The sequence below is a fragment of the Neptuniibacter sp. QD37_11 genome (genome assembly GCF_047778105.1).
In the GTDB taxonomy this organism is placed as follows: Bacteria; Pseudomonadota; Gammaproteobacteria; order Pseudomonadales; family Balneatricaceae; genus Neptuniibacter.
On sequence record NZ_CP180552.1, the window covers coordinates 3,514,185 to 3,571,855 of the forward strand.

General features: G+C 46.7%; 47 protein-coding genes, 2 tRNA genes, 3 rRNA genes and 1 pseudogene (2 of these 53 cut by a window edge). 19 read left to right on the forward strand and 34 right to left on the reverse strand.

Going from position 1 to position 57,671, the window contains the following annotated elements; translation table 11 throughout:
- From ACMXYT_RS16620 to phoR, 11 genes and pseudogenes are all read left to right on the forward strand, one after another.
- On the forward strand, window positions 1-943 hold the 3' portion of the coding sequence (locus ACMXYT_RS16620) for a CmpA/NrtA family ABC transporter substrate-binding protein (RefSeq protein WP_415899565.1). 437 nt of this gene lie to the left of the window's left edge; only the last 943 of its 1,380 coding nucleotides appear in the window; its start codon lies off the left edge, out of view; it ends in the stop codon at window positions 941-943.
- A gap of 73 nt (window positions 944-1,016) precedes the next feature.
- The gene (locus ACMXYT_RS16625; RefSeq protein WP_415899566.1) at window positions 1,017-2,003 is read left to right on the forward strand and encodes an ABC transporter permease; all 987 of its coding nucleotides are present in this window, start codon (window positions 1,017-1,019) and stop codon (window positions 2,001-2,003) included.
- A 71-nt stretch (window positions 2,004-2,074) separates the two neighbouring features.
- Entirely contained in the window at window positions 2,075-2,962 is an 888-nt protein-coding gene (locus ACMXYT_RS16630; protein ID WP_415899567.1) for an ABC transporter ATP-binding protein, read from the forward strand.
- 250 nt (window positions 2,963-3,212) lie between these two features.
- The gene (locus tag ACMXYT_RS16635; RefSeq protein ID WP_415899568.1) at window positions 3,213-4,682 is read left to right on the forward strand and encodes a NarK family nitrate/nitrite MFS transporter; all 1,470 of its coding nucleotides are present in this window, start codon (window positions 3,213-3,215) and stop codon (window positions 4,680-4,682) included.
- A gap of 132 nt (window positions 4,683-4,814) precedes the next feature.
- The gene (locus tag ACMXYT_RS16640; protein WP_415899569.1) at window positions 4,815-6,536 is read left to right on the forward strand and encodes a protein kinase domain-containing protein; all 1,722 of its coding nucleotides are present in this window, start codon (window positions 4,815-4,817) and stop codon (window positions 6,534-6,536) included.
- 333 nt (window positions 6,537-6,869) lie between these two features.
- Window positions 6,870-7,922: pseudogene (locus ACMXYT_RS16645) on the forward strand (NAD(P)/FAD-dependent oxidoreductase); the annotation flags it as partial.
- 150 nt (window positions 7,923-8,072) lie between these two features.
- A complete protein-coding gene (gene nirB, locus ACMXYT_RS16650) occupies window positions 8,073-10,577 on the forward strand; it encodes a nitrite reductase large subunit NirB (protein WP_415901139.1) in 2,505 nt (834 codons plus the stop codon).
- Window positions 10,578-10,600: 23 nt separating this feature from the next.
- A complete protein-coding gene (gene nirD, locus ACMXYT_RS16655; RefSeq protein WP_415899570.1) occupies window positions 10,601-10,948 on the forward strand; it encodes a nitrite reductase small subunit NirD in 348 nt (115 codons plus the stop codon).
- A 177-nt stretch (window positions 10,949-11,125) separates the two neighbouring features.
- A complete protein-coding gene (gene ubiA / locus ACMXYT_RS16660) occupies window positions 11,126-12,025 on the forward strand; it encodes a 4-hydroxybenzoate octaprenyltransferase (RefSeq protein ID WP_415911704.1) in 900 nt (299 codons plus the stop codon).
- 124 nt (window positions 12,026-12,149) lie between these two features.
- Window positions 12,150-12,845, forward strand: coding sequence for a phosphate regulon transcriptional regulator PhoB (gene phoB, locus ACMXYT_RS16665; RefSeq protein WP_415899572.1), 696 nt, complete (start codon window positions 12,150-12,152; stop codon window positions 12,843-12,845).
- Between the two features lie 20 nt (window positions 12,846-12,865).
- Window positions 12,866-14,185, forward strand: coding sequence for a phosphate regulon sensor histidine kinase PhoR (gene phoR, locus ACMXYT_RS16670; protein ID WP_415899573.1), 1,320 nt, complete (start codon window positions 12,866-12,868; stop codon window positions 14,183-14,185).
- Between the two features lie 56 nt (window positions 14,186-14,241).
- On the opposite strand, the gene cysZ is transcribed toward phoR, so the two are convergent.
- Together cysZ and ACMXYT_RS16680 are read right to left on the reverse strand one after the other, a co-directional pair.
- Window positions 14,242-15,015 carry a sulfate transporter CysZ gene (cysZ, locus tag ACMXYT_RS16675; RefSeq protein WP_415899574.1) on the reverse strand — a complete coding sequence of 258 codons (774 nt, stop codon included), beginning with the start codon at window positions 15,013-15,015 and terminating at the stop codon, window positions 14,242-14,244.
- Between the two features lie 9 nt (window positions 15,016-15,024).
- A complete protein-coding gene (locus ACMXYT_RS16680) occupies window positions 15,025-15,249 on the reverse strand; it encodes a hypothetical protein (protein ID WP_415882917.1) in 225 nt (74 codons plus the stop codon).
- A 208-nt stretch (window positions 15,250-15,457) separates the two neighbouring features.
- Here ACMXYT_RS16680 and ACMXYT_RS16685 point away from each other — a divergent pair, with 208 nt between their 5' ends.
- A complete protein-coding gene (locus tag ACMXYT_RS16685) occupies window positions 15,458-16,396 on the forward strand; it encodes an NADP-dependent oxidoreductase (RefSeq protein WP_415911705.1) in 939 nt (312 codons plus the stop codon).
- Window positions 16,397-16,436: 40 nt separating this feature from the next.
- On the opposite strand, the gene ACMXYT_RS16690 is transcribed toward ACMXYT_RS16685, so the two are convergent.
- The 11 genes from ACMXYT_RS16690 to ACMXYT_RS16740 all read right to left on the reverse strand — a co-directional run bounded on the left by ACMXYT_RS16690 (window position 16,437) and on the right by ACMXYT_RS16740 (window position 29,197).
- Window positions 16,437-16,940: a hypothetical protein gene (locus ACMXYT_RS16690; protein ID WP_415911706.1), complete on the reverse strand. Its 504-nt coding sequence runs from the start codon at window positions 16,938-16,940 to the stop codon at window positions 16,437-16,439.
- 40 nt (window positions 16,941-16,980) lie between these two features.
- Entirely contained in the window at window positions 16,981-17,751 is a 771-nt protein-coding gene (locus ACMXYT_RS16695; RefSeq protein WP_415911707.1) for a hypothetical protein, read from the reverse strand.
- A 13-nt stretch (window positions 17,752-17,764) separates the two neighbouring features.
- Complete coding sequence (locus ACMXYT_RS16700) at window positions 17,765-22,483, reverse strand: response regulator (RefSeq protein WP_415911708.1); 4,719 nt, start codon at window positions 22,481-22,483, stop codon at window positions 17,765-17,767.
- A 21-nt stretch (window positions 22,484-22,504) separates the two neighbouring features.
- Window positions 22,505-24,622: a methyl-accepting chemotaxis protein gene (locus ACMXYT_RS16705; protein WP_415899580.1), complete on the reverse strand. Its 2,118-nt coding sequence runs from the start codon at window positions 24,620-24,622 to the stop codon at window positions 22,505-22,507.
- A 20-nt stretch (window positions 24,623-24,642) separates the two neighbouring features.
- Window positions 24,643-25,122, reverse strand: a complete 480-nt coding sequence (locus ACMXYT_RS16710) for a chemotaxis protein CheW (RefSeq protein WP_415899581.1) — start codon at window positions 25,120-25,122, stop codon at window positions 24,643-24,645.
- A gap of 10 nt (window positions 25,123-25,132) precedes the next feature.
- Window positions 25,133-25,492, reverse strand: coding sequence for a response regulator (locus ACMXYT_RS16715; protein ID WP_415882925.1), 360 nt, complete (start codon window positions 25,490-25,492; stop codon window positions 25,133-25,135).
- 17 nt (window positions 25,493-25,509) lie between these two features.
- Window positions 25,510-26,316: a response regulator gene (locus ACMXYT_RS16720; protein WP_415899582.1), complete on the reverse strand. Its 807-nt coding sequence runs from the start codon at window positions 26,314-26,316 to the stop codon at window positions 25,510-25,512.
- Between the two features lie 430 nt (window positions 26,317-26,746).
- Window positions 26,747-27,175, reverse strand: coding sequence for a hypothetical protein (locus tag ACMXYT_RS16725; RefSeq protein WP_415899583.1), 429 nt, complete (start codon window positions 27,173-27,175; stop codon window positions 26,747-26,749).
- On the reverse strand, window positions 27,175-27,444 hold the full coding sequence (locus tag ACMXYT_RS16730) for a hypothetical protein (RefSeq protein ID WP_415899584.1): 270 nt from the start codon (window positions 27,442-27,444) through the stop codon (window positions 27,175-27,177). Before ACMXYT_RS16730 ends, ACMXYT_RS16725 begins: the two co-directional genes overlap by 1 nt.
- Window positions 27,445-27,447: 3 nt before the next feature.
- Window positions 27,448-28,044: a YjaG family protein gene (locus ACMXYT_RS16735; RefSeq protein ID WP_415899585.1), complete on the reverse strand. Its 597-nt coding sequence runs from the start codon at window positions 28,042-28,044 to the stop codon at window positions 27,448-27,450.
- A 70-nt stretch (window positions 28,045-28,114) separates the two neighbouring features.
- On the reverse strand, window positions 28,115-29,197 hold the full coding sequence (locus ACMXYT_RS16740; RefSeq protein ID WP_415882930.1) for a TRAP transporter substrate-binding protein: 1,083 nt from the start codon (window positions 29,195-29,197) through the stop codon (window positions 28,115-28,117).
- A gap of 144 nt (window positions 29,198-29,341) precedes the next feature.
- Here ACMXYT_RS16740 and ACMXYT_RS16745 point away from each other — a divergent pair, with 144 nt between their 5' ends.
- Both ACMXYT_RS16745 and ACMXYT_RS16750 read left to right on the forward strand, forming a co-directional pair.
- The gene (locus tag ACMXYT_RS16745) at window positions 29,342-30,235 is read left to right on the forward strand and encodes an SIS domain-containing protein (protein ID WP_415882931.1); all 894 of its coding nucleotides are present in this window, start codon (window positions 29,342-29,344) and stop codon (window positions 30,233-30,235) included.
- Window positions 30,236-30,520: 285 nt separating this feature from the next.
- Window positions 30,521-30,718 carry a PA3496 family putative envelope integrity protein gene (locus ACMXYT_RS16750; RefSeq protein WP_415882932.1) on the forward strand — a complete coding sequence of 66 codons (198 nt, stop codon included), beginning with the start codon at window positions 30,521-30,523 and terminating at the stop codon, window positions 30,716-30,718.
- 77 nt (window positions 30,719-30,795) lie between these two features.
- Here ACMXYT_RS16750 and ACMXYT_RS16755 read toward each other — a convergent pair whose 3' ends face one another.
- Entirely contained in the window at window positions 30,796-32,286 is a 1,491-nt protein-coding gene (locus ACMXYT_RS16755; RefSeq protein WP_415899586.1) for an FMN-binding glutamate synthase family protein, read from the reverse strand.
- A gap of 513 nt (window positions 32,287-32,799) precedes the next feature.
- On the opposite strand from ACMXYT_RS16755, the gene folE2 reads away from it, so the two are divergent.
- Window positions 32,800-33,735 (forward strand): GTP cyclohydrolase FolE2, encoded by a 936-nt coding sequence (folE2, locus tag ACMXYT_RS16760; RefSeq protein ID WP_415882934.1) that lies wholly within the window; start codon window positions 32,800-32,802, stop codon window positions 33,733-33,735.
- A gap of 56 nt (window positions 33,736-33,791) precedes the next feature.
- Here the strand turns inward: folE2 and ACMXYT_RS16765 are convergent, their stop codons facing one another.
- Window positions 33,792-35,129 carry a D-serine ammonia-lyase gene (locus ACMXYT_RS16765; RefSeq protein ID WP_415899587.1) on the reverse strand — a complete coding sequence of 446 codons (1,338 nt, stop codon included), beginning with the start codon at window positions 35,127-35,129 and terminating at the stop codon, window positions 33,792-33,794.
- A 116-nt stretch (window positions 35,130-35,245) separates the two neighbouring features.
- Between ACMXYT_RS16765 and dsdC the strand changes: the two genes are divergently transcribed.
- On the forward strand, window positions 35,246-36,175 hold the full coding sequence (gene dsdC / locus ACMXYT_RS16770) for a DNA-binding transcriptional regulator DsdC (RefSeq protein ID WP_415899588.1): 930 nt from the start codon (window positions 35,246-35,248) through the stop codon (window positions 36,173-36,175).
- Between the two features lie 39 nt (window positions 36,176-36,214).
- Here the strand turns inward: dsdC and glmS are convergent, their stop codons facing one another.
- Both glmS and glmU read right to left on the reverse strand, forming a co-directional pair.
- Entirely contained in the window at window positions 36,215-38,038 is a 1,824-nt protein-coding gene (gene glmS / locus ACMXYT_RS16775) for a glutamine--fructose-6-phosphate transaminase (isomerizing) (RefSeq protein ID WP_415899589.1), read from the reverse strand.
- A 2-nt stretch (window positions 38,039-38,040) separates the two neighbouring features.
- Window positions 38,041-39,408: a bifunctional UDP-N-acetylglucosamine diphosphorylase/glucosamine-1-phosphate N-acetyltransferase GlmU gene (glmU, locus tag ACMXYT_RS16780; protein WP_415899590.1), complete on the reverse strand. Its 1,368-nt coding sequence runs from the start codon at window positions 39,406-39,408 to the stop codon at window positions 38,041-38,043.
- A gap of 100 nt (window positions 39,409-39,508) precedes the next feature.
- Between glmU and ACMXYT_RS16785 the strand changes: the two genes are divergently transcribed.
- The 3 genes from ACMXYT_RS16785 (at window position 39,509) to ACMXYT_RS16795 (ending at window position 42,380) form a co-directional block, all read left to right on the forward strand.
- On the forward strand, window positions 39,509-40,249 hold the full coding sequence (locus ACMXYT_RS16785; RefSeq protein ID WP_415899591.1) for a TrmB family transcriptional regulator: 741 nt from the start codon (window positions 39,509-39,511) through the stop codon (window positions 40,247-40,249).
- Between the two features lie 152 nt (window positions 40,250-40,401).
- Window positions 40,402-41,739, forward strand: coding sequence for a dihydroorotase (locus ACMXYT_RS16790; protein ID WP_415899592.1), 1,338 nt, complete (start codon window positions 40,402-40,404; stop codon window positions 41,737-41,739).
- A gap of 80 nt (window positions 41,740-41,819) precedes the next feature.
- Window positions 41,820-42,380 carry a carbonate dehydratase gene (locus tag ACMXYT_RS16795; protein ID WP_415911709.1) on the forward strand — a complete coding sequence of 187 codons (561 nt, stop codon included), beginning with the start codon at window positions 41,820-41,822 and terminating at the stop codon, window positions 42,378-42,380.
- Window positions 42,381-42,782: 402 nt separating this feature from the next.
- Here ACMXYT_RS16795 and rrf read toward each other — a convergent pair.
- From rrf to rsmG, 17 genes are all read right to left on the reverse strand, one after another.
- A 5S ribosomal RNA gene (gene rrf, locus ACMXYT_RS16800) occupies window positions 42,783-42,898 on the reverse strand.
- Window positions 42,899-43,040: 142 nt separating this feature from the next.
- Window positions 43,041-45,926: ribosomal RNA gene (locus tag ACMXYT_RS16805) — 23S ribosomal RNA — on the reverse strand.
- Window positions 45,927-46,142: 216 nt separating this feature from the next.
- Window positions 46,143-46,218 (reverse strand) — tRNA-Ala (locus tag ACMXYT_RS16810).
- Between the two features lie 23 nt (window positions 46,219-46,241).
- Window positions 46,242-46,318 (reverse strand) — tRNA-Ile (locus ACMXYT_RS16815).
- Window positions 46,319-46,386: 68 nt separating this feature from the next.
- Window positions 46,387-47,926 (reverse strand): 16S ribosomal RNA (locus ACMXYT_RS16820).
- Together the 16S, 23S and 5S rRNA genes with 2 tRNA genes alongside form the textbook arrangement of a ribosomal RNA operon.
- A 674-nt stretch (window positions 47,927-48,600) precedes the next feature.
- Window positions 48,601-49,026: a F0F1 ATP synthase subunit epsilon gene (locus tag ACMXYT_RS16825; protein WP_415899594.1), complete on the reverse strand. Its 426-nt coding sequence runs from the start codon at window positions 49,024-49,026 to the stop codon at window positions 48,601-48,603.
- Between the two features lie 32 nt (window positions 49,027-49,058).
- Window positions 49,059-50,435, reverse strand: a complete 1,377-nt coding sequence (atpD, locus tag ACMXYT_RS16830; RefSeq protein ID WP_415899595.1) for a F0F1 ATP synthase subunit beta — start codon at window positions 50,433-50,435, stop codon at window positions 49,059-49,061.
- Window positions 50,436-50,471: 36 nt separating this feature from the next.
- On the reverse strand, window positions 50,472-51,335 hold the full coding sequence (gene atpG, locus ACMXYT_RS16835) for a F0F1 ATP synthase subunit gamma (protein WP_415886355.1): 864 nt from the start codon (window positions 51,333-51,335) through the stop codon (window positions 50,472-50,474).
- A gap of 70 nt (window positions 51,336-51,405) precedes the next feature.
- Window positions 51,406-52,950, reverse strand: a complete 1,545-nt coding sequence (gene atpA, locus ACMXYT_RS16840; protein WP_415899596.1) for a F0F1 ATP synthase subunit alpha — start codon at window positions 52,948-52,950, stop codon at window positions 51,406-51,408.
- Between the two features lie 12 nt (window positions 52,951-52,962).
- Entirely contained in the window at window positions 52,963-53,496 is a 534-nt protein-coding gene (locus ACMXYT_RS16845) for a F0F1 ATP synthase subunit delta (protein WP_415899597.1), read from the reverse strand.
- Window positions 53,497-53,510: 14 nt separating this feature from the next.
- Window positions 53,511-53,981: a F0F1 ATP synthase subunit B gene (locus ACMXYT_RS16850; protein WP_415899598.1), complete on the reverse strand. Its 471-nt coding sequence runs from the start codon at window positions 53,979-53,981 to the stop codon at window positions 53,511-53,513.
- A 65-nt stretch (window positions 53,982-54,046) separates the two neighbouring features.
- Window positions 54,047-54,283 (reverse strand): F0F1 ATP synthase subunit C, encoded by a 237-nt coding sequence (atpE, locus tag ACMXYT_RS16855; RefSeq protein ID WP_415882947.1) that lies wholly within the window; start codon window positions 54,281-54,283, stop codon window positions 54,047-54,049.
- 88 nt (window positions 54,284-54,371) lie between these two features.
- A complete protein-coding gene (gene atpB, locus ACMXYT_RS16860; protein WP_415899599.1) occupies window positions 54,372-55,205 on the reverse strand; it encodes a F0F1 ATP synthase subunit A in 834 nt (277 codons plus the stop codon).
- A 16-nt stretch (window positions 55,206-55,221) separates the two neighbouring features.
- Complete coding sequence (locus ACMXYT_RS16865) at window positions 55,222-55,518, reverse strand: ATP synthase subunit I (protein ID WP_415882949.1); 297 nt, start codon at window positions 55,516-55,518, stop codon at window positions 55,222-55,224.
- A gap of 316 nt (window positions 55,519-55,834) precedes the next feature.
- Window positions 55,835-56,713, reverse strand: a complete 879-nt coding sequence (locus tag ACMXYT_RS16870; RefSeq protein ID WP_415882950.1) for a ParB/RepB/Spo0J family partition protein — start codon at window positions 56,711-56,713, stop codon at window positions 55,835-55,837.
- A 3-nt stretch (window positions 56,714-56,716) separates the two neighbouring features.
- A complete protein-coding gene (locus ACMXYT_RS16875) occupies window positions 56,717-57,511 on the reverse strand; it encodes a ParA family protein (protein ID WP_415882951.1) in 795 nt (264 codons plus the stop codon).
- Window positions 57,512-57,513: 2 nt separating this feature from the next.
- Window positions 57,514-57,671 carry the 3' end of a 16S rRNA (guanine(527)-N(7))-methyltransferase RsmG gene (gene rsmG, locus ACMXYT_RS16880; RefSeq protein ID WP_415899600.1) on the reverse strand. Its footprint extends 481 nt past the window's final position, so the window shows 158 of its 639 coding nt (coding positions 482-639); its start codon lies off the right edge, out of view — the gene reads right to left on this strand; it ends in the stop codon at window positions 57,514-57,516.

The following is a 57,671-nucleotide window of genomic DNA, read 5'->3' on the forward strand; positions in this document are numbered from 1 at the left end:
AGTACACCCAATCAAAGCCGATGCACTAAAACCTGTTGTTGAGAAATATAAAGACGACGGTAAGCCATTTAATATGGGTATGGTATTCCCAGTATCTACCCACAACTATGAGCTACGTTACTGGCTAGCAGCGGGCGGTATCCACCCAGGTTACTACGCACCGCATAAAGGTGATACATCCGGTACGATCGATGCCGATGCCCTACTATCTGTAACACCGCCACCACAGATGCCAGCAACAATGGAAGCAGGCACGATCTACGGTTACTGCGTAGGTGAGCCATGGAACCAGCAGGCTGTATTTAAAGGTATTGGTGTACCTGTAGTAACTGACTACGAGATTTGGAAAAACAACCCAGAGAAAGTATTTGGTGTATCTAAAGCATGGGCAGATGAAAACCCGAATACTCACCTTCGTGTTGTTAAAGCGATGATCCGTGCAGCTAAATGGTTGGACGATAACAACAATGCGAACCGCTCAGAAGCAGTAAAAATCTTGTCTCAGCCTAACTATGTTGGTGCGGACTACGACGTTATTGCTAACTCAATGACAGGTACATTTGAGTACGAAAAAGGCGATAAGCGTGAAGTGCCAGACTTCAACGTATTCTTCCGTTACAACGCGACTTACCCGTACTACTCCGATGCGATCTGGTACCTAACTCAGATGCGTCGTTGGGGTCAGATCTCTGAACCTAAGTCTGACCAGTGGTTCATGGATATCGCGAAGAAAGTTTACCGTCCTGATATCTACGCAACAGCAGCTAAAGAGCTAATCGAAGAAGGTAAGATGACGCCAGACATGTTCCCAGACTTCAATACTGAAGATGGTTTCCGTGCTCCGCAGACTCACTTCATCGACAACATCACTTACGACGGTAAGAAGCCAAACGACTACCTGAAGAAGTTCAACATTGGTCTGCAACCAGAACAGAAAATCTAATCTGACTGGTTAAGCATATTCCTCCCCCTTGGTTTCGGGGGAGGAATTCAGGTCAACGAGGGAGTAGCAAGTTATGAGTAATACATCAGCACTATCAGGCATCAGTGCCTTTTTTGAAAATCCGAAAGACAATCTAAAGAAGTTCAGCAAAACCCTTCTGGTACCTCTGGTTGGTCTACTAATTTTCCTTTTCGTATGGGAGATCGGCGCGAAAAGCATTAATACATCCTTGGGCGCATTCCCGGGCCCAATGGCAGTGTATGAACAATCAATCAATTTGGTGAACGATCACCAGAATGAACGTAATAAAGAGGCCTCTTTCTATGAGCGCCAAGAGAAGCGTAACGCTAAGAAACTAGAAAAAGATCCAAACGCTAAAGTAAAAATTCGCCCTTACACAGGCAACCCGACGTTCTTTGATCAGATCGGCACTAGCCTAGTAACGGTATTGTCAGGCTTTATTCTGGCATCCCTGATCGCTATCCCTGCGGGTATCGTGATCGGCTTAAACAATACGCTTTACTCTGCACTGAACCCGTTAATTCAGTTGTTTAAACCGGTATCACCACTGGCATGGTTGCCGCTGGTTACTATGGTTGTCAGTGCGGTTTATGTCAGCAAGGATCCAATGTTTGCTAAGTCCTTTGTGACATCTCTAATCACTGTATCTCTATGTAGTTTGTGGCCAACACTGCTTAACACAGCGGTAGGTGTATCTAGCATCAGCAAAGATCTACAGAACGTATCTCAGGTACTACGTCTGAGCTGGTTCGCCCATGTCACAAAAATTGTACTGCCATCCTCTATCCCAATGATCTTCACAGGTCTGCGTCTATCGCTGGGTATCGCGTGGATGGTGTTGATCGCCGCAGAGATGCTGGCGCAAAACCCAGGTCTAGGTAAGTTCGTTTGGGATGAGTTCCAGAACGGTAGCTCCAGCTCCCTAGGCCGAATCATGGTAGCCGTGCTTGTGATTGGTCTAATCGGCTTCCTACTAGACCGCGTTATGTTGTTCCTACAGAAGAAAGTGTCTTGGGATAAGACTGCGGTACTTAGATAAATAAGACGTTAAGAAAAACGTTCACAGAATTTAGAGCCTGAGAGGCCAAGCCTCTCGGCAGGAGAATTATCATGACTCAGCCTCCAAAGCATTTAGAACTAACAAAAGTAGATATTGATTTCCCAACCCCTAATGGCCCATTTAAAGCGCTACAGGATGTGAACTTAACCATTAATAAAGGTGAGTTTGTCTCGCTAATCGGTCACTCCGGTTGTGGTAAATCGACTGTACTGAATATCGTTGCAGGCCTTTATCAAGCAACTAAAGGTGGCTGCCTGCTTGATGGTAAAGAGGTCAACGCACCGGGTCCTGAACGTGCAGTGGTTTTCCAGAACCACTCCCTATTGCCATGGTTAAGCGCTTACGAAAACGTTGAGCTAGCCGTGAAACAGGTTTTCGGTAAGCAGAAATCAAAAGCAGAGATGCGCGAGTGGATTGAGCACAACTTATCGCTCGTACACATGGATCACGCGATGGACAAACGTCCTGATGAGATCTCCGGTGGTATGAAGCAGCGTGTCGGTATCGCCCGTGCCCTAGCAATGGAACCGACCGTAATGCTGATGGATGAGCCATTTGGTGCCTTGGATGCCCTAACCCGTGCTCACCTGCAGGACTCTCTGATGGAGATCCAAAAAGATCTCAACAACACCGTGATCATGATTACCCACGATGTCGATGAAGCAGTACTGCTATCTGACCGTATTGTGATGATGACCAATGGTCCAGCTGCGACTGTTGGTGAGATTCTTGAAATCGACCTGCCGCGTCCACGTGACCGTATCGCATTGGCGGATGACCCACAGTACAACCACTATCGTCATGAAGTTCTGACCTTCCTATATGAGAAGCAGCGCAAACCTGATAGCACTGATTCCGCACCAAAAGAGGATAAAAAGCAGGATCTGGCACAGGATGTGCAGGATGATAAAGCAGAAAGCGAGGAACAAGCTGCTTAAGCACCAAAACCCTACATTTCAATGGTGATTTATAGGATTGGATCAGGCTAAAGCAGTGCACAGCTAAAAAAGCGCACCAATACAGCGCACCTTATTAGCTAGTCTGAATGCTCCAACGATGGAGCGGTAAATCCTCGCATTGGATCGAACAAAGGCGTTCATACCTCTCTCCCTAACCTACCACCCAAGGTTAAGGACAGAGGTCTGAGCGCCTTTTTTATTGCTTTTAAAACCTTACGAGGCCCCTATTATGAACGACTCAGGAAAGCTAAATATTTTTGCTTTCAGCGGCAAAATGAAGATTTTGCACATGAGCTGGATGGCATTCTTTATTACGTTTTTTGTCTGGTTCAACCATGCTCCATTACTGGGTGCAATTGCCCAATCACTGAGCCTAACGCCAGCTGAAGTAAAAACACTTCTTATTCTGAACGTTGCGCTAACCATTCCTGCTCGCATCATCATTGGTATGCTGACCGATAAATACGGCCCTCGTATCACTTACGCTGCGCTACTGTTTATCGCCAGTATTCCGTGTTTCCTTTTTGCTCTATCCACTGACTTTGCTCAGGCAGCGATTTCACGTTTCCTACTAGGCTTTATCGGTGCGGGCTTCGTAATCGGTATCCGTATGGTAAGTGAGTGGTTCCCTGCAAATGAGCTGGGTACTGCAGAAGGCATCTACGGCGGCTGGGGTAACTTCGGTTCGGCTGCAGGCGCTATGTTGCTACCAACGCTGGCATTGATGTTTGGTGGTGAAGACGGCTGGCGTTACGCAGTAGGCCTAACTGGCTTGATGAGCCTTGGCTTCAGCTTTATCTGGTACAAAAACGTATCTGATACGCCAAAAGGCTCTACTTACTTCAAGCCGAAGAAAATTGGCGGCATGGAAGTAACCAGCAAAGGAGACTTCGTCTTCATGCTAATCATGAAGCTGCCAATGTACGCTGCTCTTTCTCTGCTAACGTGGAAGCTTTCACCAGCAGGTGTATCTATCCTTTCTGATATGGCTGCAGTAGCAATCTATGTGAGCTTAGGTGCAATCCTTGTTTACGATTGTGTAAGTGCATACAAAGTAAACAAAGAGATCTTTGAGAAGCCAGTTCCTGAAGTTGAGCAGTACAAATTCAAGCAGGTTGCGGTACTGAACGTACTTTACTTCGCGACGTTCGGTTCTGAACTAGCAGTTGTGTCTATGCTGCCACTGTTCTTCTCTGAAGTATTCGAGCTAGATATGGTTTACGCAGGTCTTCTAGCCTCTGCTTACGCATTCATGAACCTAATGTCCCGCCCAGGTGGTGGTTGGATCAGTGACCGTTTCGGTCGTAAGAAAACGTTATTGATTCTAACCGCTGGTTTGGCTGCAGGTTATGCAACGATGTCTATGATTGATAGTACATGGCCACTATTCCTAGCCGTTGCGGCTGCGATGGCATGCTCTTTCTTTGTACAGGCGGGTGAAGGTGCTGTATTCGCGGTTGTACCACTGATCAAGCGTCGTCTGACAGGTCAGATTGCCGGTATGACAGGTGCGTACGGCAACGTAGGCGCAGTGTTTTATCTAACTGTACTATCGATGGTTGATTACTCTACTTTCTTCACCGTGATCGCAGTAACGGCTGTACTTGGTTTCTTGGCACTACTACTGCTAGAAGAACCAAAAGGTCACATGGCGGAAGTAAATGAAGACGGTACAGTGGAACTGATTAAAGTTTCATAAAACGATTTCTTCGCTAAGAAGGTAAGAGACTTTAGACAAGAGCTCGTAGCAATTTTGCCTTTAAGAGAGAGGCAAAACTTACGCAGCCCAATCTGATTGGGCTGCTTTTCTGATTCTGCGATAGGCATGAATATGAGTAAGAAAACGTTATCTATACGCTTTGGCGGTAAATCAATTGCGGGGATCAAACCCGTCAATCAGGATGCGTTTGCGGCTCATATTCCAGACAAGGCAGATCGGGAGTTCAAAGGGGCTGCGGCAGTGATTGCCGATGGTGTCAGCAGCTGCGCAGATTCCCATATTGCCAGCCAAACCAGTGTTACCAGTTTTATGCAGGACTATTTCAGTACGCCCCATAGTTGGAGTGTACGAAACTCAGTATCCCGTGTAATGACTGCCTTAAACCGCTGGTTGCACAAAGAGAATAACCTTAGCCATCGCGAGCAGGACAATATGCTTTGTACCTTCTCGGCCTTGGTAATTAAGTCCAACACCCTACATATGTTCCATGTGGGAGATTCACGCATCTATCACTTCCAGCAAGGAGAGCTGGAACAGTTGAGCCAAGATCATGTGCGAAAATCGGGCGGGCATAGTTACTTAGCTAGGGCTTTAGGGGGCGATCGTCATTTAGAAGTCGATTATTCGACTCGACCACTCAATGATGGCGACCTCTTATTGATGACCACCGATGGGGTGCACGATTTTTTAACCCGCGCCGAGATGAAAGAGGTTCTCGCGAAGGCTTTTTCTGATCCGGAAAAAGCCGCGGATACACTGATTAGCAGTGCTTTAGCTAAAGGCAGTGACGATAACCTCACTGCGCTGATCATCTGTGTCGATGAACTGCCCGTAAAATCGCTGGAAGAGAGTCACCAACAACTGACTCAATTGCCTATTCCTCCAGTGATGAAAGTTGGCAATCAGATCGATGGCTATGAAATACTCGACCTGATTTTTAGTGGCACGCGAAGCCATATGTATCTGGTGAAAGACAGAGAAACTCACCAGCAATACGTACTCAAAGCGCCATCAACTAATTTCTCCGATGATTCCTTATACCTGGATGGCTTTATCCGCGAAGAGTGGGTGGGGCAACGGATCGATCATCACCATGTGATGAAAACCTATCCGTGCCGACAGCAAAAGCTGTTTCTCTATTATGTCGGTGAGCACATTCAGGGGATGAACCTGCGCGAGTGGATGAACGACAATCCTAATCCACCGTTAGATGAGGTGCGCAAGCTCGCTAAGCAGATCATTCAAGGGCTAAGAGCGTTCCAACGAGCAGATATGGTGCATCAGGACCTTAAACCCGAAAACATCATGATCAATCAGGATGGGAGGGTAAAAATTATCGACTTTGGCACTGCGAAAATAGCGGGTATCGAGGAGATGAGCTCACCTCTAGATAAAGCGATTCCGCAAGGTTCGGTGAATTACATTGCACCTGAGTATCTGATGGGAGAATCCGGCAGCTTTAAATCGGATCTGTTCTCTTTTGCTGTCATCATTTACGAGATGATCACCGGGAAGCTGCCCTACAAAGAGATGTCATCCTCTTCTGCAGAGATCGCTAACTACGCCGAGCTGGAATATATTCCGGCTCTGCACCATCGCAAAGATCTACCGCTTTGGGTCGAAGGCTGCTTACGTAAAGCGCTGCAACCTAATCCGCGTTTCCGTTATGACGCATTCTCTGAGTTTGAAAAAGATTTCACCCGTCCGAACCATGCACTGGCAGCCAAGATTCAGCACCAACCATTATTGGAGAAAAACCCAGTATTGGTTTGGAAGCTTCTAGCCGGAGTGTTGTTGATCTCCAATTTGGTTCTATTAAGCATGCTGGAATGATCTACGCCCTATTGCAGCGCACCATAACAGGTCACAACAATAGCTTTATGCTTCAAATTCACACTCTTATTGTGAGCATTAAAAAAACCAAGAAAAACTAACTATATGTTTTATAAGCATTTTATTTAAATTGGCACACCCCCTGCTATATCTATTGCGTAACAAATATCTGTTGGGGTGATTTTTCTGCAGTTTTAGTTACAAAAATCGGGCTAAGAGAACAAAGGCGTTCTCCATCGGCACTTTCCTGAAGTGCTGCATGGATAACGCCTTTTTTTATTTTTTGACGTTGGGTTTGAGATGAAAAAACGACTAATCATTATTGGCAACGGCATGGCAACAGGCCGTCTACTGCAATGCCTGAGCGAATCGGCGGCAGGCCAGTTTGATATTACTGTTTTTGGTGAAGAACCCGGCGGCAGCTATAACCGCGTTTTGTTATCTCACCTACTAAGCGGTGAAGCGCCACTGGAAAATATTATTACGCTGACACATGAGTGGTATGCGGAACAGGGGATCCAGTTACACAGTGGCGATCCAGTAGAAGTTATTGATCGTGAGAACAAGAAAGTTATTAGCCAATCAGGCATAGAAGTTGAATATGACCAGTTGGTGATGGCTACAGGCTCTTACCCGACTCGCGTACCTCTACCGGGCCTCGATCTGGATGGCGTGATGAATTTCCGCACCCTGAAAGATGTAGACCGCATGAAAGAGATGGCAAAAAGCCACAAACATGCAGTTGTGATCGGCGGTGGTTTCTTAGGTCTGGAAGCCGCAGAAGGTCTGCGAGTTCTGGGTATGGATGTCACGGTCCTGCAACGCGCACCTTACCTACTGAACAACCAGTTAGATAGCACAGCTGCAGCGATGCTGTTGAACTCTCTGGAAGAGCGCGGCCTTAAATTCCGTCTAGATGCAGTTACTGAAGCCATTGTTGGTGAGGAACATGTTGAATCTGTTCATCTATCAGACGGCGAGAAGTTAAAAGCTGATCTGGTTATTACCGCGATCGGCGTAACACCAAACAAAGCACTCGCTGAACAGAGCGGCTTAACCTGCGAGCGCGGCATCTGTGTCGATAACCAGATGCGCACCAGTGATAGCGACATCTTTGCACTGGGCGAATGCTGCCAGTTTGATCAATTTACTTACGGTTTAGTCGCACCGATTTGGCAACAAGCCGAAATTCTAACCGCAACCCTATTAGAGCAGTCAGCGCAGTATGTGGAAGAAGCGGTTGCTACTCAGCTGAAAATCAGCGGAGTGGAACTGTTCTCCTGCGGTGACTTAAGCGATGACGAAAACACCGAAACCTTGGTTTATCACGATCTGAAGCTCAATCACTATCGCAAGCTTTGGTTACAAGACAATCGCCTGAAAGGTGCCGTTTTGTATGGCGATGTACGTGAAGGCCAATGGTATTTGGACCAATTAAAGAACAACACAGATTTGAGCGCCTGTAGATCGCAGCTGCTATTTGGCAGCCCACTTTGCGACGAGGTTATCGAAGAACAAAATATAGGTAATTCCGCTATGACAAGCAGCCCTAAAAAACAGTTAGTCGTTATTGGTAACGGCATGGTAGGACACCACTTTGTCGAAAACTTTGTAACGGGAGAGAGCGCGAATGAATATGACGTTCACATCCTGGCTGAAGAAGATCGCGCAGCGTATGACCGTGTCCATCTTTCTGAATATTTTGGCGGTTCCACGTATCAGGATCTGTGTCTGGTAGAAGATAACTTTTATGAAAGTCATAGCGTAAGCCTTCACTTGAGCGAAGGTGCTACGCAAATCGATCGCGATGCAAAGCAGGTCATCACAGAACAAGGTACATATCCCTACGACACCTTGGTCTTGGCGACCGGATCTTACCCATTTGTCCCCCCGATACCGGGTAATGATGGTGATGCCTGCTTTGTTTATCGCACTTTAGAAGATCTAGATAAGATCCAAGCATGTGCGAAATCGGCTAAAGTTGGCGTTGTAGTGGGTGGTGGCCTATTGGGCCTAGAAGCAGCGAATGCCCTGAAATCTCTGGGCCTTAAAGCTCACGTGGTTGAATTCGCACCGCGCCTAATGCCAGTGCAGTTAGACGAAGATGGCGGCGAGCTACTGAAAAATAAAATTGAAGATCTGGATGTAGATGTTCACTGCAACAAAGCGACAACTGAGATCGTTGCTGGTGAAGAACATACCTACCGCATGAACTTCAGCGACGGTACACACCTAGAAACCGATCTGATCCTGTTCTCCGCAGGTATCCGCCCACAAGATACGTTAGCACGTTCAAGTGACCTAGAGATTGGCGAACGTGGCGGCATCATGGTTAACGATCAGTGCCGTACTTCTGATGAAAACATTTATGCGATTGGTGAATGTGCACTTTGGAACAACCAGATCTTTGGTTTGGTAGCTCCGGGTTACACTATGGCTAAAACAGCTGTGGCTGCAATTGCGGGCGATGACAGCGCCTTTACTGGCGCTGATATGAGTACCAAACTGAAGCTTCTAGGTGTAGATGTAGGCTCTATCGGTGATGCTCACGGTCAGACACCGGGCAGCATCAGCTACCGCTACTCTGATGAAGACGAGCAGGTTTACTACCGTATCGTTGTCTCTGAAGATCGCACTAAGCTTCTAGGTGCAGTACTGGTAGGTGATAACAGTAAATACGATACTTTACTACAATATGCGCTTAACGGTATCGATCTACCAGAAAAGCCACAAAGTCTAATCCTGCCATCGCTGGATGGTTCGGCTGCACCAGCATTAGGTCCAGATGCGCTACCAGACGAAGCGACTATCTGTTCTTGCCTAAACGTAACTAAAGGTCAGATTTGCTGCTCTATCGATGAAGGAGCAACCTCTGTTGCAGACGTCAAAGATGCCACAAAAGCCGCTTCGGGTTGTGGTGGCTGTGCAGCGATGCTGAAGAGCGTTGTTGATTGCGAATTAGAAAAACGCGGTGTTGAAGTAAATACCGACCTTTGTGAGCACTTTGCATACACCCGTGAAGAGCTTTATCACATCATTCGTGTTGAAGGCATCCGCTCTTTCTCTGAACTACTAGAAAAACACGGTAAAGGCCTAGGTTGTGAGATCTGTAAGCCTACTGCTGGTTCAATTTTGGCGTCTTGCTGGAATGAGCACATCATGGAAGAGCCATTGGTATCTCTACAAGATACTAACGATACCTTTATGGCGAACATGCAGAAGAACGGTACTTACTCCATCGTTCCTCGTGTTGCCGGCGGTGAGATCACACCAGACAAACTGATCGTGTTAGGTCAGGTTGCGAAGAAATATAACCTTTACACCAAAATCACCGGTGGTCAGCGTGTCGACCTATTCGGCGCTCAGCTACACGAACTACCGTTGATCTGGAAAGAACTCGTCGATGCTGGTTTCGAAACAGGTCACGCCTACGGTAAGTCCCTACGTACTGTGAAATCTTGTGTAGGTAGCACCTGGTGCCGCTACGGTGTCAATGACAGTGCTGGCATGGCGATCAAACTTGAGAACCGCTACAAAGGCTTGCGCTCACCTCACAAAATCAAATTTGCTGTATCAGGCTGTACCCGTGAATGTGCGGAAGCGCAGAGTAAAGATATCGGTGTAATTGCGACGGAAAACGGTTGGAACCTCTATGTTTGCGGTAACGGTGGTATGAAACCTCGTCACGCCGATCTATTTGCGACCGACCTAGATGACGAAACACTGGTTCGCTACATCGACCGTGTCCTAATGTTCTACGTGAAAACAGCGGACCGTCTACAGCGTACGTCGGTTTGGATGGATAACTTAGAAGGTGGTCTAGATTACCTTCGCGAAGTGGTAATCGATGACAAACTAGAGATTGCCGCAGAACTCGAATCACAAATGAGCCATGTAGTAGAGACCTATCAGTGTGAGTGGAAGTCGACACTAGAAGACGAAGAGAAACTAAAACGTTTCCGTACTTTCGTGAACACTGAAGAGCAGGCTGATCCGCAGATCGTTCATATCATGGAACGTGATCAGATCCGTCCAGCATAACTAGCGATTAGGAGATATTTATTATGACGACTGTTGATAGCAACGCTGAATGGATCGATCTGTGCAGCAAAAACGACCTTATCCCTCATTCTGGCGTCGCCGCTATGCATGAGGGCCAACAGATCGCACTGTTCTATATCCCAGAGTATGAAAACGAGATCTTTGCCGTAGGTAACAACGACCCGTTTAGCGGTTCTAACGTGCTATCTCGCGGTTTGATCGGCGATCTGCAAGGCGAGCCGATGGTGGCATCGCCTTTATACAAACAACACTTTTCACTTAGCTCAGGTGCCTGCATCGAAGAACCCGATGTCAGCGTACCAGTGTGGCCTGCTCGCTTTGTCGATGATCAGGTTCAAATCATGCTGTAATAACCGGTAGCTATAGATACAAGATGGAACGGTTGCACAGGGAAGTCAGTTTTTCCTCTCTACAGAGGAGAAAACTAGGGGGTAACCGCTCTCATCGCGAGTTAAGATTAACTCAGCGTTTCCAGCGACCAGCTGGAGAGGTAGAATGGCCGAAACCTTGTTAAGCAGAGCTTGATCATGGCTTCACCGAGCACCTCAACACCGATTTCGACCAAAGAAAAACTGATTGGTTACAGTCGCCTTATGCGCGTAGACAAGCCAATTGGGATCTATCTACTGCTTTGGCCAGCCTACTGGGCACTTTGGATTGCAGCCGAAGGTGTTCCAAGCTATGACATCCTTATTATCTTTACCCTTGGGGTTTTCCTAACCCGCTCGGCTGGTTGTGTCATCAATGACTTTGCTGACCGTAAAATTGATGGTCATGTAAAACGTACCGCACAGCGCCCTATTCCAGCAGGTATAGTGACCGCCAAAGAAGCCTTAGTGCTGTTTGCCGGATTGATGCTGATCGCGTTTATTGCCGTACTCTTTACCAATCTCACCACTATCCTGTTATCCGGTGGCGGCCTCTTACTCGCAGCTTGCTATCCGTTTATGAAGCGCTACACCCATCTACCGCAGGTGGTGCTAGGCGCTGCATTTGCGTGGGCGGTCCCTATGGCCTTTACCGCCGTAACTGAAACCGTTCCAGCTTATGCATGGCTTATCTACATAGCAACTCTGCTATGGACTGTAGCCTACGACACCATGTATGCCATGGTGGATCGCGATGATGACCTTAAGATCGGGGTCAAATCGACCGCTATTCTATTTGGCGATGCCGATAAAGTGATTATTGGTGTGCTTCAGGCCTCTACCCTACTGACATTTGTACTACTGGGAATGAAGTTACAACTGGGCTGGATCTACTATGTTGGCCTTGCTGTGGCAGGCGTTTTATTTGTCTATCAGCAACTATTGATTAGAGATCGCGAGCGCGATGCCTGCTTTAAGGCTTTCTTGAATAATCATTACGTTGGCCTTGCGATTTTTATTGGCCTTGCAGGCCATTATGCGGCCTTAGATTTACTGTAAAACGCCCCAAAATCAGCTACTTTTTAACTGTTTATGGTGAATTGTTACCGTTTGTCATATTTGTGTAACACTATTGTCTTCTAATATTGGCGTCGATAAATTGAGTTGAAAAGGGCAATTACGCATGTCTCTATCCAAACGCGTCCTGATTGTTGATGATGAGGCGCCAATTCGCGAAATGATCGCTGTTGCGCTAGAAATGGCTGGCTACGACTGCTTCGAAGCAAGCAATGCCACAGAAGCACACGGCCTGATCGTGGATGACAAGCCAGATATGGTTTTGTTGGACTGGATGATGCCAGGCATGAGCGGAATCGAATTTGCGCGCCGTCTGCGCAAAGATGAAACCACTGCCGATATCCCAATTATTATGCTCACGGCTAAAGCCGATGAAGATAATAAAATTAAAGGTCTAGAAACCGGTGTAGACGATTACATCACTAAGCCCTTTTCACCACGCGAACTTGTAGCCCGTCTCAAGACTGTACTGCGCCGTACAACGCCTAAAGGTATTGAAGAGCCAGTCACAGTGGACGGTCTAACCCTAGATCCTATTTCGCACCGCGTAACCTCTGATCAGTCACCAATCGAACTGGGCCCGACTGAATTTCGCCTACTGCAATTCTTTATGACACACCAAGATCGTGCCTACTCTCGTGGCCAACTACTGGACATGGTTTGGGGTGGTAACGTCTACGTTGAAGAACGTACTGTTGATGTTCATATCCGTCGTTTACGAAAAGCACTTGGCGAGCGTCATGACTATCTGGTACAAACTGTCAGAGGAACGGGTTACCGCTTCTCTGCCGATGTAGCCTGATTAGTTAGCAAGGAAAAGCCATGCACAAAAACCGCCACTCGATGTTTACCAGCTTATTGCTGGTGAGTGGATGCTCCTTTGCTTTGGGGCTATTAATTGGTTACCCAAGTTGGGCATTAGCATTAAGCCTATTTGTATGGGCCATCTTTCAGGCACGCCAATTCAATCGTTTGATGCAGTGGTTCCAATCCGAAGTGGAAGAGGAACCACCAGAGTGCACAGGCCATTGGGGTGAGCTTTTTGATGAGCTTTCACGCCTGCAGCGTGGTCGTCAAAAGCGCGAAGATCGCTTAAAAAGCATTATCTCGCGCTTTCAGGACTCTACTTCCGCCCTCTCCGATGCCATTATCATCATCGATAGACACCACAACTTAGAGTGGTGGAATGAGTCTGCTAACCATCTATTAGGGCTTAATCAGGAATCGGACCGCGGTATGCCGGTCATGAACCTTCTGCGTGATCCGCGTTTTGTTCGCTATTACAAACGCGGTCAATACAACGACTCGATTACTCTACCGTCACCGGCACACAGTGATATTCAGATTCAATTCCATATTACACGCTTTGGTGATGAAGACCGTCTGTTAGTCGCACGTGATGTCTCTCGTCTGATGCGTTTGGAACAAACACGACAAGACTTCGTTGCTAACGCTTCTCACGAGCTGCGTACACCGCTTACGGTGATCAGGGGGTACTTGGAGACCTTCTTGGACCAAGCTCTTCCAAAACCGTTGCTGCGCGGTCTGAGTTCTATGCAAAACCAAGCGCGCCGAATGGAAAACTTGGTTTCAGACCTATTGCTGCTTTCTCGCTTAGAAGCCAGTAATCAAGCATCGGACGAACACCCGATCCAGATCCGCAGTGTCCTGACTCATATTGTCGAAGATGCGGAGCAACTGGCGAAAACACTAGATAAAGATCATAAGATCACGCTCGATATCGACAACGCTTTTGACCTTAACGGCCAAGAGATTGAGCTACACAGTGCCTTTTCCAATCTAGTATTTAACGCCGTGCGTTACACCCCGGCGAACGGCAAGATTGAAGTTCGTTGGTGGACCGACGAACAAGGCGGCCACTTCTCGGTGACAGACACAGGTCCGGGTATTGAGGCGATGCACTTGCCACGTCTAACCGAGCGTTTCTATCGTGTGGATGAGAGTCGTTCTTCTGCCAGTGGCGGCACCGGCCTTGGCTTAGCCATTGTGAAGCACGTGCTGGCGCGTCACGGTGGCCAGCTAACGATTAAGAGTAAGCTAGGGAAAGGCAGCACCTTTGCCTGCCATTTCCCAACAGAGATGATCGCACCGTCTCATGTGGAAGATGAACACTCCGCTTAAACTTATTTTGAAGAGATAAAACAAAACGGCCTGCTCAAAGCAGGCCGTTTTTTTATTTACGATTCCAGACGTTTTTGGTCCAGATCGATCTCACTTGTTGAGTGGGCCTCGACCCAGTAGATGGTTGCACCAACTACCGCAGCAGGCATAAGGATCAAGTTCAATAATGGCACCAACATGCCAAGTTGAATCAAGCCACCAAAACCGATTGACGTTAGGCGATCAGATTTCAACATCAGCTTCATATTCTTGAAGCTAACTTTGTTGTTATCCATCGGATAGTCGCAGTACTGAATCGCCATCATCCAAGCGCCGAACAAGATCCACAAGAAAGGCGAGATCAGGTTAATCACCGGAATAAACGACAACACCAACAGAAACAAAACACGCGGCAGGTAATAGGCAAGCTTAGAAAGCTCGCGGCCAATCGCTCTTGGGATCAGCGCTATCACCTCTTTCCAACCATCGTCAGTGACGACATCACCGCGTAGACGCTTCTCCACCTTCTCAGATAGGAAGCCATTAAACGGCGCAGCAATGATATTGGCGACTATAGAGAAGCCGTAATAAACAAAGACAATTACTAACAAGGCCATCACTGGCCATAAAACGTAGTGCAGGAACTGCAACCACTCCCAATCAGGTAGAAACGTTGTAATTAAGCTATCGACCCAAGCGCCAAAGTTACTAAACAATAACCAAATCGCGGTTACAAACAGCACAATATTGGTTAGTAGTGGGACAAGTACAAAGGGACGAATCTCCGGGTCTGGCAACATCTGCAAGCCCCGTAAAACATAGCTTCCACCTCTTACTGGATTTCCTTTCATAATTACCTTTTAGTAAGTTAAAAATACAATTAATTTAATCGCAACAGCACCTATCATCATCATAAGACCGACGCGGTTTACGTTAAATTCCCGCTTTGTCATATCCATGGTAGGTTTCCAAAATTCCACCAGCGACTTAAAGTCTTTGGTGCGTCCAGCGTACATCGCTAGAGAAACCAAAAATACTAGCAAACCACCCCAAAATAAAAATTGCTCTAATATTGCCAGATACATCACATTCGCCTTTACTTATTGCCAGTAGAAAGTAACCCGTTTTATGCTTACGGCTCATTGATCAGATGACCTTTGAACCGAAAAAGGTTCCCTAGCGTACCAAAAAACAATGTAGTCGGCTGCACTGCCTTGGTTGAGCAACTTATTTTTCCACCAGACCATAGCGCAGATTAACGACGCTAGTATTACGCAGCTGCTGGAGTAGTAAATGAAAGCGATACAAATTTCACAGTTTGGTTCCAACGACGTCTTAAAATATACCGAACTGGATAAACCTGAACTGAATTCAGGTGAAGTCCTCGTCAAAAACAAAGCCACAGGCGTAAACCCGATCGATTGGAAAACCTGTTCGGGTGGTGGCGCAGCACCATTTATTGGCGAGCTACCTTTTGTTCCAGGTTGGGAGTTTGCAGGCACGATTGAAGCCGTTGCCGATGATGTCACTGAATTTAGTGTCGGTGATGAAGTATTCGGTTTAATCCGCTTCCCTGAAGCGGCTGGCTGCTTTGCTGAGTATATTGCAGCTCCAGCAGATCAGATTAGCCTTCGTCCTGAAGGCCTTCCAGTTGAAGCGGCTGCAGGCCTAGGCTTAGCAGGTCTAACCGCATGGCAGGCATTGTTTGATAAAGGCCACCTACAGGCATCCCAGCAAGTGGTGATTCTGGCAGGTGCTGGCGGTGTCGGTCACTTAGCGATTCAACTAGCGAAATGGATGGGCGCGCGCGTTGCAACGACTGCATCGGCTAAAAACCATGAGTTCTTGAAATCACTCGGCGCGGACCTAGTGATCGATTACCACAACGACAAAATCACCGATCATATCGATAATGTCGATCTGGTTATTGACGGTATGGGCGGCGAGATCGGTATCGAAGCGCTTAACTGCGTGAAGCCTGGCGGTACGCTAGTGACCCTACCCTCAGTGACCAAAGATGAGGTTATCGCGGCCGGCAAAGCGATGAAGGTGAAAGTGGAGCCTATCCGTGTAGAAGCGAATAGCGAACAGCTAGATCGCTTAGCAGGCCTTTATGCCGACCGTAAGCTGCAGCTACAACTAGCAGATACTTATCCGATTGAAAACGTCGGCGATGCTTTTGATGCCAGCAGATCTGGCAGAACTCAGGGTAAGCTAGTTCTTACTATCTGAAGACACCTGACAGTGGTGCAATAGGTTTCACTATTGCACCCTATGAAGGTTTTATCCCAAGCTTATCAGCTAATGCAAACTGAAGATGCGAGTTAACGCCTTGCTTATCGCTTAAATTACTATTGGCAAGGGCAAGGCCTGAGAAGTTTATTTCCTCCACATGATGGGGTTTGAAACCAAATTTCACATCAACAAAAAAGCGATCACTTTCAATATTACAGAACGGGATGAAGCTAACATGAGGCTCAGTTTCACTAAATACATTTGTAACCAAAGCAATGATCAATTTATCTAACACGCCCTTATTAGCGCACCTTGTAATAGTGCTTGGGGTCATTCTTAGATTGTCACGATATGGGTGGCGGGAACTTGATTTAAGCTCAATAAAATAATCCACATTATCAACTGTAATTATTAAATCACATCCATATTCAGCTATTTTATGCTTATCCCATTCTTCTATTTCTTTGTTAGAAAACTCTTCACTAAGAAATTGCTTTAGGATTTCCATACCTTTTCGCTCTATTTCTTTGTTCCCTTTCATTCCACAACCTCTTAATCAATAACCCCTAATACCTCAACCCTTAAAAGCTCAAGCCTTGATAAACATACATCGCAGTGACTTTATCCATACTGGTGGTAATCTTTTCTGCAGATCTCACCACTAAGGCCAAACGACCTTTATCAGACGCGGAATCTGATAGTCCCTTAAAGCGCTTGAAGTCCCGTTGGATTTTGCTCAATTCGGCTTTGATCTGATCGTTATTAAGTGGGTCGCCTTCTAGCTCCGATCGGTTCTGTTCAAACAGCTGTAGAGAGCTGATAAAGGCTTCGCTGTACTCATCTTGGAAACCCCAAGCACGAAGCGCATAGTGGCTAGTTACACGTTGCGCCAACATACGGACAAAACCCGCTGTGCTGATTACTTTACCGAAGCGACTGTCGTTATTTTCAACGATCTCCATTGTGACCGCGCTCCACTGTTGCAGCAGCAGTTCAGTTGCTTGTCGTACTTCGGTTGCCTTCTCACGTGTTGGCTTTGCAAGGTAGAGCGGCTTAACCACTTCCCATTGATCAACTGCACGCTTTAAAGCTTGTTTCTCTGCATCCGTTTTGGCGTAATCCAAAATCAGTTTTTGAGTTTCTTCATAATCGTCGATCGATTCAGCTAACTCTTGCTCTGCCTTGCGGCCACGCACGGACAAACCAATAAGCATATAGTCCTTCAGCATCTGCTGAGTCAGCATACTCTGGTGAGAAGCTGTATTTATGGCATGCTCAATCGAGGTTATCTCAGCAGCACTGTGACCGCTGAGAAAGAGAAAACTCATCAAAACATAACGAATTAAACGCATCAGATACTCCTTTTTAGATGCAAGCTTCAGCTAATAAGCTCTCCACCTGATCTAACAAATGGTTTTCTGACCATGGTTTGGTCAGATACACATCGACTCCTGCATCCGTTGCCTCTAATCTATGTTTATCAGTCGATCGTGAGGTGATCATTATCACTGGGATATGAGCCGTTTCTTCACGGTTTTTCAAGATGGTCGATAATTCAACGCCTCCCATTCGAGGCATCTCCATATCGGTTAGAATCAAATCAGGCTGGCGCTTACGCACCTGATTCAACGCATCCAAACCGTCTATCGCCGTCATCACTTCATAACCTGTGTCTTTCAACAGAGTCTCAAGGGATTTCCGCGCACTCAAAGAATCATCCACTACCAGAAGACGTGGAAGTTCTATATCTATTTCATTGTCTAGTAGCACAGGCTGATCAGACAAGGTGGTACGTTGATGGCGAATACGGGCCGGTAAGTCGACGATTGGCGCCGCTTCACCGTTGGCAAGAATAGTTAGGCCCGGAATACCTGGCAGATCAGGTACATATTCGCCCATCTGTTTAAAGGCCAGTTCTCGGTGAGCGATGATCTCTTTCACCAAAACAGCCACTCGCTCACCTTGGGCCATATTAACGATCAGTACAGGGTGTACTGCACCTGGCTCAAGATAGAGATGCTTGCGTTGATGCAGAAGATTTTCCAGCATAAACACTGGGTAACTCTCACCCTCGTGGATAAAGCACAGCTCTTCTTCTGTCTCTTGGAACTTACCATCCAACGAGATTAAGCTTTGCTCAACACCATGCCCTGCCAATGCAAATACCTGCTTACCGCAGCGAACCAATAAGGTTTTAACCATCAATGAGCTGGCCGGCATCGCCAAGGTAAAGGAGGTACCTTCGCCTGCAGAGGATTGAATATCTAAAGTACCCTGTAGACGCAGGATCTGCTGATACACTACATCCATACCAATGCCACGACCCGACAACTGGCTGATCTGATCGCGGGTGGAGAAACCTGGAATCAGGATAAGTCGGTGAACATCATCCGCGCTCAGTGGTAGATCTGGCTCGATCAATTTCTTCTCGTGGGCCACTGCTAATACGCGCTGGGTATTTATGCCATCACCGTCATCTGTACAACTTACGTCGATCTGACCGTCATGAAGACTGAAGCCGAGGGTAATCGTACCCTGCTCTCGCTTCCCTCGTTGACGCCTTAAACCTGTACTTTCTAAACCATGATCGACCGCATTTCGAATGATATGCATCAGCGGGTCAGCTAGCTGGTTCAAGATATTGCTATCCACCAGCGTATCTTCACCCTGAATAATTAAACGCGCTTCTTTACCGGTAGAACGGCACACCTGACGCAAGATACGTTGTAAACGTGAAGAGATCGTACTGACTTCGACTTGTCGTGTACTTAAGACATTGTCGAGGGTCTCTTTCTGCAAGCTGGATTGTGCGATATGCAGTGTACTCAAGCTATGGATATGCCCTTCCATCTCCTGAGTAACCTCACGCACGTCGGCTACAGCCTCTTGCACACGTGAGATTGTCGTGTGCATTTCGTTATAGCGGTCCATTTCGAGTGGATCGAAGTCATCCGCGTTTTCATCCAGATGAGGCTGTAAATTCATCTGTTCGCTGAACTGTTGTTCCAATTCAAAGAGAACACGCTGCAAGTTACGGTGGCGCTCACGGTTCGTTCGAGTAAAGCCGCGTAGCTGAGTCACCTCTTCATCAAGCTGGGCGTTCAACGTGCTTGATTCACCCGCCAAACGGAACAGTGTATCCAATACGGTACGCGGTACTCGGAAGACCTGATTCTCTTCTCGAGCGGAGTCTGCTGTAGGAGCCTCTGCTTCACTCGCTTGTGTGTTTTCAGTCAGATCAGCAGAATCACCAGCACTTGCAACCGCCGGCTCTACAGCGGTACGTTCTTGTTCTTTATCAAGGGCGTCCACACCTTCTGTTTTTAAGCGGTAATCCCAATCCATCATCAACTGCAGCGTCGAAAGCGCATTATCAGGCGCACTTCCGCCTGCGGTGATGGCCTCTGCCATTGCTGCTAGACAATCAGACGCCTCAAACAGATCATCCTTCAAACTACCTGTAGGTAGCTGATCCTGATCCGCTAAGAATTCCAGCACATCCTCTAAACGGTGAGCCAAGTTAGCCAAACCCTTGATACCCGCCATATTGGCGAGGCCTTTCAAGGTATGCACCGCACGTTGGGCACTACGCAATGCTGGTTTGTGCTCCTGATCCAATAGCTGCTGGATACTGTCTAAGTATTCATCCGACAGCGTGGGCAGTTCGTTGTGCAGCATATCCGATAACTGAGGATCAATTTCCCCGGATTCATGCAACTCAACGTCTTCCGGTTTTGCTTCATCACGTACCAGATCTTCGCTGGTCTGTAGCGAAGCTAACGCGAATAGATCGGTAATGTATTTAGTTTCGTCAGCCGTAGGCCTGCACGGTAGAGATTCATGGCTGAAGGCAGTTAACAGTGCTTGTTGATGTTCTGCAGCTCCGAGATCAGAGAAGTAATCCAGTAAGCAGTTAAGGGCGTTATAAACTGCGTTAATTTTGTTTTCTAGTAGCGGAATCTGATGTTGCTGTAGATAGCTTAAGTTCGCAATTAAACCTTCAACCAGAACTTTGGCGCCGTTGAGGTTAATAGTCTTGAGCGCACGAATAACGGTCTCTAGGCCATCGATGCTCTCTTCTAGCGTTGATGGCTCTATCTCCGTCTGTAGCCACTGATCGGATAGCTGCTGGACTGATTGCGACAGCATTGTGACTACCGCAGGATCCACTTGAGCATTCCCCTGCTCCAACACGGTCTGGTCAATCTCGCAGAAAGTCGGTGGCTCAGGCAGAATCGCAATGCTTGGTTCATCGTCAGAAACCAGCGCGTCAACGGTGTCAGCTTGCTCATCAGATGGGTCGTTTGCGTTAATATCTGAGCGTAACCGCTCTAAATCTTGCGCCAGTAATGGTTTTAAGAACTCAGTATCTTCAGCCAATACAGGCTCTGACCAGCTCGACTCAACCATCAAACTCAATACAGGTTCAATCTGTTGATCTTCAGCTGACCGTAATAGATTTCCTATCGCTTGATGTAGCTGCTCTGCTATCGCCTGCTCTGATAATTCGGGAACTTGCAGTAATAGCTCACCGTACAGCGCCAGCATGTCGGTAATACCGGTCCAATCGGCCTCAGAGTAATCATCGATTAACTCGTAGTATTGATCAGAATGCAGCTCTTCAAAGCGATCAAGGTCTTCACCCATCTGCTGTAGTAAGGGCAGTAATTCGGGTAATTGATGAGCAATATTGCTTTGCGGAGCTGTCTTCGGAAGCGCTGATAGATCAGCGCCGATAGGCTGCTCAAGTAATTCGCTTTGTACGTCTTGATCCGAAGACGAACTTAGCTTCTGACAATCGCCCATTAACAGATCGCGAAGGAAGCTACCGTCCTCTTCAGGCACCGGCTCAACCCATGCTGAATCGCTCATAAGAGCCAGTAGTGAATCGATATTCTGCTCACACGGCTGCTCTAACAGGCGAATAATAGCGCTATTGAGCTTGGTCGCGATGTGAGTGCCATCGAGCTCTTCGAGTTGCTGTAATAATTCGCCATACAGGGCCAACATATCAGCGATACCGGTCCAATCCTCTTCGGAATAACGATCGATTAAATCGTAGAACCGATCAGTATATTCGGATTCAAATAGGGTGATATCCGCCGCCATTTGGCGAAGCAATGACACAAGTTCTGGCAGACATTGCTCAGTAGATATCACAGATTCTATTTGATTATTCGCTGCTTCATATTCTGCTGCAGCGTCTTCTATATCAGCAGAGATAGCTTGTGCTGTATCACCCGCTAAGGTTTTACAATCGCTCTGTAACAGTTCGATCAGGAAGCTAGCATCTTCATCGGCAACGGGTTCTACCCAATCAGGAGCTTTCATCAATTCGAGTGCTGGCTCGATCTGCTGAGGATCTAGGCTCTGTAGAAGGTTTATCAGCGCAGTACTTAACTGCGAAGCGATCTGGGTATCTTCCAACTCAACCAATTGCTGAAGTAGCTCACCATAAAGCGCCAGCATGTCAGCCAGACCGGTTAAATCATCTTCGGAGCAATGATCAATCAGATCATAGAGGTGGTCAGATTGTTCTTCAGCAAAATCGGGTAGTGCAGCAGCTATAGTCCCTAGCAGCTCAACCGACTCAACCGCGATCGGATGGCTAGGTGACTCTGAATCGGTCTCAGATGCATTCAACTCATCAACTTCTGCAGTCACCTCAACCTGTTCAACATCATTTACCTGTAATTGTGGTTGCAGTTGGCGACTATCATCTTGTAAAAGTTCGAGTAGGAATTCAGCGTCTTCTGCAGCCACAGCCTCTGGCCAATCGTCACGTTGCAATAAAGTCACTAAGCCTTGCGCGACTTCCTCTGGCGATTTAGAAAACAAGCCCTGCAGTTCTTCCGACATCTCTGTCATCACCGTTTCGGCTTGTTTTAGGTCAGTCTCATCCAAAGACTCTAACAGTTCAGCATACAACGCTAGAAAGTCAGATAGCCCGGTAAGGTTATGCTCACTGAACTGGTCGACATACTCATACAGCTCGACCACCAGTTCCGTTAGAGGCAGCTCCATTTTCAGGCAAAGCTTCTGCTTCGCTGTCAGCCACTCGATGGCTAGTTTAGGATCAAACATTGATCTCTATCCCACCTATTCTCAGGATGAAGCGAGTTTAAATACACTAACTGACTTCTGAAGCTCGTCGGCCGCGTCTACCAGCTCATCGGATAGCTGAGCCTGCTGTTTCATTTCGGCGTTGGTCGCTTGAGTGGTTTCGTTAATGCTATTTGCACGGGTACGTAGCTCTTCCGCTACTTTCGCCTGTTTAACCGAACTGTGGGCAATACGTACTACGGAATCTACCAGCGTTTGAGTTGTTGCACGGGTTTCATCCATACGCTCACCCGCTTCTTCCGCTAGGCGCGTACCCTCGACTACGTCGGTGATTACGTTGTTGATTACGTTAATCGTATCCGATGTCTCAAGCTGGATGTTGTTTACCAGAGATTCGATCTCGGAGGTCGCTTCACGGGAGTTCTCCGCCAGACGTTGTACCTCGTCTACTACCACCATCAAACCACGACCCGCCTCACCGGCTGAAGCTGCGTGCATACTCGCGTTAAGGGATAGTACGTGGGTACGTTCCGAGATGTTGTTGATCAGGTTGACGATACCACCGATCTCTTGAGAACGTTCGCCCAATCGTTTGATACGTTTTTCCGCCTCGTGGATGGTCTGGCGGATTTTATTAATACTGTCGATGGTCTGAGATACCGAGTCCATCGCCGTTTCAGAGGTTTTGATCGCTTTCTGAGATGCGTTGTTCGATAGTACCGCCAGTTTAGAGATCAATTCCATTGCACGGATTGCGGAGTCCAAACCGTTCAATGTTTCACTGATCTCCTCTTTCTCTCGTTCCGCATAGCTCAATACCGTTTCAGACTGAGATTTCACCTGAACCGATGCATCATTTACACGGGTGGATACGCTGTTTACTTCCTGCAATACCGACTCAATCGACTCTACCAACTGGTTGATAGAGTCAGATACCGCACCCGTTACATCTTCCGCTACAGGTACACGTACCGTTAGGTCTCGCTGGGAGATCTGGAATACGTTCTGGATCAAGGTAATGATCGAACTGTTCAGACGTTGGTTCTCTTGTTCCTTAACTTGAAGGGCATTCTCTTTCTCATCAAGCATGTTATCCAATACGCTCGATAGCTGACCCAATTCGTCTTGTGTGTCCAAGCCGCTTCGTGCTTCTACATCGCCTTCACGTACTTTATCTACCGCATTCTGGATAGTTTTCAGTGGATCGATTACACCGTATTTGATGATGGATAGGGAGATGGCCATCGCCACGATCATCAAACCGATAGAGATCAGGAAGTAAGTCGCCATCTCGGTAGTATCATCGGCAATCAGCAAGTCGTTTTGTACTTTGTAGCTTGCAGCTAGCTCGGTTACTTCATCGATCTTTGGAGACAGTTTGTCGATGATCTCTTGCAGGCTGGCAAACTGAGTTTGTTTACGTTCGATAGCTTCAGCTAGCTCTGCTACCAATAACTCAATCTGCTCGATATTACCGGAAGCGGACGCTCGGCTATCGGATAAAGATTTAACTTTACTGGAATCTAGGTGAGCCGTTTGGATCTGTCTTTTGATGGTGTATAAGTCTGTTTGAATAATCTCCAGATCAACGTCTCGACCATCAGTCGCTATATATTCATCAATATCTGTTTGTACAACCGATAATTGGTCACGAACCCAGTTACGGTTGATCCATAGAACAAGCGGTTCTGTTTGTGAAATCAGAGTACGGATCTCAGCAGACAGACCTTCATCCTTGCTTACACCAATCTGGATGGCTGTTTCTGACGCATCGTAAAAAACATCTTGGTACTGATCCATAATGGTCTGGAACTGTTCTACCAGTTCCTTATCTTTATCGGTACGCAGATAAGCTTTAAGACTCAGGATATCTCTATCTAGCTTCGCCATTACATCGTTATAGATGGATAGGCGATCCATCTCCTTCGATACCTGGAAACTCTTCTCTTGGAAACGGGCCTCGGCCACACTTTCCTGAATATCACTTACCAATAACAAGAAACTATTTAGATTTTGAGAACGTTGCTTTGCTTCCTCTTGCAAGACAATCGTCTGGTAGTAGGACGCACTCATAAAGAACAAACCGACACAGAGCAATCCTAATACGATCGCAAACTTAATCGGTATCCTAATGTTCTTAAACTCCCAAAAAGACTGCATAGTTCGCTCACTCCGTACTTTTAAAACTGTTTCTTCAAGGCTAGGAACAATCGGTGGTGATCAATTTCAACCCAGTGTTGATCTTGATGCTCATATACCTGTCCCGCTGCCTGACGGATAACATCAGGCAGATCCCCACATGCTTGCTCCAGTAAAACTGGGTCCGTGATACTTTGAGGTGGTTGGGTCAATAAGACACCAACTGTCTTCGGATGATCATCGATCAGCAATACCCAAGCTTGCGGGGCTGTGTTGCCATCTAAGATTTGTAGGTACCTATTTAGATCGTAAACAGGCACCGTTTCGCCACGGTGATTCATAAATCCGGCGAACCAGTCAGGTGTAGATGGGATCGAACAAATTGAGGGAGCTTTCGCTACCTCAGCCCGGGTTAGTTCCGAGATAAGTAGCTGGTAACTACCGATCTCAAAACCATGCCGGATCTGGTGAATGCTAGGCTGATCATCCGCTTTTATATTTGTTGTTAGCTGAGCATCCATCGCGTACTTCTCAAGTTAACGCAGAAATTTGCGCCATTAGTTCTGCATCAGTAAAAGGTTTGGAAACCATAGCTGTCGCACCTTGTAGCTGCGCCCAGACTTTATCCGCCTCTTCGTTTTTACTAGATACAATCACTACTGGAATATGTTTTGTTGCTTCGTCAGACGTGATCTGACGACAGGCTGAGTAACCATCCATTTCTGGCATGACGATATCCATAAAAATCAAATCTGGATTTTCCGTCTTTGCCTTTTCAAGACCCTGCTTGCCATCGTTGGCAGCGACTACTTCAACACCGCAAGAAGCCAATACTGTACAAATATGCTTCTGCTGAACTAGGTCATCTTCAACAACCAATACTTTTTTCACTGGATAGCTCCATTTACTTATGCTTTCTGAAATTCATCAACCCAATTGGATACTCGGCCGATCACCTTCTGAAACTCTTCATGCACGATTGGCTTGGTCAGATAAGTGGAACAGCCCGACATAATTCCTTTCACCTCATCCATAGGTGAAGTCTTAGAGGTCAGCATTATGATTGGGGTTTTCTTTAGTTCTGGACGTTTACGCATCTCTGTACAGGCTTCAAACCCGTCCATTCCAGGCATAACCACATCCAGAAAAATAAAGTCATAACTATGATCTGTTACATTCGCGAGTGCTTCTTCGCCAGAACCAGCAAAGTGCACGTTAACTGGTAGCGGTAACTGCTGTAACTCGGCATTTAATGCCTGCTGCATCACATCGTTATCATCCACTACCAATACTTGATAACTGGTTCGACCACTTTCAACTGCGGCACTGTCCGTAGGCTCAGGTGCAGTATATTTACTGAAAGTATCTTCTTTTGACTCCGGTTTAGAGGACTCTAAATCCATCTCTTCGTTTTCTCGCGTCATCTTATCTAAGGCACGTAAAACTCGAGAAGAAACCAGAGGGTAACCAAGATGAGCATGTTCCTCACTTTCAGGCTTACCACGGCCGACCAAAATGATCCGAGCATGATAACTTTGAGGAATATCCGCTAATTCAGGGTATAGAGAGAGGTCAAATCCAAATACGAGCAACAGGTCAGGAAGCTCAGAAATATCAGGAGTTACCAACGTATAACGGGTCTGTTTAGACAGCTTGAAAATCTTTTCCAGCTTAACCCGCTGATCGTTAGGAAAACCTATTGAACCTATCAGCATATCAGCCCCATACCCTTACAGATGAAGTGGGATATGCTACATGTCGAGGGGGAATAGGATGATCATTATCACCCAAATTATTAAAACTGCCCTGAGCTATCCCAGACGAACGCGGGATAATACACGGCGCTTGTTTCATTAATGCTGCAGCCTCACAACTCACTCGCTGTGAACCACCATTGCGGTAACACATGACTTCCATAAGCTAGCACTAGCAACCCTCAGCATAAAAAATGCGGTTGCCAGTCTCCATCTCTACTCTTGAATTTATTATTTTTATTAGTGACGTCTAAAAGAACGTCTATCTATATACACTACAGATTTTATTAGACGAATAAAACCTCTGTGCGCTATCAGTGTGCGAGGCTTATGTTAGAACTATTTAAATTAAGATAGCAACTAAAAAAAACGGACCTTTTGGTCCGTTTCATTACTTTTCGCTGCAAAATAACTGCTGTTGTCGCATGAGAAGGCGACAACCTTCGCCTCTGACATCCCGACTCCAGCAGGCGTGACGCGCCCATGACTTATCATCTTCGGTACGCTCTTCGCGGAATTCAGGTACATCCTTACAGAAGTTTTCACTCGGCGATGCATTTTTTAGACAAGCTTTTAAGAATTTGCCGTGTTTAATCGTACAACTAAACCCTGAGCATTGATTAAAGCTACTCAACGCTTCTTCTAAACAGGTTTGTTGGTCGGCCTTTTGACCTAACACCAGCCCTCTTTGCTGAAATTCGTTATTCTGATCAGCAAGCTCCTGATTCCAACCCGGCAACCACTTATCTTGCGTTAGCCAAGCCAAGAAAATACCCACTACGAGCAGTAAAAGAATTCCCCAAATAATCTTTTTAACCATCAGGCTTCCTTACGTGGACGCCAAAGCAGTCCTTTCATACACATAAATACACCCACAACCGATAGCAACATGCCGCCATTCACTAGCAATGGGTGCCTCACCAATAAAGGTTTGAAAGGGTGTTCCTGCTCAAGATCACATTCAGCCAGATCATAGTTATATGACCCACCCAGATCTAAACACGCATCAACTGCACTTTGATCGACATAGAAAAGAACCATCAAAGCAACGGATGGCAAAATCAGAAGTATTAAACCAATTCGAAGCATGAACTATTCGCTATCACTAATGCCAAGGTTACTGTAACCGTCGTTATGCGCTAGTTCACGTAGCTCTTGCAACGCCTCACGACGTGGTAAGTCATCTTGAATGATCTCTAGGATATCCGCTTGGAAATCATCTTCTTGTACCATTAGGTCGTGTGTATTGATGAATCTAACCAGCTCATCATCAGAGATCTGATCATCCGCGTTTAGTTCAATAAACGTCGCCACCGACTCACGAGACATATTAGCAACAGTCAGAACTTCGCTGGCATCTGCAGCGATTACGGTGTTAAGTGTAGAGAATAGTGCAACAACCGCATCCAAAGCAGGAGACGCGCCGTACATGTCGAACTCATCCAGATCAGGCATATTTTCTTCCACCTTATCCAGCTGAACTTCGAAGTTCATTTTTGCACCGGTATTATTCAGGTGATCCCAAACCGCATCCAAAATTTGACGCATTTTGCTGACATCACCAAACTCCATCAAACGTGCAAACAGAGCAAAATTAGGGAACATGCGTTCTGAGACTGCAGCGCAGTAGGCCGCTAACTGCCAATCTTTAAGATCGTAGAACTCTTTGTCAAAGCGCTGATCAGACATCTAATTCACCTGAACTATTGGAAAGTGTTTATTGTACCGGTTTTACGGCTAATTGCAGTGAAATCTGTAGCTATTCTCGCGCGAGCATATAAGCCCGCTCCGAGACATCGTGCCAAGCCATCGCTTGTTGTCTAAAGTTCTCGAATGATTCGTAGATTTTGACCGCTCTGGGATCTTTTTCTAACTCTAGCTGAATTACTTCATGAGACGCTAAACGAAGTTGCTCCAACACCTTATCAGGAAACTGACGTAACTCGACTTTATGCACTTTTAACAACATTTCTAAGGCACGATGATTTTTCGCTGTTAGCTCCGCTAACATCTCTTGATTAGCCACTTTCATGGCATTAGTCACGATCAATTGCAGATCTTTCGGCAACTGGTTCATCGCTTGTTTATTGACAATGCATTCAATGGTTGTACCAGGCTCATGCCAACCGGGGTAGTAGTAATATTTAGCAACTTTATAAAGGCCCAGCGCGACATCGTTGTATGGAGCAGCCCACTCAGCAGCCTCAATCTCCCCCTGTTCAAGCGCTCGAAAGATTTCATCTCCCGATAACAATACCGGCTCCGCACCTAGGCGTTTCACCACCTCCCCGCCTAAGCCGGGAATACGCATTTTTAGACCTTTAAAATCCTCAATGCTGTTAATTTCGCGGTTAAACCAGCCACCCATTTGCACGCCGGTATTACCACACGCAGCTGGAATCAAATCATATTCTGCGTAGAGTTCCTGCCAAAGTTCGAGGCCACGCCCTTGATACAACCAAGCATTCATCTCTTGCGCAGTCATGCCAAAAGGTACCGCCGCAAAAAACTGCGCAGCCCTGACTTTATCTTGCCAATAAAATGCAGCGCCATGCCCCATTTCAGCTTTGCCTTGAGAGACTGTATCAAAGACTTCTGAAGGCGCAACTTTCTCATGGGCACCATAAACAGATATCTGGATACGGCCGCCGCTCATCTCATTGATTAAGTTGGCGAGAAAATTAGCCCCCATGCCAAACCCCGGGAAGTTTTTAGGCCAAGTCGTGACCATACTCCAACGAAATTCAGGAATAAGTGCAGCATTACTAACTTGAGGAGCCGTCGCTAAAGCGGCGGCAATGGGCAGAGAACCTGCTTGCTGAATAAACTTACGACGTTTCACAAATGGAAACCTTATTTATTTTTTAATGAAAATAACATGCGATTTTTCACTCCGCAATTTACGACAAATGGTGATCTGAGCGTCAGAAGGTTGTTATACTTAAAACTGTAGTATTAATTTATAAGTGCTAAGTGAGGTGTAGGGTTGAACTCGTTCAATCTGCTTAAGTCGATTGCGCAAGCGCGTGAAAACTTAAGGAAGTCAGAGCAAAAAGTTGCGGATTATGTTTTAGCTCACGCTAATGAAGTGATCCATATGCGTATTGTTGATCTAGCATCTGAAGCAAATGTCAGCGAACCAACCGTGGTTCGTTTCTGTCGTGCCCTAAGCTACGATGGCTTCCAGGATTTCAAACTCACCTTAGCTCAAGGCTTAGCCAGTAATAATCACTTCGAGCAATTTTCCCTAAACTCAAAAGACACTGTTACTGAGTTTAAAGAAAAGATCTTCGATTCCATGATTGGTAACTTGCTCAATATCAAAGAGCAACTAGATACCACTACGGTTGAACGTGCGATCGCTGCTCTAGCTAAAGCTCGCCGTGTCGAGTTCTATGGCTTTGGTGCATCAGCTCCAGTTTGTACTGACGCCGCGCATAAATTTCACCGTTTGAAAGTATCCAGCACCTCTTATTCGGATCCGCACATGCAAGCTATTTCAGCTGTATCGCTTGATGATCGCGATGTCGTTGTGGCTATCTCTCAGACAGGTCGTACCAAAGATCTTTTACATACAGTCAAGCTGGTAAAAGAAACCGGCACAACCGTTATCTCACTCTGCCCAAGTGATACTCCCCTAGCTGATCTTGCGAGCATTCCAATCCATATCGATCTGGAAGAAGATAAAGATCTAAGCACACTGATGTCATCCCGCGTACTCCATCTGGTTGTTATTGATGTACTCGCAGTCGGTGTAGCGATGAAGCTGGGTCCAGGGCTGGTTGATCACCTAAAAACCATAAAACGTAGCCTCAGATCTTTGCGTCAAAACGACAAACGCCCAAGCGCTCGCCCTGCCGATGAAATGGACGAAGATTAAGCTATTTCTGTCACATTTGTGACATCTTCCCTTCACCCTTTTGCAACATAGGCTTTTTAATATTCCTCTCGGAATTCGCCGAAAACTGTTTGATATTTGTTCAGAGCTATTATAAAACAGAGATAAGGCTGTATTAAAAAGCGTGTTTGATAGAAATCTTTCTATTAAGCAACTTCACCAGAGCCCCTCATCGAGGAGCGAAGGGTTTATGCCTTAACAAGCATAATCAGTTACTGCTTCGCTCGATGGGCCTTCTGACCGTTAAGATAAGATCAGGAGCTTACTATGCTGCATAAAACTGAAGAGCTTAACGAAACCCAGGTTGAAGTATTCGATCTGCTAGTGGGTTTTGAAGAAGAAGAAAAACTTTCCCGCAAAAAACTCGCAACGCGCCGCGCGCTTAGAGCTCGCCGAGCCATCGAACAACGCCAAGAAGAAAAAGAACTCGCCTCTCACATCGACGAATGTTGGTTTGATGAGTAATATAAAATCACTCGCTATGATTACTTACAAATAAAAACGCCAGTCCTAATGACTGGCGTTTTTGCTTGGGTTGTTTACTAATACTCTGGATAGAGAATATTCAGTGGTATAGACCGACTACCTTCCACCACGATTGCGCAATGCTTACGCTTAAGCTGACGCGGCTCGGTTACACCACAAGAGTGGGCGATCATCTCCACCTCATGTACCAAATGATTGTGATAGTTAGCGACACGATCCGCTTTAACCATCGGCACTAATCCACGCTGCAGATCTGGATCATGGGTAGTGATGCCGGTTGGGCAGGTATTCTTATTACACTGCAACGCCTGAATACAACCGAGAGCAAACATAAAGCCACGTCCCGTTACGGTGAAATCAGCCCCCATACAAAGTGCAGCACCGACATCGGTAGGGTTAATCAATTTACCTGAGGCAATCACACGTACACGCTCACGCAGGTTGTGAGCCATAAGTTTGTTTACCAAAATAGGTAAACTCTCCCGCAGCGGCAGACCTACGCTGTCCATTAACGGCATTGGTGCAGCACCAGTACCACCGTCACAACTGTCTAACGTAATAAAGTCTGGAGCACTCTCTACGCCACGCTTGTTAACCGACTCACAAAATTCATCCAACCACTCAGCATCGCCCAATACCATTTTGAAACCACATGGTTTACCGGTGATACGACGTACCTTTTCAATCATATCAAGCAGGTCATCAATAGAAGCTATATCTGGATGACGGTTTGGGCTTAAAGAATCTTGGCCTACAGGGATACCACGTACCGCTGCAATCTCTGGTGTTACCTTCTCACCCGGCAAGATACCACCTTTACCCGGTTTAGCACCCTGACTCAGTTTGATCTCGAACATCTTAACTTGAGGAAGATCACCTTTCTCTTTTAGCTTTTCCTCAGAGAACTTTCCGTTTTCATCACGCAAACCATATTTTGCAGTGCCAATCTGATAAACAATGTCACAGCCTGATTCCAGGTGGAAAGGCGATACCCCGCCTTCACCTGTGTTCATCCAACAACCTGCTTTCTTAGCCCCCTGAGATAAGGCCTCGATTGCAGGTCGGGATAGCGCACCATAACTCATGCCAGAAATATTAAAAAAAGAAGCTGCATCGTAAGGTGCCTTACAGTAAGGACCTATACGTAAACTCTGCGTTGTTACCGCATCTTCCTTTAAGGTTGGGAAAGGACAGTTTAGAAAATAATAGGTACCAGGAATACGTAGATCACGTGACGAACCAAAGGCAATAGTGCTATCTACATTCTTGGCTGCGCGATAAACCCAAGAGCGTTGCGCACGGTTAAATGGCATCTCCTCGCGATCCATAGCAAAGAAGTACTGACGGAAAAATTCACCAGCATGTTCAAACAGGTAGCGAAAGCGACCAATCAGAGGGTAGTTACGACGGATAGTTTGCGCTGTTTGATGTTTATCGATTTGGTATAAAACTACCGCCACAACGATTGCGACAACAAACAGTACCAAGAACGCAATCCCAACAAACGCGATAAAATTTATAGCAAAGCTCGACATTGAATCATTCATGCTATGGACCTCCTATAGACATAGCACCGCCTCTTAACGAGGTTTTTTCTTTGTTTGTATGCTGTATTGGCTTCTGTGTAAATAGATAAATCAAAATATCCTATAGTTATTAATAGGCTAGCATCCATTATTAACCTTATAAGCGAAAATCCCGCTGTAACATTAAAACTTTCTAACATTTTAAAAGGCATACAAAAGCAAGGTATTTAAACGACAAAGGCAGATTTTATGCGCTAAAAAGCGACTTTTTTTGCCTGATATTTGCCAACCCCCTTAATCAAGAGGTATGGTACGTCGCTCTTCTATTTTTTAGACTTTCAGCCTAAGGAATAGTACTTTTTTATAGGTCATATTTACGAATTGAACCTAACCCTGATTCATTTTTGAACAGGCGCTTGTTTTTTCGTTATACGCCCCTATTTAACTAGGTATTGTTTAACGTAAGCCTATTTTCTCTACGTAAGAGCTTACGGATTCAGATTTTGATAACTACCGAATTGGAAGACCTGCTTCATGACCAACTTGCCTGACGTTACCAGCCATCAAAATCCTGAGATTCACGGCTCTCTGGACTGGGTGGGCATGAATGGAATCACCGTCCCTCTGCAATTTGACGATAGTAAACTAGGTGTAAACAGCATCGAAGCACGCGTTAATACCTACGTTAATCTGGTAAACCCAAAGGTTAAAGGCATTCATATGTCGCGCCTTTACCTTGCGCTAAGTAACTTTTTTGAGAATCAAACACTGAATGTTCCTGCGTTAACAGATTTCTTATCCCACCTATTGGATAGCCATCACGATATCTCAACTCAGGTTTTCCTAAACTTTGATTTTGATTTCCTAATCAAGCGCGATGCTCTAAAAAGCGATAACAGCGGTTGGAAAAGCTACTCCACGACGCTACGTGCAACTCTGAAAGATGGCGAAGTAGTTCTGGAACTAGCAACACGCGTTCCGTACTCATCCACTTGTCCGTGTTCAGCAGCATTATCACGTCAGCTATTAGCTCAGGCATTCACTGATGACTTTGCCAACAAAGGCAGCATTAACGTTGAAGACGTAGAGAACTGGTTGAAGTCTGAAAAGGGCTCATTCGCTACGCCCCATAGCCAACGAAGCCAAGCAACAGCTTGGGTTAAACTGGATAAAGATATGGGTGCATTCCCACTTACAGATCTAATAGATCTTGTTGAAGATGCATTAAAAACACCAGTACAAACTGCTGTAAAACGTGCTGACGAACAAGAGTTTGCTCGTTTGAATGGCCATAACTTAATGTTCTGCGAAGACGCTGCACGACGCGTTAAGCAAGCACTACTAAGCCAAGAGCAATACGCGGATTTCTGGTTGAAGGTAGAGCACTTCGAAAGCTTACACGCTCATGATGCAGTAGCTCTTGCGTCTAAAGGTATTGCAGGCGGTTACAGCCCAGCTGATTACAGCTAAGCTTTAAATTCGATAATAAAAAAGGCAGCTTAATAGCTGCCTTTTTTATTTGTAGTTTATGATTTACCAAGCTTGTAGTAACTCTGCCACTCAGATTCTGGCACCATACTTCCACCTGTCGCCCAGATGATATGGGTTGAGTTATCCAACTTATTCAGCAAGCCATGATTCTGAAGGTAGCTTTCGCCCTGCGAGATCAGATTAATAATGCCTGTCGCTCCCGCCAAAGCCGATGGCTCCAACGCTATATGCTCACTCTCATAAATTTCGGCCAATAACTGATAAAGTGTTTTGTCCTCTACGGTATAAACCCCACTTAACAGTGGCTCCATCACCTTACCAACAAAACCGGAAGCACGACCTACTGCTAGGCCATCAGCACAAGTTTGGTTGTCGATACCTAACTCCTGAACACTGATCTGATCATGTAAGCCAGTATACATACCCACCAACATACAGGGAGATTGAGTTGGCTCAGCAAAGAAGCAATGAACATGATCGCCAAAGAGCAGCTTCAAACCAAAAGCAACACCACCAGGGCCGCCACCGACACCACAAGGCAGATAGATAAACAACGGATGTTCAGCGTCGACCTGAATGTTTTGCTCAGATAGCTGTTTAGCTAGACGTTCTGCAGCAACCGCATAGCCTAAAAACAGGTCATTTGAGTTCTCATCATCAACAAAGTGACAACGCTGCTGGCTGAGCGCTTGTTTGCGCCCCTCTTCTACCGCTTTACTGTAATCGTCTTCATATTCAATGACCTGCACGCCTTTGCTACGTAGTAGGTCTTTCTTCCACTGCCGAGCATCTGCAGACATATGAACCGTCACCGAAAAGCCTAACTCAGCCCCCATAATTCCGATACTAAGCCCAAGGTTGCCGGTTGATCCCACCACAATTTGATACTGACTAAAGAGTTCGCGGCAGACATCACTATTTAGCTTGCTGTAACAGCTATCTTTGCTGATCAGACCGGCCTCTATAGCAACGGCCTCAGCATACTTGAGCACCTCATAGATACCACCACGTGCTTTTATCGAACCAGATATAGGTAGATGGCTGTCACACTTCAACAGCAAACGGCCGGGGAGTCTTTGATTAGCTCTTTTCTCTAACTGGTGATGAAATTGAGGCACCTCACACAACGGCGATTCAATCATGCCTTTTTTGGCAGCGGTTTCTGGAAACACTTCCGCCAGATAGGGAGCAAAGCGATTCAATCTTGCCGAGGAATCTTTAACATCAGTTTGCGTCAATGGCAGGTGCGCTGATACTGCAGCAAAGTCCGTAATTTTAGGGTTTATCCAAAGCAACGGCTGAGTTTTCTGAAGCCGCTCCAATAAGGGAAACTTATGTATCAGATCATTTATTTCCTGTCTGTTTAACCCCATGAATCCAGCTCCGATCGAATAAATTTTGTTAATTCCAATTAATGAAATTAGGATAAAACCATTAAACCAGTGCTTATAATTTACAACAAACCATAAAAAAACATCCTTGGATTAAAATGGCTAATCTGAACCTCTCTCACTTGAATAGCGCCGTGCTCGCTAACCTGCAATGCTTCAGCAGCGCAGCCAAGCACCTCAGCTTTACCCTAGCGGCAGAAGAGTTAAGTCTTACTCAAGGAGCCATTAGCCAACGGATACGTAAACTGGAAGAACAACTCGGTTTTGCCCTGTTCTTACGCTACAACCGTCGTCTACAGCTCACAGCTGAGGGTGAAAGGCTCCTGATACAAACCAATAACAGCCTAACCGAGCTCAATAATCTGATTCGGGATATCCATACCCAAGGGCTTGCCGGTGAACTCTCACTTTCCGTTCCCCCCTCTTTTGCTTCACAGTGGTTGCTGGAAAAGCTGGCTGACTTCTCTCAGCTCTACCCACAAATTTTTATTCGTATGGAAACCCATAGTCGTCTGATCGACTTTTACGCCGAACAGATCGATCTAGCGATCTATTATGGTCAGGGCGAGTACCCGGGGTTGGTTAGTTGGCCACTCATGGATGAACAGCTCATTCCCGTTTGTACCAAAGACTTCGCAGATAAACATGACTTATGGGATAGACCAGAAAAACTAAAACACTGCCCTCTATTACATGATGCTCAAGCATGGCCTGAAGCTGGCCCTTATTCAGAATGGTCCTACTGGGCCGATCAACAAACATTGAACCTAGTTCTAAAACAGGGGCACTGCTTTGATAAGTCAGAATATGCAGTGAATGCAGCTAAATCAGGTTTAGGCGTTGCTATGGGGCGTAAGCAGCTAATCGAAAAAGCACTGAACAGTGGAGAACTGATAAACCCATTTGGAGTATTACAGCCGATCCAATCTCAACAAGGCTATTTTCTGGTCACCCACGAAGACAGGAAGGAGCAGCCTATTATCAAGGCATTTAGGGAGTGGATTCTGGAAAAAGTACAGGCCCACTGATCAGTGAGCCTGTTATAGAAGTCTTATTAGCTAAAGCCGTTACTCAACCGTTACCGACTTAGCCAAATTTCGTGGCTGATCCACGTCCGTGCCTTTCAAAATCGCCACATGATATGAAAGTAACTGCAGCGGGATCGTATAAAGAACAGGCTGCATAACTTCATCACATACAGGCATATTCAGAACATAAGTGCCCTCTTCCGGTTGCACTTTGTCAGAACCTGCAAAGACAAACAGTTCACCACCACGCGCGCGGACTTCCTGTAGGTTTGCCTTCAGCTTGTCCAACATATCATTCTGCGGAGCTACTGCGACAACTGGCATCTCTTTATCGACCAACGCCAATGGGCCGTGTTTTAGCTCACCTGCAGGGTAAGACTCCGCGTGGATATAGGAGATCTCTTTTAACTTAAGCGCACCCTCTTTTGCTACAGGGTACAAAGTGCCGCGGCCAAGGAACAAAGAATGATTCTTTTCAGCAAAGGATTGCGCCATCTGCTCAATATCACTATCCATTGCTAGAGCTTGCTGAACCTGCTCAGGAAGCTTTTTAAGCGCGGTGATAATTGCTGCTTCAGTTTCTTCGCTTAAGCCATTACGACGACCAAGTGCGATTGTAGTTAGCATCAACGCAACTAGCTGTGTCGTAAACGCTTTGGTCGACGCTACACCAATCTCTGGACCTGCGTTGGTCATCAAGGCCAGATCAGATTCACGCACCAGAGAGCTACCCGGAACGTTACAGATAACCAGAGACGCCAAAACACGATCCTGAATTTCACGTAGCGCAGCTAAGGTATCTGCTGTTTCACCAGACTGTGAAATGGTCAGGAACAGTGTGCCTTCAGGAATCACGACTGAACGGTAACGGTACTCACTAGCAACCTCGACCATACATGGGATACCGACTAGATCTTCGATCCAGTACTTAGCAATCAAACCAGCATGGAAACTCGTACCACAAGCAATGATTTGTACCTGTTTAACTTGATCGAATACCTCCGCAGCTTTAACGCCAAAGCATTGTTCCAACAGTTTATCTTCGCTGATACGCCCTTCGAGACACGCTTTGATCACCTCTGGCTGCTCATAGGTCTCTTTAAGCATATAGTGCTTAAATTCACCTTTATCCGCAGAGCTTACACCGTGTTCAAATTGACTGACTTCACGCTCTACTTTTTTGCCTGAGATATCCGTTACCGTGATATCTGCAGCCGTTAAGGTCGCAACATCACCATCTTCCAAGAACATAAAACGGTCTGTCACTTGTAATAACGCTAGTTGATCGGAGGCGATAAAGTTCTCGCCAATACCAACACCGATCACCAACGGGCTACCTTTACGCGCGGTTACCAACTGGGAAGGATCTGCTTTTTCGATCACGCCTAGCGCATAAGCACCTTCAAGCTGACCAATAATATTGGCAACAGCCGTATGCAAAGAGCTGGTTGATTTAAGTTCTCTTGCAAGTAAGTGTGCAATTACTTCAGTATCTGTTTCTGAACTAAATTCATAACCATCATTTTGCAGATCGGCTTTTAGCTCTTCAAAGTTTTCGATAATACCGTTGTGCACTACTGCCAGTTGATCACCTGACATATGCGGATGGGCATTCGCTTCACAAGGTACTCCGTGAGTCGCCCAACGGGTATGTGCGATGCCTGTTGTACCCACTAAAGGTAGCTCTTGTAAGGCATCAGAAAGGGCTTGAACCTTGCCATTACGGCGACAACGTTGAATACCAGCTTCGGTCTGCAATGCAACACCGGCTGAGTCATAACCGCGGTATTCCAAGCGGCGAAGACCTTCAAGCAGGATTTCCTGAACTGGCCTAGCTGCAACAGCACCTACAATTCCACACATAATTAGTTTCCTTTCTTCTTAGGACGCGGCCAGTTTTTCAATTCAGTTTGTTTTGCACGAGTAATCGCAAGCGCATCATCAGATACAGGTTTAGCAATCGTTGAACCTGCGCCAACAGTCGCCATAGCGCCCACTTTAACCGGAGCAACTAGGGCGGTATTGGAACCAATAAATGCGTTGTCACCGATTTCTGTCAGCGACTTATTCACGCCATCGTAGTTACAAGTAATAGTACCTGCGCCAATGTTTACATCTTTACCCAGTACCGCATCGCCCACATAGGACAGGTGATTGATCTTACTTCCCTCACCCACAATCGCTTTTTTGGTCTCTACAAAGTTTCCAACCTTCGCTTTAGCAGCAAGCTGAGTACCTGGGCGTAAACGTGCAAACGGGCCTATATCACAAGATTCAGCAATCACAGCATCTTCAATCACTGTATTTGCCTTGATATGGGTACCCGCTGCAACAATACAGTTTTTCAGGTAACAGTTAGGTTCGATTACGACATCGTCACCTAGTACAACATCGCCCTCTAAAACAACGTTTACATCGATCAGTAGATCCTGACCAATAGAGACATTACCGCGCACATCAACACGCGCCGGATCAGCCAAAGTTGCACCATTAACCATCAACCATTCAGCACGTTGTAACTGGTACCAGCGTTCTAGTTCGGCCAACTGAACGCGGTTGTTAACCCCTTGGACTTCCTCTTCAGCTTCAGGCTGAATCGCGCTGATCTTCACGCCACCATTGGCAGCCATCGCGATGATATCGGTCAGATAATATTCGCCTTGCGCGTTTTCAGAGGATAGCTGTGGTAACCAATCAGAAAGATACTGACTCTTAACCGCTAAAATGCCGGTATTTACTTCATTGATCAGGTGCTGCTCCGGCGAAGCATCTTTATGCTCAACAATCGCCACAACTTTGTCATCGCTATCACGTACGATGCGACCATAACCGGTAGGGTCTTTTAAATTCACTGTCAGTAGTGCCAAATCACCTGTAGCGGCGATATCCACCATCTCTTGCATAGTGGCAGATTGTGTTAGCGGCACATCGCCATAAAGCACAAGAACGACACTATCATTAGCTACTTCAGGCATCGCCTGAGCCACCGCGTGACCTGTACCTTTTTGTTCCGCCTGCAGAGCAAATATAAGTTCTTGTCCCTGCAGTTCTTCACGTAATTTGTCCGCTCCGTGACCGATCACAACATGCGTTTTCACCCCCTGCAGTGACGATGCGGTGTCGATTACATGTTGCACCATCGCTTTACCGCCAACCTTGTGCAGTACTTTAGGGAGTTTGGATTTCATACGGCTACCCTGACCAGCAGCCAAAATGACAACGTCTACTGACATAGTCTTACCTTTCCTTTGTAGGTTTACGCTTTATTTTCATCGCACTTTAAAGTAAAACTGAAACCATACAATCCCTTTTGTCACAAATTTTATGACAATTATGAATAACGACGTTTTTAAAATATTGGGTTTAACCCCCAGAGAAATAGATATCTATAAAGCCTTATTAACCTTAGGGGCTAGTTCCATCCGTACAATTGCTGACAAATCAGGGGTTAACCGCGGTAGTGCCTATGAAAGCCTGAAAGATATGCAGCAAAAAGGGATTGTGACCTATCTTCCCAAAGGAAAACGACGTTTATTCGCCCCTGTAGATCCAGATATTCTTTTGCAACTGGCTGAAGATCGTCGACAGAACATAGATAAAGCGATCGACGAGCTGAAACAAAGCATTATTCCTGAGCTGCAGCACCTTAAACCTGACTTTAATACTGCCAATGTCAGCTTCTATGAAGGCGATGACGGTATAGAGCACGTACTGAAAGACATTCTGGTTACGGTGTCTAGCTCAGATGCTGATAGCTACTCAGTCTTCTCCTCCAAGCCGATCAGGAAGCACCTCTATCGACCCTTCCCTAACTTCACTAACCAGCGCATACAACGTGGTATTAACGTACGCGCCATTGCAATCGGTGATGGAGGTGAAGACGCTCTGCTATCAGAACGTAAGTGGATCAAAACGGAAGGTAAAGTAGATGCAGCTTATATCGCGATCTACCCACCTAAATGTGCAATCATCTCACTCGCTTCAGAAAACTACCCAACAGCGGTAGTGATTGATTCGCCGGAAGTAGCCGGTGCTCAGAAAATCATCTTTGATACGCTATGGCGACTGCTGTAGCTCACCTAAAAATATCACACTCTCCTTAACAGCTAAAACGATCTCAATTGCCTCCTTTTAATTGAGTTATATTATAACATTACACTTCATGTCATAATTCGCCGGGTTTATAGCCACTCACCCGAAGTACGAGACACAAAGGTATTGCAGCAATGAAAGACACATTGATTAAGAACGCGATCATTATCAATGAAGGCGAACAAAGAGAAGTCGATCTAAGAATTAAAGACCAAAGAATCGATCTAATTGCTGCTGATATAGACGCTAAAGCTACCGACACAGTTATCGATGCTAAGGGGTGCTGGCTGCTTCCAGGAATGATCGACGATCAGGTGCATTTCCGTGAACCAGGCTTAACACATAAAGGCAGTATCGCAACCGAATCGCGCGCGGCAGTTGCCGGAGGCATCACTAGCTATATGGAGATGCCAAATGTTAACCCTTCAACAACCAATGCAGCTGCACTAGAGAATAAATACAATATTGCGGCGCAAAACTCGGCAGCAAACTATGCATTCTATCTAGGAGCAACAGAAGATAACTTAGACGATATAAAAGCCTTAGATCCGACCAAAACCTGTGGCGTAAAAGTGTTTATGGGTGCCTCTACCGGTAACCTACTCGTCGAGAACCCAACCGCTTTAGAAGGGATCTTCCGTGAAAGCCCTGTCTTGATCGTTACTCATTGCGAAAGCGGCCCGGTCATCGCCAACAACCTAAAACGTGTTCAAGACACTGGACGTAAGATTACGATACACGACCATCCTATTATTCGTGATGATGAAGCCTGCCTTGCTTCCTCATCTTACGCAGTAGAACTAGCAAAGAAATACCAAAGCAATCTTCATGTTCTGCATATCACTACAGAAAAAGAGCTGAGCTTATTTCAATCAGGCCCTGTCCAAGGCAAGAAGATCACAGCAGAAGCTTGCGTACATCATCTATGGTTTAGTGCTGAAGATTATGAAACGCGCGGTAACTTAATTAAATGCAACCCAGCAATTAAATCCCTACGGGATCGCAATGCACTGCTAAATGCACTTAAAACGGGACAGATCGATATCATCGCAACCGATCACGCTCCGCACACACTGACCGAGAAGCTGGTTGATTATTCAGATGCACCAGCAGGCCTTCCCCTTGTCCAACACGCTCTACTAACCTTATTAGAGCACGTTAATTTAGGCCGTATGTCGATCGAACAAGTTGTCGAGAAAGTATGCCATAACCCTGCTATCCGTTATGGTGTTTTAGAACGTGGATTTATTCGCGAGGGTTACTTTGCCGATCTAGTTCTGGTTGATCCGAAAAAATCGACATTGGTAAGCCATGCGAATAGCCTATACCACTGTGAATGGACTCCGTTTGACGGCCTAGAATTCTCGGGTCAGATAAAATCGACTTGGGTAAATGGAAACGTGGTATATGATGGTACACAGACACTAGTTCAGGAAGGCGTTGCTAAACCATTAGCCTTTTCTGGTCTATAACAGTCTAAAGATACGCTTAACTTCTAATAAAAAATAACAAAGCCTCTATCACCTGTTAGAGGCAACAATTAGGAGCAACAATGCTTAGAAAGTGTCCGGCGGGTTACTACCCAGAAGTGTCAGACAAGGCCTTTATTGACCCTACAGCCATCGTTTGTGGCCGTGTGATTATCGAAGATAATGTTTTTGTTGGCCCTTACGCTGTAATCAGAGCCGATGAGGTTGATGCATCAGGTGAGATGCAGCCCGTACTGATCAAACAAGGCTCTAATCTTCAAGATGGCGTAGTGATTCACTCAAAGGCCGGTGCAGAAGTTATAGTAGGTGAGCGTACCTCTATCGCCCATCGCTCGATTGTACATGGCCCATGTACAGTCGGTGACGATGTCTTTATCGGCTTTAACAGTGTCGTCTTCCGCTGCCATATAGGCGACGGTAGCGTGATTAGACACAATGCCGTAGTCGAAGGGGTCGATCTACCAGAACGCTCTCACGTGCCTCCTATGACGGCCATAGCGCATGAATCTGATCTAGCGTCGGTCGAAAAGGTATCGCCTGAATTCTCTTCGTTCTCAGAATCCGTCGTCTCAGCCAACCATGTGCTGGTCGAAGGTTATAAAGAGCTAGGCGACGACCTCTAACAACTATCAAGCTTTACTTTTAGCACCATCAAATAAGGCACCCTTGGGTTGTCTTTTTATTAGGATGTTAGTTGCTAGTGAGTGTATGCGGATTAAGCCTGGTGTAAATACTTCGTTCAGTATTGTTTTGCTTTATTTAGCCCAACACGAAAAAACCCCGATCACATCGTGACCGGGGTTTTCTCTTAATACCCAAAGGGCATAAATTAAATGCTTGGCGATGACCTACAATAAGTTGAAAGCTACGCTTTCACTCGCTCCGCGACGCCTTTGGCGCTTCAACCTGGCACCTACGGTGCATAGGTTGTCACATGTTCCATGTTCCATGTTCGAGTAGGTATCCGAACAATGAAGCATAAAAAAAGGCCCATCCAATGGATGAGCCTTTTTTTAGGAATAAATGCTTGGCGATGACCTACTCTCACATGGGGAAGCCCCACACTACCATCGGCGATGTTGCGTTTCACGTCTGAGTTCGGGATGGATTCAGGTGGTTCCACAACTCTATGGTCGCCAAGCAAAACTGTTACAACTTAGATCTGATTCTTCTTTTATTTGATCTAGATAGTTTATCGACTGTAGCTTAACTACGCGCTAATTCGTTACTCTCTATCGTCTTACATATCTTACAAGTCACTTGCCAAACGCCTTGGGCGTTATATGGTCAAGCCTCACGGGCAATTAGTATTGGTTAGCTCAACGCCTCACAGCGCTTCCACACCCAACCTATCAACGTCGTAGTCTTCAACGGCCCTTTAGGGGAATCAAGTTCCCAGTGAGATCTCATCTTGAAGGAGGCTTCCCGCTTAGATGCTTTCAGCGGTTATCCCGTCCGAACGTAGCTACCCGGCAATGCAATTGGCATCACAACCGGTACACCAGAGGTTCGTTCACTCCGGTCCTCTCGTACTAGGAGCAACTCTTCTCAAATCTCAAACGCCCACGGCAGATAGGGACCGAACTGTCTCACGACGTTCTAAACCCAGCTCGCGTACCACTTTAAATGGCGAACAGCCATACCCTTGGGACCGGCTTCAGCCCCAGGATGTGATGAGCCGACATCGAGGTGCCAAACACCGCCGTCGATGTGAACTCTTGGGCGGTATCAGCCTGTTATCCCCGGAGTACCTTTTATCCGTTGAGCGATGGCCCTTCCATACAGAACCACCGGATCACTAGAACCTACTTTCGTACCTGCTCGACGTGTCTGTCTCGCAGTCAAGCACCCTTCTACTCTTGCGCTCATTGCATGATTTCCGACCATGCTGAGGGTACCTTCGTGCTCCTCCGTTACTCTTTGGGAGGAGACCGCCCCAGTCAAACTACCCACCACACAATGTCCCCGATCCCGCTTAGGGAACTGGGTTAGAACCTCAACATTACCAGGCTGGTATTTCAAAGGTGGCTCCACCTGAACTGGCGTCCAAGTTTCAAAGCCTCCCAGCTATTCTACACAAGTAATGTCAAAGTCCACTGTGAAGCTGTAGTAAAGGTTCACGGGGTCTTTCCGTCTAGCCGCGGGTAAACTGCATCTTAACAGCTATTTCAATTTCACTGAGTCTCGGGTGGAGACAGTGTGGCCATCGTTACGCCATTCGTGCAGGTCGGAACTTACCCGACAAGGAATTTCGCTACCTTAGGACCGTTATAGTTACGGCCGCCGTTTACCGGGGCTTCGATCAAGAGCTTCGCACAAGTGCTAACCCCATCAATTAACCTTCCGGCACCGGGCAGGCGTCACACCCTATACGTCCTCTTTCGAGTTTGCAGAGTGCTATGTTTTTAATAAACAGTCGCAGCCACCTGGTATCTTCGACCGGCCTCAGCTTAGGGAGCAAGTCCCATCACCAAAACCGGCGCACCTTCTCCCGAAGTTACGGTGCCATTTTGCCTAGTTCCTTCACCCGAGTTTTCTCATACGCCTTAGTATTCTCTACCTGACCACCTGTGTCGGTTTAGGGTACGGTTAGTCATAACCTGAAGCTTAGAGGATTTTCCTGGAAGCATGGCATCAACTACTTCAGTCCATAAAGGACCTCGTCATCGGTTCTCGGTCTTAAGGACCCGGATTTGCCTAAGTCCTCAACCTACTACCTTAAACGCGGACAACCAACGCCGCGCTAGCCTAGCCTTCTCCGTCCCCCCATCGCAGTTATGAGCAGTACAGGAATATTAACCTGTTTCCCATCGGATACGCTCTTCAGCCTCTCCTTAGGGGCCGACTCACCCTACCTCGAATAGCGTTGGATAGGAACCCTTGGTCTTCCGGCGGGGAGGGTTTTCACCTCCCTTATCGTTACTCATGTCAGCATTCGCACTTCTGATACCTCCACGGTGCCTTACAGCTTCCGCTTCAACAGCTTACAGAACGCTCCTCTACCATGCACAAAGTGCATCCGTAGCTTCGGTGTTATGCTTAGCCCCGTTATATCTTCCGCGCGGGCCGACTCGACTAGTGAGCTATTACGCTTTCTTTAAAGGGTGGCTGCTTCTAAGCCAACCTCCTAGCTGTCTAAGCCTTCCCACATCGTTTCCCACTTAGCATAAACTTTGGGACCTTAGCTGACGGTCTGGGTTGTTTCCCTTTCCACGACGGACGTTAGCACCCGCCGTGTGTCTCCCGTGATTGAACTCATGGGTATTCGGAGTTTGCATCGGGTTGGTAAGTCGGGATGACCCCCTAGCCGAAACAGTGCTCTACCCCCCATGGTTAGACACGAGGCACTACCTAAATAGTTTTCGAGGAGAACCAGCTATCTCCGAGTTTGATTAGCCTTTCACTCCTATCCACAAGTCATCCGCTGGCTTTTCAACGACAGTCGGTTCGGTCCTCCAATGCATGTTACTGCATCTTCAACCTGCCCATGGATAGATCACTCGGTTTCGGGTCTACTCCTAGCGACTGGACGCCCTATTAAGACTCGGTTTCCCTACGGCTCCGCAAATGCTTAACCTTGCCACTAAAAGTAAGTCGCTGACCCATTATACAAAAGGTACGCAGTCACCGTCCGAAAACGGCTCCCACTGCTTGTACGTACACGGTTTCAGGGTCTATTTCACTCCCCTCACAGGGGTTCTTTTCGCCTTTCCCTCACGGTACTGGTTCACTATCGGTCAGTCAGGAGTATTTAGCCTTGGAGGATGGTCCCCCCATATTCAGACAGCGTTTCACGTGTGCCGTCCTACTCGATTTCACTTTAAAAGACCTTTCACATACGGGGCTATCACCCACTATGGCCACACTTTCCAGAGTGTTCTGTTAAATCTAATAAAGCTTAAGGGCTGGTCCCCGTTCGCTCGCCGCTACTTAGGGAATCTCGGTTGATTTCTTTTCCTCTGGGTACTTAGATGTTTCAGTTCCCCAGGTTCGCCTCTAATAACCTATGTATTCAGTTAAAAGATACCTATAAATAGGTGGGTTTCCCCATTCGGAAATGTCCGGATCAAAGGTTGTTTACCACCTCCCCGAACCTTATCGCAGGTTACAACGTCCTTCATCGCCTCTGACTGCCAAGGCATCCACCGTGCACGCTTAGTCACTTGACCATATAACCCGAAGGCGTCTGGAATCACAGTAACTTGTATTGCTAGTAACGATAGATTTCGCCGAATTGGCGCATGCAGTAAAACTACATGTCTTAAATCTAAATCAAATGAATCAAATCCAAATTGTTAAAGAGCGTTTAAAGCAAAAAAGCTTTAAAAGATAATGTCTTAACCGACAATATGTTTTAAAACTCTTCCTTCTCATCCTTAGGATGATGGTGGAGCTATGCGGGATCGAACCGCAGACCTCCTGCGTGCAAAGCAGGCGCTCTCCCAGCTGAGCTATAGCCCCAAAGAAAACAGTAAGGCTATTATTGGTAGGCCTGAGTGGACTTGAACCACCGACCTCACCCTTATCAGGGGTGCGCTCTAACCAGCTGAGCTACAAGCCTACACCGTTGCTCTTAACTTCTCTGATCAGATAATTCGTGTGAACGCTTGCCGAGAATCGGCTTTCGTTTAAGGAGGTGATCCAGCCCCAGGTTCCCCTAGGGCTACCTTGTTACGACTTCACCCCAGTCATGAACCACACCGTGGTAACCGCCCTCCCGAAGGTTAAGCTAGCTACTTCTGGTGCAATCCACTCCCATGGTGTGACGGGCGGTGTGTACAAGGCCCGGGAACGTATTCACCGCGACATTCTGATTCGCGATTACTAGCGATTCCGACTTCATGGAGTCGAGTTGCAGACTCCAATCCGGACTACGACCGGTTTTCTGAGATTAGCTTACCCTCGCAGGTTCGCGGCCCTCTGTACCGGCCATTGTAGCACGTGTGTAGCCCAACTCGTAAGGGCCATGATGACTTGACGTCGTCCCCACCTTCCTCCGGTTTGTCACCGGCAGTCTCCTTAGAGTTCCCACCCGAAGTGCTGGCAAATAAGGACAAGGGTTGCGCTCGTTACGGGACTTAACCCAACATTTCACAACACGAGCTGACGACAGCCATGCAGCACCTGTCTCAGAGTTCCCGAAGGCACGAAACTATCTCTAGTAACTTCTCTGGATGTCAAGAGTTGGTAAGGTTCTTCGCGTTGCGTCGAATTAAACCACATGCTCCACCGCTTGTGCGGGCCCCCGTCAATTCATTTGAGTTTTAACCTTGCGGCCGTACTCCCCAGGCGGTCTACTTATCGCGTTAGCTGCGCCACTAAAAGATCAAGTCTCCCAACGGCTAGTAGACATCGTTTACGGCGTGGACTACCAGGGTATCTAATCCTGTTTGCTCCCCACGCTTTCGCACCTCAGTGTCAGTATCGGTCCAGGTAGTCGCCTTCGCCACTGGTGTTCCTTCCTATATCTACGCATTTCACCGCTACACAGGAAATTCCACTACCCTCTACCGTACTCTAGATTAGCAGTATCAGGTGCAGTTCCAAGGTTGAGCCCTGGGCTTTCACATCTGACTGACCAATCCACCTACGCGCGCTTTACGCCCAGTAATTCCGATTAACGCTCGCACCCTCCGTATTACCGCGGCTGCTGGCACGGAGTTAGCCGGTGCTTCTTCTGCAGTTAACGTCACAGCTAGCAGGTATTAACTACTAACCTTTCCTCACTGCTGAAAGTGCTTTACAACCCTAGGGCCTTCTTCACACACGCGGCATGGCTGCATCAGGCTTGCGCCCATTGTGCAATATTCCCCACTGCTGCCTCCCGTAGGAGTCTGGACCGTGTCTCAGTTCCAGTGTGGCTGATCATCCTCTCAGACCAGCTAGAGATCGTCGCCTTGGTGAGCCATTACCTCACCAACTAGCTAATCTCACGCAGGCTCATCCAATAGTGCAAGGTCCGAAGATCCCCTGCTTTCCCCCGTAGGGCGTATGCGGTATTAGACCAAATTTCTCTGGCTTATCCCCCGCTACTGGGTAGATTCCTACGCGTTACTCACCCGTCCGCCACTCGTCATCAACTAGCAAGCTAGTCATGTTACCGTTCGACTTGCATGTGTTAGGCCTGCCGCCAGCGTTCAATCTGAGCCATGATCAAACTCTTCAGTTTAAATCATTTGTGTTACCAGGAATGTGGTAACGGGCTCTAGTACTAAACAACCGGATAACATTCTTAAGAACGTTAAACCTTTGTAAATCGCTTTAAATGAATTCACTTGGTTGCTTGTCTAGAAAAAGTTTGCTTCTTCTCAACAAGCGCCCACACGAATTATCTGATCAAATTGTTAAAGAGCGTTGCTTTTTTGACTCTCCGCTGACTCAGCGTTTCGTCTCAAGCGAGGCGCATATTCTACTGTGCGCTCATTCAAAGTCAACCGTTTATTTTGCAATTTTGTAAAAAGCTTTTACTCAGCAACCGGACTTTGAATCCTGCTCCGTAAGAAATCTTAAAAACCAATGTTTTCAATCACTTACTAAGCACCTCACTCAGCTCTGCAGCCCCTTTAAAAGCGGCCTCCCTAAGCAAGGACGGCGAATTCTACAGACATCTGAAAATGCGTCAACACTTAATTTATAAAAATTGGCTGCTGGTTAAGGCAGGCACCTGTAAGCTGTGTGTTTTTTCAAATGCGTAATGTTAAAGGTGTCCTATGAAAGGGTTAACTCCATTGCTGCAGCCTTGCAAATAACAAACATTGGCAATTTTTTCTGTCTGTCCAAGCAGAAACAAAAAAGGCAACCCGAAGGTTGCCTTTTAGAACTAATGATTTGTAAGAGTCAGTCTTAACGACCAAGCTTCTTACGAATCTGCTGTAGGGTACGAAGCTGAGCCGCAGCTTCAGCCAGCTGAGTCGCTGCTTTAGAGTATTCGAACTCTGCAGTTTTATCAGCCATCGCCTGTTCAGCATGTTTCTGTGCTTCTTGAGCTTTCGCTTCATTAAGGTCTGCAGCGTGCAGAGCAGTGTCTGCAAGTACAGTTACCTTATGAGGCTGAACTTCAATGAAGCCACCGGATACGTAGAAGATATCCTGTTCGCCACCCTGTTTGCGTAGCTCGACAGGGCCTGGTTTTAGTTCCGTCAGAAGCGGAGCGTGACCTGGATATACACCCAGATCACCCAGGCTACCTGTTACGGATACGAATTCAATAAGGCCAGAGAATAGTTCTTCTTCAGCACTTACGATGTCGCAATGAACAGTCATAGCCATATTTATACCTCGTAAAGGTTAGCTAAAGGCAATTACATGCCTTTAGCTTTCTCGATCGCTTCGTCGATACCACCGACCATGTAGAACGCCTGCTCTGGCAGATCGTCGTACTGGCCTTCCAGGATGCCTTTAAAGCCGCTGATAGTTTCTTTCAGTGGCACGTATTTACCAGGAGCACCGGTGAATACTTCAGCTACGAAGAACGGCTGAGATAGGAAACGTTGCATCTTACGAGCACGTGCTACCAGAGCTTTATCTTCTTCAGACAGTTCGTCCATACCTAGAATCGCGATGATGTCTTTCAGCTCTTTATAGCGCTGTAGTACACCCTGAACGTTACGAGCGATCTCGTAGTGTTCTTGACCGATTACTAGTGGGTCTAGCTGACGAGATGTAGAATCCAGTGGATCTACCGCTGGGTAGATACCTAGCTCTGCAATTTGACGAGACAATACTACTGTTGCGTCAAGGTGAGAGAAGGTTGTCGCTGGAGATGGGTCAGTCAAGTCATCGGCTGGTACGTATACCGCCTGAATAGACGTGATGGAACCAGTCTTAGTAGAAGTGATACGCTCCTGAAGAACGCCCATCTCTTCTGCTAGAGTTGGCTGGTAACCTACCGCTGAAGGCATACGACCTAGAAGTGCTGATACCTCAGTACCCGCTAGTGTGTAACGGTAGATGTTGTCTACGAACAACAGTACGTCACGACCTTCGTCACGGAATTTCTCAGCCATAGTCAGGCCAGTCAACGCTACACGCAGACGGTTACCTGGAGGCTCATTCATCTGACCGTATACTAGAGATACTTTATCCAATACGTTGGATTCTTTCATCTCGTAGTAGAAGTCGTTACCCTCACGAGTACGCTCACCTACACCGGCAAATACGGAGAAACCTGAGTGCTCGATCGCGATGTTACGGATCAGCTCCATCATGTTTACAGTTTTACCTACACCCGCACCACCGAACAGACCAACTTTACCACCCTTAGCGAACGGACATACAAGGTCGATTACCTTGATACCAGTTTCTAGTAGTTCGTTAGACGCAGACTGCTCGTCGTAAGAAGGCGCTTTACGGTGAATAGGCATACGCTCTTCTTCACCGATTTCGCCACATTCATCAATTGGGTTACCCAGTACGTCCATGATACGACCCAGTGTAGCTGTACCAACAGGCACAGATACTGGCGCACCAGTGTTCGCAACTTCCTGACCACGGCTTACACCTTCAGTCTGGCCCATTGCGATCGCACGAACAACACCGTCGCCCAGCTGTTGCTGAACTTCCAGCGTCAAACCGTTTTTAGTTACGGTCAGCGCGTCGTATACCTTCGGTACAGAATCACGTGGGAATTCCACGTCTACTACCGCACCGATAATCTGAACAATAGTTCCGCTACTCATGTTCGGATCCTCTAATAATTTAACCTGTGACCTGTATTAAACAGCTGCAGCACCACCAACGATCTCAGAAATTTCCTGAGTAATCGCGGCTTGACGAGCTTTGTTATAAATCATTTCAAGCTCACCAATCATATCACCAGCGTTGTCTGTTGCGTTCTTCATCGCTAGCATTCGTGCTGCCTGCTCACAGGCATTGTTCTCAACCACGGCCTGGTAGACCAAGGACTCAACGTAACGAACCAGTAAGCTGTTTAACAGCTCTTTTGCATCTGGCTCATATAGGTAATCCCAATGATGGTTAAGCTTTTCTTCGTCGTCTTCCGCCTTCAGTGGAAGCACCTGATTGACTGCAGGCTGCTGGGTCATCGTATTAACAAAGTCGTTAGATACGATAAATAGTTTATCCAGTTTGCCTTCGTCATAAGCATCTAGCATGACCTTAACTGCACCGATCAGATCCGCCACTTCTGGCGCATCACCTAGGTGAGTTTTCGCTGCCACAACATTGCCACCGTAGTTCTTAAAGAACGACTGTGCTTTGCTGCCCAGTGCACAGACATCAATCTCGATGCCCTGATCATGGAACTCTTTCATGCTTTTAACAGCTGCTTTGAACGCATTCACGTTCAAACCACCACACAGGCCACGGTCGGTTGCTACAACAACAAAACCAACTCGCTTAGTCTCACGCTCCTGCATGTACAAGTGTCTGTACTCAGGGTTGGACTTGGCCAGGTGCTGAATTACACCACGGATACTCCGCGCGTACGGGCGAGAAGACTCCATGCGATCCTGTGCTTTACGCATCTTAGAAGCAGCAACCATTTCCATAGCGCTGGTAATCTTCTTAGTGCTCTGCACACTCGCAATTTTTGTCTTAATCTCTTTTCCGACTGCCATAGTTCCGCCTATATAGCTTTGTGTTAGATCTGCATGACTAGCATGCAGATCGATCACTCAAAACGAGTTCTTACCAAGCTTGTGTAGACTTGAACTTCTCGATACCAGCCTTGAACTGAGCAGCAATCTCATCAGAGTAGTTGCCAGTTGCGTTGATGTCGTTCATCAGATCAGCGTATTCGCTGTTGAAGAACGCAATCAATGCTGCTTCGAAGTCCAGTACTTTATCAAGTGCTACACCTTGTAGGTAACCTTCGTTAGCAGCGTACAGGCTAAGACCCATGTCAGCGATAGACATTGGAGTGTACTGTTTCTGCTTCATCAGCTCAGTTACAGACTGACCGTGCTCAAGTTGTGCACGAGTAGCGTCATCAAGGTCAGAAGCGAACTGTGCGAATGCCGCAAGTTCACGGTACTGTGCAAGTGCTAGACGAACACCGCCACCTAGTTTCTTGATGATCTTAGTTTGAGCTGCACCACCTACACGGGATACGGATAGACCAGCGTTGATTGCTGGACGTACACCAGAGTTGAACAAGTCAGTTTCTAGGAAGATCTGACCGTCAGTGATGGAGATTACGTTTGTTGGTACGAATGCGGATACGTCACCACCTTGAGTTTCGATTACAGGCAGGGATGTTAGGGAACCAGTCTGGCCCTTAACTTCACCGTTTGTAAACTTCTCAACGTAGTCAGCGTTTACACGCGCAGCACGCTCAAGTAGACGAGAGTGCAAGTAGAATACGTCACCAGGGTATGCTTCACGACCTGGAGGACGACGTAGCAATAGGGAAATCTGACGATAAGCCCAAGCTTGCTTAGTTAGATCATCATAGATGATCAGAGCGTCTTCACCGCGGTCACGGAAGTATTCACCCATAGTACAACCAGCGTATGGAGCTAGGAACTGCATCGCAGCTGGATCAGCAGCGCCTGCAGCAACAACGATAGTGTGATCCATCGCGCCGTGCTCTTCAAGCTTACGTACAACGTTAGCGATAGTAGACTGTTTCTGGCCTACTGCTACGTAGATACATTTTACGCCTGTACCTTTCTGGTTGATGATAGCGTCGATAGCAATCGCAGATTTACCAATCTGACGGTCACCGATGATCAGCTCACGCTGACCACGACCGATTGGTACCATGGAGTCGATCGCTTTAAGACCAGTCTGTACAGGCTGATCTACGCCCTGACGCTCGATTACACCAGGTGCAACCTTCTCAACAGCGTCAGTCAATTTAGTTTCGATTGGGCCTTTACCATCAATCGGGTTACCCAGAGCGTCTACTACACGACCCTGCAGTTCCGGACCAATTGGTACTTCCAAGATACGGCCAGTACAACGTGCAGTAGCACCTTCTACTAGATCCTGGTAGTCACCCAGTACTACAGCACCAACGGAGTCACGCTCAAGGTTAAGCGCCATACCGTAGATACCGCCAGGGAATTCAATCATTTCCCCGTACATAACGTCAGCAAGACCGTGGATCGTAATGATACCATCGGAAACGCTCACTACAGTGCCCTCATTACGGGCTTCTGAAGTCACATCAAGAGTTTCGATGCGCTTCTTGAGAATCTCACTGATCTCAGAAGGATTCAGTTGCTGCATGCTTTTATTCCCCTAGGAATTCATCGCTTCGGCCAACTTCGCGAGTCGCGCGCGAACAGAGCCGTCGATCACCAAGTCGTCAGTGCGAACTACTACACCACCCAAGATAGACTTATCTACTTGTGAGGTCAGTGCCACATCGCGACCTAGTTTAGTTTTCAGTGCCTGAGCAAGTTTTTCTTGCTGCTCGTCCTGTAGTTCAAACGCCGTAGTCACTTCGATATCTAGTGACTTTTCCTGATCTGCTTTCAGTTTATTAAACTGAGCGCTGATCTCAGGCAGTATCTCTAGGCGTTTGTTCTCAGCTAGAAGCTTAAGAAAATTCTTACCCGCGTCATCTGCTTCTTCGCAGATATTGATCATCAGATCAGCTTTCTGCGTATCTGTCAGTGCAGGGTTACCCAGTACACGCACTACGTTTTCGTCTGATGCTGCAGCAGCAGCCAGAGCTAGCGTAGCGGACCACTGATCGAGGTTACCCTTATCCATCGCGTACTCGAAAGCAGCTTTGGTATAAGGCCGAGCGACAGTGTTGACTTCAGCCATCGTTAAACCTCGCTTTAAAGCTCAGCGGCCAGTTTTTCAACAAGCTGCGCGTGTGCCTTCTCATCAATAGAAGCTTCTAGTACTTTCTCAGCACCAGCCAATGCAAGTGTAGCTACCTGAGCGCGCAATGCTTCGCGTGCTTGGTTAACTTCTTGCTCTAGTTCAGCTTCTTTAGCCGCTTTAACACGGTTAGCTTCTTCTAGAGCCTTGTCTTTAGCTTCTTCGATAATCTGGTTAGCCCGCTTGTTGGCCTGTTCAATGATGGCGGCTGCTTCTTCTTTGCCCTTACGCATATTTTCAGTGGCTTTTTCTTGAGCCAACTGCAAGTCACGCGCAGCGCGTTCAGCAGCGTCCAGACCTTCAGCAATCTTCTTTTTGCGCTCTGCTAGTGCAGCCGTAATTGGCGGCCACACGTACTTCATGCAGAAAACAACAAAGATAAAGAATGCGATTGCCTGGCCAATGATGGTGATATTGATATTCACGCCATTACCTCTCGCGGTTGTTAATTAAGTAGGACTCGATAGTCGTTGCTTTTACGAGTGACTACTTATGCAACTGCGAACATTAGGTACATGCCAAGACCTACACCGATCATAGGTACCGCATCAACAAGACCCATTACGATGAAGAACTGAGAACGTAGTAGTGGTACTAGTTCAGGTTGACGTGCAGCACCTTCCAAGAATTTACCACCTAGGTTACCGATACCTACAGCAGCACCAATAGCAGCAAGGCCCATTAGAACCGCAGCAGCCAGGAATACTAAAGCGTTAGCCATTTCCATCAGTTTTTCTCCACATTTAAGTTTAAAAGTTAAAGTTTAAAATTTGTTAAAACAGGTTAAAACAGTACTTCAGTTCATGAATTACTTATTAGTGATCGTCATGTGCCATCGCAAGATAAACGATAGTTAGCACCATGAAGATAAACGCCTGCAAAGTAATTACTAGAATATGGAAGATTGCCCATGGCACAGATAGTACCCACTGCGCCCAGAAAGGAAGCAGAGCAATCAAGATAAAGATCATTTCACCCGCATACATGTTACCGAACAGTCGTAGCGCCAGAGAGATTGGCTTAGCCAGAAGGCCTACAACTTCAAGGAACAAGTTGAAAGGAATCATCCATTTACCCATTGGCTGTAGAGACAGCTCAGCAAGGAAGCCAGAAACACCTTTCTGCTTAATGCTGTAGTAAATGATTAAGAAGAATACGCTGAACGCCATACCAAGAGTAGCGTTAGGGTCTGTAGTTGGTACGATCTTCATGTAACCAACGCCCATTTGAGCAGCGATGTAAGGAACCCAATCGATTGGCACAAGGTCCATAAGGTTCATCAGGAAGATCCAGACGAAGATTGTTAGCGACAAAGGCGCGATAACAGGGTTCTTATGGTGGAAAATACCTTTAACGTTATCGTCAACAAACTCGATGATTGTTTCGATAAAGTTCTGGGTGCTTCCAGGTACGCCGGACGTAACTTTTTTCGCTACGCTACGGAACAACCAAAGGAAGAAAACACCCAAGCCAACAGACCAAAGCATAGTATCCACGTGGATTGCCCAAAATCCGAAATCGCCAGGCATGATACCGTTTGCAGTATCTACGAAGCGCCAGCTATCCGAAGCTTCATGATAGCCGAACGTCAGATTCGTCAAGTGGTGGGATATATACTCTGAGGATGTTACTGTGTCGCTACTAGCCATTCTCAGTTTCTCTCGTTCAAAGTTTCAGGAATCTTGTATTTAGGTTCATCTGACCAATCCAACCTAAGATCTGCATCAGAATGAACGTGCCAAATAAGGAAAATGGATTCAGGGGCTGAATCAGTATAAATACGGCTGCAAAACCTACCGCACTTAAAGCCATTTTCCATATTTGGCTCACATACATTTCGGCTAACGCTTGCTTAGCACTCTGACCTGCACTAAATCTCAATGCTCGATCAGCGAAATAGAGGGTAGGTAGAAGGTACAAAACTCCACCTAACAGTGCTGAATATGCAGTTTCTAAGTTCACTAGTAGTAAACCAGCGCAAAGTAACAAACATATGACTGCTTGAATCAGAAAGATTCTAAATATTCGACCGCGTGTTTTACGACTATGGGCTCCCTGCTTGAGGTTCCCCTTGCCCACTGACATTACAACGCAACCTTACTTAAATTCTGTTCTGACTCTACGCCCCATTTAAGCGCACGCACCCTAAAATGCGAGCCGATTATATGAGCTTAGGGCCGCCGAAACAACAGGCAGTTTACCCATTTGCACTAATGTCGTAGCAACCCTTGCCCTGAGTCGCCTTAACTTCAGTGCCAAAGTAGTAATTCAACGCTACTTATTTCAATAATTTCAAAATACTGTCTAAAGATTCAGCATCATCGTAACTGATGGTGATTTTGCCTTTTCCTTTGGCATTTTCACTGATCGCAACCTTAGTTGCGAAGCGCATAGACAACTCGCCGGCCAATTCACCTAGGCGAGGGTTAGGTTCTGCTTTTGGTTTTTCTTCTGTTTTAGAACCACCGTCTTGGAGCTTTTTCACTAACGCTTCAGCTTGGCGAACAGAAAGACCTTGGCCTGATACTTCCTGTGCTGCAATTAGCTGTTGCTCAGGTTCTAGTGCCAACAATGCCCGCGCATGACCCATTTCTAAGTCGCCGTACTCAAGCATCTTCTTCACTTCATCGGTCAGCTTCATCAGGCGAAGTAAATTGGTTACCGCAGAACGCGATTTACCTACTGCATCAGCTACTTCTTGCTGAGTCAGTTCAAATTCGTCTTGTAAACGCTGAAGAGAGATCGCTTCTTCTATCGGGTTTAGGTTTTCACGCTGGATATTCTCGATAAGCGCCATCGCAATGGCTGCTTCATCTGGAACATCTTTCACGATTGCAGGGATCTCAGATAGGTCAGCCATCTGAGTGGCACGCCAACGGCGTTCACCTGCGATAATTTCGTAGCGATCGGAATCTACCGGACGTACCACAATTGGCTGCATAACGCCTTGAGCACGAATCGAGTTGGATAGCTCTTCCAAAGCTTGAGGCTCAATATCGCGACGTGGTTGATAACGTCCACGTTGAATCACACTAACAGGAAGCAACTGATAACCATCTATAGATTCAGCGCTTTGAACGGATACCTGTTCTTCTACATCAGTAACGCTGGACAATAGAGCATCCAGACCTTTGCCAAGCCCACGCTTTTTAGCCATTGATTATGCTTCCTGTGACTGTTCTTTTTCTTCAAGTTTGGTACGACGAATCAACTCACCCGCCAAAGCTAAGTAAGCTACGGCCCCTCGGGAGTTTTTATCGTAAAGTAGTGCCGGCAATCCATGGCTTGGTGCCTCAGCTAAACGGACGTTTCTCGGGATTACGGTACGATAAACTTTATCACCAAAATACTCTACCAGATGCGTAGAAACGTCTTTGGTCAGGCTCATTCGCGGATCGAACATGGTCCGCAAGATACCTTCAATCTTCAAACTAGGGTTTAGACGGGCATTGATCTTATCGATCGTGCCGATCAATGCCGAGATACCTTCCAATGCGTAATATTCGCACTGCATTGGAATAATAACGCCTGCTGATGCTGCTAATGCGTTAACTGTTAGCAGGTTTAGCGATGGAGGATTATCGATCAAGACGTAGTCATAATCCTCATCAACTTCCATCAACGCCATTTTCAGACGAAATTCTCGACGCGGAATCTGCAATAGCTCAACTTCAGCAGCGGTTAGATCACCATTTGAGCCAATGATATCGAAACCTGCCGCTGTGTCTTTAAGGATCGCCTCTTTGATATTCACTTTGTCGGTCAGAACTTCGTAGACCGTATTTTCCAAGGTGTGTTTATCAACGCCGCTGCCCATACTGGCATTGCCTTGCGGATCCAGATCCACCAGCAATACGCGCTTTTTGGTTGCAGCCAATGAAGCAGCCAGATTTACGCAGGTTGTTGTTTTACCTACGCCTCCTTTCTGGTTTGTGATCGTTAGGATCTTTGCCACGCCTAGCGTCTCCCTAAAACTAGCAGATGCCTTTCCCCTTCTGTTCCCGGTACATCAAGTGGGTAACAGGTCTTAAGTTCATAGCCATCAGGCAGTGCTGATAACTCTTCCTCAGGATACAGACCTTTCATTGCAAGAAAAACACCCTCTTGATGACAAA

Bases quoted from the DNA above. Each gene is read 5' to 3' on its own strand.
- ACMXYT_RS16625 (WP_415899566.1), top strand. From the start codon at position 1,017: ATGAGTAATACATCAGCACTATCAGGCATCAGTGCCTTTTTTGAAAAT.
- ACMXYT_RS16630 (WP_415899567.1), top strand. From the start codon at position 2,075: ATGACTCAGCCTCCAAAGCATTTAGAACTAACAAAAGTAGATATTGAT.
- ACMXYT_RS16635 (WP_415899568.1), top strand. From the start codon at position 3,213: ATGAACGACTCAGGAAAGCTAAATATTTTTGCTTTCAGCGGCAAAATG.
- ACMXYT_RS16640 (WP_415899569.1), top strand. From the start codon at position 4,815: ATGAGTAAGAAAACGTTATCTATACGCTTTGGCGGTAAATCAATTGCG.
- nirB (WP_415901139.1), top strand. From the start codon at position 8,073: ATGACAAGCAGCCCTAAAAAACAGTTAGTCGTTATTGGTAACGGCATG.
- nirD (WP_415899570.1), top strand. From the start codon at position 10,601: ATGACGACTGTTGATAGCAACGCTGAATGGATCGATCTGTGCAGCAAA.
- ubiA (WP_415911704.1), top strand. From the start codon at position 11,126: ATGGCTTCACCGAGCACCTCAACACCGATTTCGACCAAAGAAAAACTG.
- phoB (WP_415899572.1), top strand. From the start codon at position 12,150: ATGTCTCTATCCAAACGCGTCCTGATTGTTGATGATGAGGCGCCAATT.
- phoR (WP_415899573.1), top strand. From the start codon at position 12,866: ATGCACAAAAACCGCCACTCGATGTTTACCAGCTTATTGCTGGTGAGT.
- cysZ (WP_415899574.1), bottom strand. From the start codon at position 15,015: ATGAAAGGAAATCCAGTAAGAGGTGGAAGCTATGTTTTACGGGGCTTG.
- ACMXYT_RS16680 (WP_415882917.1), bottom strand. From the start codon at position 15,249: ATGTATCTGGCAATATTAGAGCAATTTTTATTTTGGGGTGGTTTGCTA.
- ACMXYT_RS16685 (WP_415911705.1), top strand. From the start codon at position 15,458: ATGAAAGCGATACAAATTTCACAGTTTGGTTCCAACGACGTCTTAAAA.
- ACMXYT_RS16690 (WP_415911706.1), bottom strand. From the start codon at position 16,940: ATGAAAGGGAACAAAGAAATAGAGCGAAAAGGTATGGAAATCCTAAAG.
- ACMXYT_RS16695 (WP_415911707.1), bottom strand. From the start codon at position 17,751: ATGCGTTTAATTCGTTATGTTTTGATGAGTTTTCTCTTTCTCAGCGGT.
- ACMXYT_RS16700 (WP_415911708.1), bottom strand. From the start codon at position 22,483: ATGTTTGATCCTAAACTAGCCATCGAGTGGCTGACAGCGAAGCAGAAG.
- ACMXYT_RS16705 (WP_415899580.1), bottom strand. From the start codon at position 24,622: ATGCAGTCTTTTTGGGAGTTTAAGAACATTAGGATACCGATTAAGTTT.
- ACMXYT_RS16710 (WP_415899581.1), bottom strand. From the start codon at position 25,122: ATGGATGCTCAGCTAACAACAAATATAAAAGCGGATGATCAGCCTAGC.
- ACMXYT_RS16720 (WP_415899582.1), bottom strand. From the start codon at position 26,316: ATGCTGATAGGTTCAATAGGTTTTCCTAACGATCAGCGGGTTAAGCTG.
- ACMXYT_RS16725 (WP_415899583.1), bottom strand. From the start codon at position 27,175: ATGGTTAAAAAGATTATTTGGGGAATTCTTTTACTGCTCGTAGTGGGT.
- ACMXYT_RS16730 (WP_415899584.1), bottom strand. From the start codon at position 27,444: ATGCTTCGAATTGGTTTAATACTTCTGATTTTGCCATCCGTTGCTTTG.
- ACMXYT_RS16735 (WP_415899585.1), bottom strand. From the start codon at position 28,044: ATGTCTGATCAGCGCTTTGACAAAGAGTTCTACGATCTTAAAGATTGG.
- ACMXYT_RS16750 (WP_415882932.1), top strand. From the start codon at position 30,521: ATGCTGCATAAAACTGAAGAGCTTAACGAAACCCAGGTTGAAGTATTC.
- ACMXYT_RS16755 (WP_415899586.1), bottom strand. From the start codon at position 32,286: ATGAATGATTCAATGTCGAGCTTTGCTATAAATTTTATCGCGTTTGTT.
- folE2 (WP_415882934.1), top strand. From the start codon at position 32,800: ATGACCAACTTGCCTGACGTTACCAGCCATCAAAATCCTGAGATTCAC.
- ACMXYT_RS16765 (WP_415899587.1), bottom strand. From the start codon at position 35,129: ATGGGGTTAAACAGACAGGAAATAAATGATCTGATACATAAGTTTCCC.
- dsdC (WP_415899588.1), top strand. From the start codon at position 35,246: ATGGCTAATCTGAACCTCTCTCACTTGAATAGCGCCGTGCTCGCTAAC.
- glmS (WP_415899589.1), bottom strand. From the start codon at position 38,038: ATGTGTGGAATTGTAGGTGCTGTTGCAGCTAGGCCAGTTCAGGAAATC.
- glmU (WP_415899590.1), bottom strand. From the start codon at position 39,408: ATGTCAGTAGACGTTGTCATTTTGGCTGCTGGTCAGGGTAGCCGTATG.
- ACMXYT_RS16785 (WP_415899591.1), top strand. From the start codon at position 39,509: ATGAATAACGACGTTTTTAAAATATTGGGTTTAACCCCCAGAGAAATA.
- ACMXYT_RS16790 (WP_415899592.1), top strand. From the start codon at position 40,402: ATGAAAGACACATTGATTAAGAACGCGATCATTATCAATGAAGGCGAA.
- ACMXYT_RS16795 (WP_415911709.1), top strand. From the start codon at position 41,820: ATGCTTAGAAAGTGTCCGGCGGGTTACTACCCAGAAGTGTCAGACAAG.
- ACMXYT_RS16825 (WP_415899594.1), bottom strand. From the start codon at position 49,026: ATGGCTATGACTGTTCATTGCGACATCGTAAGTGCTGAAGAAGAACTA.
- atpD (WP_415899595.1), bottom strand. From the start codon at position 50,435: ATGAGTAGCGGAACTATTGTTCAGATTATCGGTGCGGTAGTAGACGTG.
- atpG (WP_415886355.1), bottom strand. From the start codon at position 51,335: ATGGCAGTCGGAAAAGAGATTAAGACAAAAATTGCGAGTGTGCAGAGC.
- atpA (WP_415899596.1), bottom strand. From the start codon at position 52,950: ATGCAGCAACTGAATCCTTCTGAGATCAGTGAGATTCTCAAGAAGCGC.
- ACMXYT_RS16845 (WP_415899597.1), bottom strand. From the start codon at position 53,496: ATGGCTGAAGTCAACACTGTCGCTCGGCCTTATACCAAAGCTGCTTTC.
- atpE (WP_415882947.1), bottom strand. From the start codon at position 54,283: ATGGAAATGGCTAACGCTTTAGTATTCCTGGCTGCTGCGGTTCTAATG.
- atpB (WP_415899599.1), bottom strand. From the start codon at position 55,205: ATGGCTAGTAGCGACACAGTAACATCCTCAGAGTATATATCCCACCAC.
- ACMXYT_RS16870 (WP_415882950.1), bottom strand. From the start codon at position 56,713: ATGGCTAAAAAGCGTGGGCTTGGCAAAGGTCTGGATGCTCTATTGTCC.